The organism is Pseudoalteromonas sp. Ld20, from assembly GCF_045064175.1.
GTDB lineage: Bacteria > Pseudomonadota > Gammaproteobacteria > Enterobacterales > Alteromonadaceae > Pseudoalteromonas > Pseudoalteromonas neustonica.
In genome coordinates, this window is the sequence record NZ_JBISHB010000039.1 from 1 (window position 1) to 57671 (window position 57671).

Genomic DNA, 57671 nt, shown 5'->3' on the forward strand with positions numbered 1-57671 from the left:
AGGACCTCGAGCACGATATAGAGGAATAAGACTCAATGAATATGATTTAAATCGTACAGCCATGATCACTAATTTACATATATCACTGAAATTAGCTGCATGATTTTTAAACTATATGGTGCTCTAGGGCGTGTTGACCTTTGTGGATTGAAATTTGTTCAATCTAGGGGCGATTTAATCGCGGCGCGAGGTTTGTAACCTAGCGGGCTAAGTAAAAACCGAGCAAAGCTTCCGCGTCCTGCTCACGCCCCTTACCTACATCCGTGTAGGCAACAAAGAGTCAATCGCCCCTAGAAAGAACCCTTTGGGCAGCGCATGTTTGGCATTTATACTGCGTTATCGCCTATTTATGGGGAACAACCACACTACATAGGCGCTGCCTTGCCTAAATACCAAACATACTGCTGCAAAATTAATCACGAAAGGTCAACACGCCCTAGTTCACTTGCTGCTTCTTTGACTAAATATTGATGCCATTCTTGACTGTAAACCAAATGCTTTTTATCTTGTTCTTCATGCTAAATAGTGGCGTACCTGAAAGTGAATTAAACGTCCGAGTGCAGGCTTTGCATTTGTATCGCTTTAGACCTCGCGCTGTTGTTCCGTATTTTGTGAATTCGTGACTACCACAATGGGCGCATTCAGCTTCATCATGCACAATTGCCAACATTATTCGAAAAATCATATCCTCTACATGCTGTCGAAGTCGTTTTAATTCAGTGCCTTTACATACAGCTTAAAGTTGGTTATGCATAATCAAATAAATCGTAAAGGCAAGCATGTTTAATACTTAACCAAAGTTTTGAAGGCCTATTTACTTTATATATTAGAAAACTTTATACAAAGCGGACCTTATTACTCTTGAGAAGCTCAGTTTTAATTTTTTATATTTATAATTTAATAAGTTAGATAAATGCGTCACAAAATTATAGCCATGTCAGCATGCCCAACTAAAGTGCCCTATTCTGACAGCAAGTATTTTTATTGAGCCACCAGCTGTATGATGTGTTCTCAAGTTAACCAAGCTATCCGCTTACAATAAAAACGAACACTGTATATAAAAACAGTGCCGTGTATATTAACTGATTCAACGGTACTGTTAATCAAATGGAGCATTAAATAATGGTGCGCATCCACACGGTATTTTCTTTAAGTTCAAAACCAAGCTTTGAGAGTAGTTTTATACACGCTATATTGTGCGGTGATACATTAGCTTGAAAGGTCTGTATTTGATGAGTAAAATCTGGGAAGCCCGTTTCCAACATTCTTTTAGTAATCAGCAGTTCAAGTATTTCAAACATATAGCCACACTGCCAATAGTGCGGGGCTAATTCAAAACCCAGCCACGCAGAGTCACCATTAATATCATAAATACCCACACTGCCTATAAATGCATTTGTTGTACTTTCAATAATGGCAAGCCTTACTACTTTTTGTTCGTAAAAGCCGCTGATGTCATCTTGGATCATTTGTTTTACGTCACTTCGGCTTAATGGCAAATCATAGTCGTTGAATTCTCCAACCCGTCTATCTGATAATATTGACCAAAGCGAATGACCATCTTTGTGATTTAGTAATCTCAATGAAACTCTAGGCAGTTGTAATGTACTAAACATAATTAAAAGTGTTACTTATGGCTTTATAGCTGCCTATTATTACCTTAAGATACTTAGCTAACAAGTTTAAAGGTATAACGTATTATGAGTAAAGATTTTGAAGTGATCCAACCAACTACTACCGTTTACTGCCCAACGAGAGGCGAAGGCTGGACGTTAACGGGGATCACGAGTATTGAAGAATTCACATCTGTGATGTTTAATGGTGTTAGACACACACTCCCCGCCCGTGAAATAATTGAGAGTTTGTTACCTAACCAACAAGCTAGAGAATCTTAACAATTACCAACCAAGGACCATTAATAGAACCAAAAACAATACTTTATTCTAATTTATTTATCCCTACTTACCAGCATTTTGTGTATAAATTATTTCTAAAAGCTCATTTTTGTTGATTTAGTAGTCATTGACTAGGATACTAAAGTTAGTTTTTGAGGTTAATAATGGATGCGCTAGGCTTATAGGAAACAAGCAATACACATTTGGTATTAGGGAAAGACAGCTATAAACCAAATTGTAATTACCTCAAATTTACTGTAGCTGTGTTTATGGAATAAAGTTTAAGGTCTATTATTATGAAATCATCGTTAAAAATTGCTTCTTTATCAATTGCTATTTTATCTTCTTTGCAAGTTGCGCATGCAAATCAATGTTCAGGTCAACTTTATGGGATTAATGCAGGTCGTGGTGACACGGCAATTGTATTTAAACTAGATGAGTTTACACAGCAAGCTCAAGCCCACTCTCGTGCAAAGTATAGCTCTTCAGCTTTAGCACATGTCACAGATTCTAATCGTTTGTACTATATTTCAGCACCTCGCCCTACAGGCTATAAAGTTGAAGTAGACCATCTTGACTTTAACTCAACAGAATTAAAGTCTTTACCTATCAGTGGTAGCAAGTTTAAATATGTAAAACTTGCTTATGTTGATTTAAATACCAATGAACATGTTGAAGTGGGTAAAACTAACAACATGTATCGTTTAACGTATGATCAACAAAATAACCGACTAATTGGTTCATATAAAAATAAACTTTATGCGATCTCTCCTGATACAGCCGAGACCACTGAGCTAGGTGAAATCTCAGGCCTTGAAAATGCGAAAGGCATTTGGCGTGGTGATATGGTTTACAAAAATGGCGAGTTAATTCTAGTTACTAGTAGTAGCCTATATAAAGTTGATGTTGAGTCACTTTCAGCAACTAAATTGTCAGATCACAAGCTAACAACTGTAACCGGTGCTAGTTTAAATCAGCAAGGTGATATCCTTTTAAGCCGTACGTTGTTAACGGACTTAGGCCACTCTAATAAATCACAAATATATAAAGTTAATGAGAATACTGGTAACACTTGCCATGTTGCAGATTTCCCTGTTCGTATTAATGATTTAGCAACGAACCTTAATGAGTCGGTTGCGTGTTATGAAGCGCCTATTTGTACTGTTTCAGATATTCCAACTTTTACATTAGTCGCAATAGCAGACACTGTTGATGAAGGTAACACGTTATCTTATCAATTAGAGCTAAGTAACAGTTATGAAGAAGATATAGAAATTTATATCTCTACCACGCCTGATACAGCCACATCATCAGATTATAATTATCCTGATCAATTAATTACGGTTCCAGCTGGTGAAACGCGTGTCACTATCAGTATTCCTACATCTGAGAACGATGATTTTAGTGAGACAAAAACATTTACCGTTAATGCCGTAGCAGAACAAAATGCGACCGGCTCTAGCTCAGTAACAGCTTCAATATTGAATAATGATGAACAATGTGTTCCTGAAAACTTTACTCGCATCAATTATAGTTTTGTGTCTGAAAGTGCAGGATACGATAATGATTGGGGTGTAAAAGTTAATAATCAGTACATAAAACTACTTGACGAACGTGGTGCAGCTGGTTACTACGATGTTGCAGCAAGCGCCTCAATTACGTATGTACTTGCAGTCAATGGTAATGCAAGTAAACTAAAAACAGCTTATAAAACGCATGGCACTAAGCAGTACTGGGAAGACCAAAACGATAATGACTTTAACGACTTTGTCGTCAACGTTACTACACAGCCAATTCAAAAAGGGTGTAATTAAACACTTAAAGCCTTCGCTTAAAGTAATAAATTACCCCACAAATAAGCCAGCATTGCTGGCTTATTTGTTTTTAATAACATTTAGTTATTTACGTAAAGCATCTATTCGCTCATCCAATGGTGGATGTGATGAGAATAATTCTGCAACACCTTTACCACTGGCAATACCGAACGCCATCATTGATCCTTCTAATTGTGATGGGTGATTCTGTTTTAAGCGCTCAAGCGCAGAGCGCATTTTATCGGCACCGACTAACTTAGCAGCTCCCGTGTCTGCAGCAAACTCACGCCTACGACTGTAATAAGCCACAACAATACTCGCCAGCACACCAAATATCATTTGGAAAATTATGTCGAATAAGAAGTAAGTCCAGCTACTGCCGCCCTCTTCTTTATCGCTATTTATAAAGTTATCAACAATACCTGCGAGTACTTTAGCAATAAAAATGACAAAGGTATTTACCACGCCTTGTATCAGCGTCAACGTAACCATATCACCATTTGCTATGTGTGATACCTCATGGGCTAGTACAGCTTCGGCTTGATCTTGGCTCATGTGCTGCAATAAACCAGAACTCACAGCAACCAATGAATTATTTTTACTCGGGCCCGTTGCAAATGCATTCATTTCAGGACTGTCGTAGATCGCTACCTCAGGCATTTTAATACCTGCTTTGTGTGCTTGTTCAGCAACTGTTTGCATTAACCAATGCTCAGTTTCATTACGCGGTTGTTCAATAACATACGCGCCGGTCGATCTTTTCGCCATCCATTTGGACATAAGCAATGAAATAAACGATCCACCAAAACCAAACACAGCAGCAATCATTAGTATACCGCCTAAACTTCGGTTACTAATGCCAAACACACTCATTAAAATAGACAATACAATGCCTAAAACCAGCATGATTGCTAAATTAGTTAGTAAAAACAAAAAAACACGTTTCATAATATCCTCAGTGTAACAACAATTGTATTAAGTAACGGTTGTATCTCTTTTAGAGATAAATTTGAAACCGCTACTTAATAAAATTACATATCACTGAACAGACTATCGTAAGGACACTATAGGATATGGTCGCTATTGTGTGACAAACTATGTCATAAAAGCAAGTGATTTACTCAAATCATATCAAGGTACAGGATTCAACGTTTCATAGGAGCTTAAGATCAAGGCTATACTTCGCGATAATGGCAGTCCCTTTTAGGAATAATAACGTATAGAGTAAGTGCCTGTGAAACGCCCTGCTGGTTGGTTGGAAAGCGATTTAAACTAAGTTACTTTTATAAAAGACTGATTTTAATAAGGGAATAACTATTGTCTGTAATCAATCCCTTGCCTAAATCGCTGTTAACTCCAGCTGAAAACCACAGTTTGATGTGACTTGGTATACCTATGGTTTAATTGATAAAACTTCAAGGAGAGATTTATAAATTTGTAATTTAGGCGGGTTGTCAGCATAAGGGCTTATAGCAAGTAGTGGAAATGGCAAACGCAGTTTCAACGAATCTATATTAGCTTGGTATTCATTCATAGCAGGATCAATCTGATTAGCTATCCAACCCACACAATTTATACCCAACATTTTAAAATGTGCCGCTGTTAATAATGCATGATTTAAGCAACCTAATTTCATCCCCACAACAAGAATCACCGGCAACTGCTCTTTGCAAACCCAATTATATAAATAATCAGTATCATTTATTGGTAATGCCCAGCCACCAGCGCCTTCGGTTAGAATATAATCACATTCTAACTCACTTAACTTTGCGTAAGCTTGGCTAATACCCTCAACAGTAATAGTTGCATCAGCTTTAGCAGCGGCAATATGTGGCGCTATGGGCGGTGCAAAAGTAAAAGGGTTTATTAGATCATACTTGGCACTGACAGTGGCACTTTCCATTAAGGCAAGCGCGTCATCATTAACCAATTCATCAAAGGCTATTTCAGCACCAGCTGCGAGCGGCTTAAAACCCAATGCACGCTTTTTATGTTGAGCTAATAACTTTAATAATAAACAACTAACATGCGTTTTACCGGCATCTGTATCGGTACCTGTGATAAAAAATTGTTTCATATTTTTTTAAGTTCCATAATCGCTACTTGATAACTAACAATTGCGCGCTCATTTACTAATGGGAAAGCGGCACACACTTGCTGTAAGCGGTGCTTAGTCATCAAACCTTTACGTTTTTGTTGGCTAAGTTGGTTAGTTGCCCCAATAGCTTTTAAAGAGCGCAGTGCTGCCATGGGAGATTCATAACTATCTTGGTAGCAGGTTTGGTTTAAACTGCTGATATCAAGCTTAGCAGCGCTAATATACTGCTGTAATTGAACAAGTGTATGAAATTTATTTACATGACTTTGCGAGTCAACTTTATTAAAAGCTGTTTTGATCTCAGCCAGTGATCCATCGACAACACAACTTAGGTATATTACCCCACCTGGCTTTAAAACCCGATACAACTCTTTTAATAAATGTGGTAAATTTTGCGACCATTGCACGGCAAAATTACTAAATATACAGTCAACACTTTTATCTAATAAAGGAAGTGCATCCATATCGGCACAAATAGCCATCCTAGCCTGACTATGTTCTAACATATCAAAACTTAAATCAAACGCGATTGTAGTGCCAAATAGAGCCTGTAAACGCGCAGTATTCACACCGGGTCCTGCACCTAAGTCTAAACATATCCCTGTAGCGTGTGATTTAACCTTAGCAAATAAATCATCTGCGCTGCGTTTTTGCACATTGGCGTGCTCAGCATAACCTGCAACAGCACGGGAGAATTTAGTCGCAGTTATCTGCTTTATATGCCGAGCGCTAACATCATTATCAGTCTCTGTGTTACATAGTTGCTCTACAGCCATCATAAAATAGCCTTAAGTTCACTCACTAATCGGTTAATATCATCATGAGTATGTGCAGCACTTAAAGTTATTCGCAAACGCGCAGTGTTAAAAGGAACGGTTGGTGGGCGAATTGCAGTCAACCAAATGCCCTTTTCTTTTAATTTATTGGCAGCTTCTAAGGTTTGCTCTGCACACCCTAGCACTATCGGTTGAATCGCAGACATTGATGGCATAACGGCTATTTTATGTGCCAATGCTTGTTTCTTAAAATGGTCTATATTATCAGCTAGTCGATTGCGTCTTAGAGCACCAACGTCACCTACAATCTGCTTAATACGTTGGCGTGTTAAATTAGTAATTAATGGCGATAGTCCCGTAGAGTAAATGTAATCGCGATTAAACTGCTGCATATAATCAACAAGCTCTTTACTTGCTAAAACACACGCCCCGCTGCTGGCCAGTGCTTTGCCAAATGTAATAACGAGCAAATCAGGTTTTATTGTTTCACAGGTCCCTAATCCTTGATTACCAAATACACCAAAACCATGCGCATCATCAATCATAAGCCATGCATTATGTTGCTTAGCTAATTCCTTTAATTTAGCTAATGGCGCCTGATCGCCATCCATAGAGAACACACCTTCACTAATAATGAGCTTATGCTTAGCTGATGATTTTTCTAATCGCGATTGCAGGTGCTGCATGTCATTATGATTAAAACGGATCATCGCCGCTTGGCTATGTAATCCGCCATCAATTAAACTGGCATGATTGAGTTTATCGTGGAAGGTCGCACTTTCTTGTGCTGTTTTCTTATCGTGGAATAACGCTTTTAACACACTATTGTTTGCGCTAAAGCCACTATTGAATAACATAGCAGCTTCAAAACCCATTAGCTCACACAAATACGTTTCAAGTTGGTGCTGCTCAATACCGTAACCTGTAACAAGCGGAGAACTATTACTCCCTAAGGCAGTACCTGTGTCATGCTGGATAACATCAGCGGCAAACCCTAGGTAGTCATTACTGGCAAAGTTTAAGTATTGCTGTGTATTAACAGTGATTTCTCTGCCAGTGGAATGGCTTATTAATTGGCGCTGGCGCAATAGCGCATCGTCAGCGCGTTGCTGAAGATGCGTTTTTATGTATGAAAAAGGCATTAGGCTTCGTAAAACATCTCAGAGGTTGCTTTATCAGCAACAGCCGATGACAACGATGCTTCATACGCTTCATCTGAATAGTCATGGCGCTTTTCAGGGTTCATACCTAATTTTCTAATTAAGTTCATATCGGCATCCGCCTCAGGGTTTTCTGTGGTAAGTAATTTATCGCCATAAAAAATTGAATTTGCGCCAGCAAAGAAACACATTGATTGCATTTGCTCATTCATTGCGTTTCGCCCAGCAGATAAACGTACATAACTCAGTGGCATCATGATACGCGCCGTTGCGATAGTACGAATAAATTCGAAATGATCTAAATCGTCCACATTTTCAAGCGGTGTGCCTTTTACTTTAACAAGCATATTAATAGGGACACTTTCTGGTTGTTGCGGTAGATTGGCTAGTTGCATAAGTAAACCAAATCGATCAGCAGCTTGCTCACCCATACCAACGATACCACCAGAACATACTTTCATACCCGCATCTCGCACATTACCTATGGTATCTAGGCGGTCTTGGAATGTACGTGTAGTAATGATTTGCTCATAATATTCAGGAGAGGTGTCTAAGTTATGGTTATAATAATCAAGTCCTGCGTCACGCAACGCATGGGCTTTATCATTATCAAGCATACCTAATGTCATACAGGTCTCAAGACCCAACTCTTTTACTTCTTTTACCATTTGAGAGATATATGGCATGTCTCTGTCTTTTGGATCTGACCATGCAGCCCCCATGCAAAAGCGCGTTGCGCCTTTTTCTTTTGCTAAGCGAGCTTGCTCTACTACCTTTTCAACTTCAATAAGGCGTTCTCGTTCTAAGTCAGTTTTATAATGACCTGATTGAGGACAGTACTTACAATCTTCTGGACACGCACCCGTTTTAATAGATAACAAAGTCGAAATTTGCACTTCATTTGGATTAAAGTTTGCACGATGAACTGATGCGGCTTTAAATAATAAATCATTAAACGGCATTTCGAATAAGGCTTTTACTTCTTTATGTGTCCAATCGTGGCGAACTGGTGCAAGCTCCATAACTCTCTCTTTTTATTTTTAATGACGGTGATATTGGCTTAGTCTACTTCTTGACGTAACATTGTCAACGAACCCCAGCAAGTAGAAGTTTACAAATGAGCAATAAACAACCAATCGATCTCGATTTTGATCGCCACCATATATGGCATCCTTATACGTCCATGGTTAACCCACTCCCCGTTTACCCTGTTAGTCATACACTCGGGAATAAAATTCACCTACAAACAGGTGAAGCTCTTATTGATGGGATGGCTTCATGGTGGAGTGCTATCCATGGTTATGGGCATCCCAACCTCACCAAGGCAGTCGTAAATCAAGTGAACACTATGAGTCATGTCATGTTTGGCGGTATTACACACCAGCCAGCCGTTGAGTTATGTAAAAAACTCGTTGCGATCACCCCTTCTAATTTACAAAAAGTATTTTTAGCAGACAGCGGATCTGTGTGTGTTGAAGTAGCAATAAAAATGGCGCTGCAGTACTGGTTAAGTCAAGGCATTACAACAAAGCAAAAACTCATGACGCCTTATAAGGGTTACCATGGAGATACTTTTGCAGCAATGAGCGTGTGTGACCCGGTGAACTCAATGCATTCCCTATACAGCGGCTTTTTACCTGAGCATATATTTGTGCCTGCTCCGCAAAGTAAATTTGACCAGCCTTTTGATGAATCTGAAGCCACACTACTTACTGAGTATTTTAAAAATCATCATCACCAAGTAGCCGCTTTTATTATTGAACCTATTGTACAAAATGCCGGCGGCATGAATTTCTATCATCCACACTATTTAAAAACGGTGCGCCAGCTATGTAATCAATACGATGTATTGCTGATTTGCGATGAAATAGCCACTGGATTTGGCCGTACGGGCAAACTCTTTGCTGTAGAACATGCGGATATTGAACCCGATATTATGTGTATTGGCAAAGCGCTAACAGGCGGGATGATGACTCTCTCGGCAACGTTAACTACAGATAAAATTGCCATTGGCATTAGCAATGGTGAAGCTGGCGTACTAATGCACGGCCCTACATTCATGGGTAACCCACTTGCGTGTTCTGTCGCATGTGCCAGCATTGATCTGCTAATGAATCAAGATTGGAAAAAACGCATAACACAATTAAACAACGCGCTGAGCCAACTAAAATGCTGCCTTACTCTTGAAAGTGTCGTTAATGTTAGAACGTTAGGCGCTATCGGTGTTGTGGAGTTAGGCAGAAGTGTTGATGTAGCAAAAATACAAGCGTATTTTATTAAACAAGGTGTTTGGATAAGACCATTTGGTAAGCTTATCTACCTAATGCCGCCATATATAACAAGCGATGATGATATTAGCACATTAATAACTGCCATTTACAACGCGATTAACGACGGCCATTACTAAACTAACATAAACGCGAAATTACATGTAAAGGAAGCTCACATTACGTCAGCTTCCTTTACATTAGGACCGACTGTTCCTACCATTCAAACATATATGCCATTTTACTGATCATTTTTAAAGGTACATTATGGCCATTACGTTTTGCATATAGATGCTGCAATGACTTATCTTTCACTTCACCAACAATCACTTCTTTTACTTGATACCCTAACGCGATTGCAGCTTGATTATATGCAATAAATTCCCACTTCTTAATATTTGTGTTATCCACGATCACAAGCGGAATTGACTGAGCTAATGCATTAATAAATCGCGCTAAATTTAAATTATGAAATTGCGACTGTTTGAATTTATCAAATTGGTACTCTCCTCGCTCATTATAAAAGTAATCATCTGTTGAACAAATTAAGTACTGACTTTGGTCACCAGCAACTAATTCGTCCGCGAGGTTTTGAGCATAATAAGACTTACCACACCCTGGTAATCCACGTAAAATAAAGACTTGTTTCATAATACCTATAATATTTGGCAAGTTAATTTAAACACCTTGAGTGGATATAATGCCATAAAAGACGTATTGATCGCAGTGTAATTCTGTTTTTTATTGCTATTACGTTTGCTTTTTATGACTAAAAATCACACATTTGGCTATAAAGCATAAAAAAACGATAAAAAAATGAAAAGAATAAGCAAAGAGTTGCTCACACATGTTTTTTTATTTTACATTCAAAGGTAAGATACACCGTTCAAGTGCGATGCAGCACATATAATGTAGGCAACTTATATCATTGGAGTGAAGATGAGCCACTTAGCGATTTCAGAGCTATTAAAAGGCAAGGTTGCGGTAGACAGCCAAGTAACAATTAAAGGCTGGATCCGTACACGCCGCGATTCAAAAGCAGGAATTTCATTTTTAGCCGTTCATGACGGTTCATGTTTTGATCCTATTCAGGCGGTAGTACCTAATTCACTTAATAATTATGATGAAGTTACCAACCTAACAGCGGGTTGCTCTGTATCAGTTACAGGTGTTTTAGTACAATCGGCTGGCCAAGGTCAATCATTTGAAATTCAAGCAAATAGCGTAAAAGTATTAGGTTGGGTAGAAAACCCAGATTCATACCCAATGTCAGCAAAACGCCACAGTATTGAATACTTACGTGAGCACGCTCACCTTCGCCCACGTACTAACATGATTGGTGCAGTAACGCGTGTTCGTAACTGTTTAGCACAAGCTATTCACCGCTTCTACCATGAACAAGGCTTTTATTGGATCAGTACTCCTATTATAACAGCAAGTGACTGTGAAGGCGCTGGCGAAATGTTCCGTGTATCAACGCTTGATATGCAAAACTTACCGCGTACTGATAAAGGCGATGTTGATTACAGTGAAGACTTCTTCGGTAAAGAAGCATTTCTTACTGTATCAGGTCAGTTAAATGGTGAGACTTACGCATCGGCTATGTCAAAAATCTATACTTTTGGCCCAACGTTCCGTGCGGAGAACTCAAATACTTCACGCCACCTAGCTGAGTTTTGGATGGTAGAGCCTGAAGTTGCCTTTGCTGATCTTGAAGATATCGCAAAACTTGCTGAGAACATGCTTAAATATGTATTTAAAGCGGTACTTGATGAACGTCGTGATGACATGGAGTTTTTTGCTCAACGTGTTGAGAAAACAGCTATATCTCGTTTAGAAGAGTTTGTAGAAAAAGATTTTGCCCAAGTTGATTACACCGACGCAGTCGAAATTCTTAAAAACTGTGGCAAGAAATTTGAATACGCTGTTGAATGGGGTGTAGATTTACAATCTGAGCATGAGCGTTACTTAGCTGAAGAGCACTTTAAAGCGCCAGTAGTAATCAAAAACTACCCACGTGATATTAAAGCGTTCTACATGCGTCAAAATGAAGACGGCAAAACAGTAGCAGCTATGGACGTAGTTGCACCAGGTATTGGCGAAATCATTGGTGGCTCACAACGTGAAGAACGCCTTGATGTACTCGATGCGCGCTTAGAAGAAATGGGCTTAAACAAAGAAGACTACAGCTGGTATCGTGACCTACGTAAATATGGTTCAGTGCCACACTCTGGTTTTGGTCTGGGTTTCGAACGTTTAGTGGCTTATGTAACAGGTATGGGCAACGTACGTGATGTAATCGCCTTCCCTCGTACAAAAGGCAGCGCAACTTACTAAACTAAGTAACTAAGTAACTAAGTAACTAAGTAACTAAGTAACTAATAAAAACCAACCTTTGTGTTGGTTTTTTTGTAAATTTAAAATACTTTTTTAAATTTCAACTATAGTTATAAAAAACAATAACCTGATATATATATGATTAAACACCTATTGCTTGTCACTAATTTATTCTTTTGTGTTGCCGCCTCATCAACACAACTTTCAAACCTTGATACCCAACAGCCTCAAACAATTTTAGTTGCAGGTTCAACCTCTGTAGTACAAATGTTAGAGCTTGTTCAAGCTGACTTTAACAATACTGAACAGAGTGTAATGCAGTTACGAGGGATGGGCAGTGATAAAGGTATACAAGCCATTGGTGAGAACTTAGTAGATATAGGCGCATCTTCTCGCTATATGACCAAAGCAGAGCAAGAACGTTGGCCTAATTTAAAACAAACTGTTTTGGCCCAAGACGCTTTAGTTTTTTTTACCAATATTGAAAATCCAATAAAAAACCTATCCACTGAGCAACTCAGTGATATTTATCGCGGTAAATATACCCTTTGGAGCCAGGTGAGTGGTAAAAACACTGCAAAGTCAGAGCAAGATAACCAAATACACTTATTCAGCAAAGGTATTCAACACGGTACATTTGATGTGTTTTTGGAATTTTTAAACCTTGATTACATGAAATCAGCACAACCGGACGCCATTAAATTTAAATCAGCAGGAAATAGAGGGCTCTTTTCCAAACAAGACGTGGCTTTATACAATGAATTTAATCAGGCGTTAGGAATTGTACAACGCATACCAAATGCAATCGCGTTTGATTCCTTTGGTGCAGTATCACAATTTAAAAACTCAAAGCTAATCGATAAGATTAGAATACTAAGTATTAATGATGTCAGCCCAACGCAAGAGACCGTTAAAACTAGCCATTATAACTTTGTAAGACCATTAGTTTTAATTGTAAATACGCAGTCTGCTGAGTCAGTTAAAAAAGGTAAATTAATATCTGACTTTTTAAAGACAAAAGATATCAGAGAATTACTAACTAGCCATCATTATATAATGGTTGATTGATATTATTTATGCGGATAGTAAAAAGCGAAAGCATTTATGCTTTCGCTTTTTTAATCCATATGAGAAACGTGCTTATGCAAGTTTATCCGACACAACTTTGTAAGTTGGATCTTCTATCACATTAACCTCAACTAAATCACGTGCCTTATGAAGCAACTGTGTACAGTCAGGGCTTAAATGACGTAAGTGAAGTTGCTTACCTGCTTTAGTGTATTTATCAGCTAAAGCATCTATTGCTTCTATCGCACTATGATCAGCAACACGACTGTACTTAAACTCTATAATAACGTCTTTAGGATCGTTTTTAATATCGAATAATTCAGAAAACTGTTTCACTGATCCGAAGAATAAAGGTCCGTGTAATTCATATACTTTAGCACCCTCTTCATCTATATAGTTTGTAGTAAAGATATGTTTAGCATGTTGCCATGCAAATACTAAGGCCGATACAATCACACCTACGCATACTGCAATCGCTAAATCTGTAATAACTGTCACACCCGATACTAAAACAATCACAAAGGCATCTGACTTTGGTACGCGTTTCATCATTTTGAAACTCGCCCATTCAAACGTGCCTAATACAACCATAAACATTACACCCACAAGAGCAGCGAGTGGGACCATCTCAATTAAGCCTGCAGCAAAAATAATGAAACCTAGCAACATTAATGCAGCGGTAATACCTGATAAACGCGAACGGCCACCTGAATTAATATTGATCATTGATTGGCCAATCATTGCACACCCGCCCATTGCACCAAAGAAACCACACGTTACATTTGCAGCGCCTTGACCAATACACTCTTTATTACTGTGCCCGCGCGTTTCTGTAATTTCATCAATTAGGCTAAGCGTTAGTAATGATTCAATCAAACCAATTGCAGCTAAAATTAATGCATAAGGTAAAATGATTTTAAGGGTTTCAAACGTAAATGGAACCATTGGAATATGAAACTCAGGTAAGCCACCAGCAATTGTTGCTGCGCTATCACCCGTCATATCTTTGAGGAAATCAAGTACAGTGCGTGCTTCTAAATCTAAGCCCATTACCAATGCTGTTACCGTCACAATTGCCACCAGCGTAGACGGTACCGCCGTCGTTAATTTTGGTAGAAAGTGAATAATAGCCATTGTTAAAGCAACTAACCCTAACATGATCATCATCGGCGAGCCTGTCATCCATTGCATACCACCTTGACCATCTGGCACTTTAAACTGACCAAGTTGAGCGAGGAAAATTACAATTGCAAGTCCGTTCACAAAGCCGAGCATAACAGGGTGCGGTACCATGCGAATAAACTTACCAAGCTTAAAGACCCCGGCTAATATTTGCAGTATCCCCATGAGCAGAACAGTGGCAAAGAGATATTCAACACCATGATCCATCACTAAACTTACCATTACTACGGCAAGTGCACCGGTTGCACCTGAGATCATTCCCGGACGTCCACCAAAAATAGCAGTTATTAAACCAACTATAAATGCTGCGTACAAACCAACTAAAGGTTCTACATTTGCAACAAAAGCAAACGCAACAGCTTCAGGGACGAGTGCAAGCGCAACCGTGATACCTGACAGTATGTCGTTTTTAGCAGAGCTTGGCGCCTTGCTGAGTAAGTTAAACATTGAATTCCTCTTGGGTGTGTGGGATCAAAAAAAGCGCTGAATTCTAACAAATTAAGTACAGGTTAACAATGTATACCCAAACAACATCCGGTGCGCGTTTCTGTTATGGGTTTAATAGAGGCTTACACTGCACATTGTTCCTTTTTTAAAAGGGAATAGCATTAATGCAAAGTAATTTAAAGATAATAAACAACGATGATACAGCTAAAGTTTGAATCGTTACGCTGCTTTAGTATAGTAGTATAAATTGTAGAAACAGGTTAAAAAAGAGTAATGATAATCTATTTAACCTGTTAAACATGGTATTAAAGAGGCAGTGACGTGCTGCGTTTAACGCATGTCATAGTCACATTAGAGTGAACTTCTTGAACAAATTCTAGATTTAATAAATTATCACGTACAAACTGCTCATACCCTTCAATTCCTTTTGAAATAATGCGCAACATAAAGTCCATTGTACCTGCCATACTGTAACACTCAGTTACTTCATCATAGCTCAAAATTAATCTTTCAAATTCAGCTAAATTTGTACGGCCATGATTTGATAAGCGTACATGAGCGTAAACTAGCATGTCAAAGCCAAGTTTTTTCTCGTCGAGTAAGGCAACTTTTCCTTTGATATAACCATCTTGCTCAAGTTTAGCAATACGGCGCCAACAAGGCGATTGAGACAAACCTACTTTATCAGCAATGTCAGCTGTAGAAAGACTGGCATCTTGCTGTAATAGTGCCAAAATTTGGCGATCAACATGATTTAAAGACATAATAATTCTTTTTTATATTACTAATTGGTTAAATTATACATTGCTTTATTTAATCCGTCTTGTATTTTTATGCATTCTTTATGCGTTATTAACCAAATTTACCGCTTATAAATGGATTTGATATGCGCTCCGTCACTACTTTAGTGTCCGGTCCATGCCCAGATAAAATACGTGTTTCTTCTGGCAAGGTTAAAATATGTTTTTTAATCGACTCGAGTAGTTGCTGCGCATCCCCTTTAGGAAAGTCAGTGCGCCCTACTGAGCCTTTAAAAATAACATCCCCCACAAATACAACGCCATGCGTCGGTTCATAAAACACTATATGTCCAGGAGTATGACCTGGGCAGTGGCGTATTTCAAAACGCAGCTCACCGACAGAAAATATATCACCACCTGATAACCAATGTGTTGGCGTAAATGGCGTTACCGGTTTAAAGCTAAACATCTGAGCTTGCATTGGTAATGCGTCAAACCAAAATAACTCATCCTTGTGCGGCCCTACAATATCAATACTAAAATGATCGGACAGTATTTTTGCTGCGCCAACATGATCAAGATGACCATGAGTTAACAAAATACAATCTGGGGTTAAATCATATTTAGCAAGCTCAGTAATGATTTTATCTGCATCTCCACCAGGGTCTACAACCGTTGCTTTACGTGTTTTTTTGCAAATAACAATACGGCAATTTTGTGCAAACGCTGTTACTGGTAACGTAATAATTTCCATGACTTAATTCTTTACTTCTGGTTGAGCATTAAATGCCATTAAGATTGGGTATTTCAAATATGCTTGATCATAAAATGGGGTTTTTTCATATAACCAATTCAATCGAGCTTGAGCATTGTTTGCAAAACTTGAATCTTCCCTAATTTTTTTATCGAATTCAAGTGCCAACGCAGGTTTGTCTTTTAACATTTGGCGTGCATAGGGGGCTAATGCGTAATTTTCCATGTATTCAGTACGTTGAAAAATCGTATTAAACTCCCCCCATGCGAAAAATGAGTCTGGTGCTGCTGGGTGAAGCAAATGTGCAACTAATTCACCTAGAGGTTGCGCTGTAACAACCTTAAACCAACCCGTTAAGTTTTGGGGAGCAGCTGTTTGAATGTCAAACTTCGCATTGACTCTAAAGCGTCCTTCAAATGGTGCTTTATCAAATTCATGTTCAGTGACTACTGCAACCTTTAAGTCATCTACACCTTGTGAAGCTGTCGTTATTTTTTCAACTAAAACACCCTGCAATTTCAATTTTTCAATTATATTTGGGTATGCCGCAGGTATATAAAATGCAGCAGGCACTGTAATTGTCTTAGTAACTTCTTTTTGCCAATAGATAGGTAAATCTGTGTATGCTTGCTTTTCACCTAAATATTTAACTTCCATTTGACCACTGAGGGTACTTTTGCTGCGAGCGTATTTTATGCCTTTGAATTCAATCGAATTGGCTTTTTTTGCATACCCGCGTTGCACTATAAGCTGACTAGGAACAAATTTGTGCTCTTTTTGCACAGCAGCTGCTAATTGCTGATGATGCTGTGCTAACGCAGATATTGCACCATCTAAAAACACATATGTACCAAGTACGCGTTGTTTATAAGGTTTCAGCGAATGATTTTCAACAAGTATCGTCGGTAACGATCTTAAATCTCCCCACCCATTTGAATAGCGTGGTGTTGCTACCCATCCTGCTAACCCTTTTTTAAACTCGCGTTTATCCATTACAAATACAAGTGGGCCCGGTATATGACCCGACTCTTGTAATTTAGTATCAATTACAGGCTTGAAGTATTGGTTAAGTGCATCTGAAACGCTCGGGGACTCACTTGCAAAAACAGGATTGTAACCGTAGGTTACATCGTACTGGTAATCCGCCCCATCAGTGACATGAACGTCAATGTATAAGTCAGGAGAAAATTGATTAATCATATTCAAAACCCCTCTTACTTCCGGGGTATCTAGTTTTGTATAATCTCGATTTAAATTAAGGTTGTTTGCATTAGTTCTAAAGCCCATTTTTACAGGCCCACGTTGATTAATACGATTAAACTGGCTACTGCGCTCGTGGCCATCCACATTTAAAATCGGAATAAAGAGTATATTCACTTGGCTTAAAATATCACGACGTTTACCAGTCGCTATATCGCGTAATAACATAAATGTTGCGTCTTTACCATCAATTTCACCCGCATGAATACCAGCTTGAATAAAGATGGTCGGTTTATTGGTATGCGATAATTGCGAGGCAGAAAACTCGCCGGTTTCACTTGCTATGATCATTTTGATAGCGCGGCCACTTGCACTGTGAGCAATGGTTTGCACTTTAAACTGAGTTGGATTAGCTGCGACAAGACGATCTACAAATTCCATCGTTAACTGATAATTTGGTGATTCTAAACCTTCGCTCAGCTCAAAGTCGGTTGTTAAAGGACCTTTTTGTTGCAGTAGTGCCAAACTTTGCCCTTGCCATGGTAGTAACGGTGGCAAATGGCTATCTAATGTAATACTGGCACTTAATAATAATAAACTGGCAATCATAGGTCTCTCTAACTTTAGCCTTTTAAGTGCTTGAAATTATAACAAGGATACAGAGCAGGTCGCGTAAACTGCGGTAGTTCAACAAAAAAATACAGCCAATGACAATTACAGCTTTTAACACGCTCCTATTTTAAACAATAAAAAAGGCGCTATAAAAGCGCCTTGCCATTCAAGAGTTATGTGCTTAAAACATATCTTGATAAGGATTCGTCTTACTAAATTTAATGGCTTTTTCAAAGCCTGGAATATTCATTTGCGTATTAGAAATGACAATGTCATTTTCTTCAATCATGCCATCTCCAAAGCGATAAATAAGCGCATACTGACCTAAATCAGCTTGTTGCTGGTAATCAGCTTGAGCTGCTTTAACTGCTTTATTACTTTGTGCGTATTTATTCATAACTGCACTGCCATGGCGCTTAGCAAGCATATTTATTGTTACTTTAGGTGAAAGTACCGTGGCAGTTGCATTATTTCCGCCAAAACCTTTTGAGTTAATAAAGGCAATATCCATATCATCACATTGATAATGCGCTGTACGGATATCTAAGTGTTGGCTATGGACGTCATCAGCTACTTTATCTATCGTGGTAATACCCGGCATAATATTGTGTGTAAATACACCTAGCGCCATTGCTAACTGATCGCCACTCGCGGGGGCTAATGTATGACCAACGAACGCTTTAGGCGCTGACACTTTCCAATTATCTATTGCAAATGTTTGTGCCACTCGGTGATAAATAAGTGACTCTGTTACGCGGTTTTGAGGTGTACTTGAGCCATGCGCTAAAATAAAGCTTCGCTGTTGAACAGCGTCAATACCTAAAATATTAGCAGCCAATGCAACCGATTTAGCCATCGTAATATAATTACCTGGACCTGGGGCTGTAATTGATTTTTTAACACCATCCGCATTAACAAATACATCGGCAACAGATCCCATGATCTGAGCGCCAAGCTCTAATGCAAGTGCATCATCCATCAAAATAACAACTTGCGCGCCTTCACCAATTGTAAAACCACAGTTTTCGCCAAAAGGCCGACTTGTACGACGATGATCCACCGTATCAGTTCCATCTAAACGTTTTAAGCCCTCTTCGTTAGCGAGCGCCCCCATATTACCAAAGCCTTCGATCATCTCAGGTGTAATTGCACACTCAACGCTGGCAACGACTGCAACACGAGTACGCCCCGCTTGAATATCATTTACTGCCGCACGTAAATTGTACAAAAATGTAGCGCATGCACCTGATGTAGTAAATGTAGTGCCTACATTTCCAGTTACATAAGCATTAATAAAGTCCGTAGACATAGTATTTAAACCAAGTGCAAGCTGCTTAGTGCTTACTCTCTCGCCCTGCTGGCGAGAACGAATTAAACCACCAAAACCTTCATCATTAACTTGCCCAGCAATTGACGCTGAATATGTGCCGATTTGATCGGGTTCAACACTGTTCATAATAGATTGCCAATCTAAACCCGTTGACTTAATTGCATCGGTTGCAGCAAAAATTGTCGCTTGCAGCCCGCGCGGTTGGTAACGACTATTGTACATAGTAGATGGATCAAAACCGGTAGGTAACTGACCCGCTGCTTTTATTGGATTATCACGGGTGCTGTCATGTTTAATCGCAACTTCTGCACTGATCGTTATTTTTACTTTTTTATCTTCTAAATCTTCAATAAGCCAGCTAGCAGGTATAGGCTGCGGTAAATCGCGACGGCGCGTTTCAAATACAATGTTTTGTTCATCACTGGCTGTGAAGGTCATTTTTTGCTGCCACGGTGTGGCATCAACATCAAAGTGATTCTTTTCAATCTTTCGGATCAAGGTGCCTGCAATCACTTGCTCGCCAAATAACGACTCAATATCATTTTGGCTAACAACCTTACCAGACTCATCTTTTAATTCACCTTCTTGCATTGAAACAAGATTCATTAAAGTTGCTAAGCCTAAAAATGTTTCTTGGCGAGCATTTGCACTCAAGCTGTCTAACACGATACGACGATAGCCTTGATGAAATGAAGTACGGCCTGCGGCGTTAATTCCGCCCATGCCGACAATAACGGATAATGCTGTCATAATTTGCCTTGAGAAAACGTGTTATCGGGTATGTATACAGTTTAGATGGATTTAACATTCCAGATTGTGCTTAAATAGCCAAATAACCAGCCTAACAGGCCAGCGATCACTGGTCGGAGCAATTAAATGGACACAAACAAAACACAATCGTCATTACAGATCAGTATTTTGGTTTACCAGCATTTATTGATCACTAGTTTAACCTTACCAATAGAGATGCTAAGAGCAGGCGAAGCCTTTGCAAAAAGCCATCTTCAATCAATCCCTTTTCGACCATTAACCATTAATTTAATTGCTGAGAATACACAGCCAATCAAAAATCGTAGCGGGTTAGCTATTTTACCAGATGATACGCACCTTACTGCGCCTCACAGTGACTTAATAATTGTGCCAGGAATTTGGCGAAACCCCCGCCCTGTAGTCCGAGCAAATAACCAGCTAGTTAAATGGCTTGGGGCGAGTTGGCAAAATGGCAGTTCGATTATTGGAGTGGGCACGGGCAATTGTCTTATCGCCGAAGCTGAACTATTAAATGGTCACCCTGCAACAACACATTGGCATTATGCTGAACAATTTAAGCGAGATTATCCATTAGTGTTGCTTAAACCTGATTTTTTTATCACTCAGTCGGAGCGTTTATATTGTGTTGCGAGCTTAAATGCACTCGCGGATGTAATCGTACATGTTATAAGCCAGTATTATGGGCAAGCAGCCGCACAACATGTTGAGCGCAATTTTTCTCATGAAATACGTAAGCCATATGAAGAGCAAAGATATTTAGAGGGTGCCGTTGATAGACATCCAGATGAATTAATTGCACAAATTCAATTTTGGTTAAAAAACAACGTGTCCACTGAGCAAAGTTTAAACGATGTTGCACAACTATTTGGTTTAAGTTACCGTACTTTTACACGTCGTTTTCGAAGTGCGACCAATCAAAGTCCAATAGAGTATTGGCAGCAATTGCGAGTTCAAACGGCTAAAGAGTTGCTTGCTTGCTCTAACTTATCAATTCAAGAAGTGGCTCTTGAGGTGGGATATAATGATCAAGGGCATTTAACCCGCGTGTTTAAAAAAGTACTCTCGCAAACACCAAGTGAGTATCGAAAAGTCGTTAGAAGAAAACTATTTGGCTAATCTATTAATTAAATGCATTATAATATTATATGTATTACCGTCATAAAGGACAGTCATGATCCATCAAGGAACAGGGGAAACCATCGTATTACTGCATGGCGCGACATCATCTTGCAATACATGGAAACACGTTGTGCCTTTATTAAGCCCTTCAAACGAAGTCTTCGCATTCACTGCACTTGGCCATCGAGGCGGTAATAAAGCCACTAGCAGTATAGAAATTAGCGACATAATAGATGACTTTGAGCGATTGTTAGATAAGTACAACCTCGATAAACCCCATATCACCGGCAACTCTATGGGTGGGTGGGCCGCTATCGAGCTCGCTAAAAGAGGACGAGCCGCAAGCGTGTGTGCCATATCTCCAGCAGGTTTTTGGAACACGCCACAACATGGACAACATCTTGCGCTTAAAAAATTAAAGCGCCTGGCATTTATTGCTAAAATCACACAACCACTGTTACCTTTACTAGCGAAGTCATCTTTAATAAGAATGTTGGCATTAAAATACGTTGCAAAATATGGAAACAAGCTCAGTGGATGTGAATTTACTGCCATGGTAGAAGATATGCTGTACTGCGAAGTTAAAAGCTCACTTTTTAATACAAAACAGTCGCTTAATTTTACCAAGCCACTGCCTTGTCCTTGTACTTTGGTATGGCCTGAATGTGATCTCTTATTTCCACCGAATATAAACGCTGTGATAGCTAAAGAGCGCCTCCCCGACGCTCGCTCTCTGATTTTAAAAGACATTGGCCATGTACCAATGATTGATGACCCCCTATTAATTGCTACAACAATTTTAAAAAGCATTGAATATGGTAAGGCTTTTGAACTTAACGAATAGCGCTTTTAATTACTTATAAGCCACTTAATCGTGGCTTTTTTCTTCCTCTTTATTACGCCTGTAATAGCGCTTGGAATAAATTTTAACATGTCGGTGTACGCCTTTACTCAAGCTTTTAAATTGCGCTTCAAGCACATCAACACCATATAAAATGCCCACCACCAGGACTGAGAGCTTAATCGCAGGTGCCAGACTGTGCGTTGCTATCATCACGCCTATTGAGGCCAGAACCCAGATAGTCGCTGCTGATGTTACGCCAACAACAGCCCCGTCTTTTGCTAGCATAACGCCAGCACCTAAAAACCCAATGCCAGTAATTATTTGCCCAACCACCCGTGAATGATCTATTACATCGCCCTGTAAATTAAACGCAGTCGCTAAAAACAAGTAAGTACCCAAGGTAATTAACGCAGAGGTACGAATGCCCACTGGTTTTCCTCTTAGTTGACGCTCGGCACCAATAATTGCGCCGCAAAATGCGGCTGTCCCAATAGCAGACCATGAATAAGGCGCCACATCAACAAGCTCGTATAATGTCACTCGCTTTCCTTATAAATTATTTACCCTTAATTCGGGCTGATAAATTAACTGCAACAGCAGTACGTAATCGACTTGTTCCAAAGGCGGCCATACTCGAAAAATCAGCACGCGATACTGGCACATGCTGGCAATCTAGTGCGCGTTGTTTATCGTTTTCACAAAATGGATCATGAACATATAAGCAGTGATCATCAAGATGAGTGATACACACCCAATGCGGTGATTTTTTACCATCAAAACGATAAGTACTGATCAACACTAAGACACTGAAACCACGTTCTACCCACTGCTCTATATGACTTAAATCTACATCACTGTAGTTAATACTTAACTCATGCTGCGAAATTTGCTCAACAAACTGCTGATGGACAGCACGTAGCACTGTTTTTTTAGTCTCACTGCGTACACCATCAACAAATAAGGCATCCTCAGTGTTAAGCATTATTTCCACATCGTAACCGCGTTTATCGGCAGCTAAAGCTAAGCCTAACGGATGACACCCACCATGTCCTGAGGTCATAAATATAGTGGTTGCTTCTCGCCAAATAGCTAACTCAGCGCCTTGATCAAGCACTTGCTTTTGATTCACACTGCCCATAGCCATTAACAAGGCGGATGGCCCACATGTAAACTCTGTCGTTTGCTGATACCAAGGCGTTAAACGTGCAAACTGTAATTCGTCAGTTTGACGAATGTTTTTTTGCATCCGTAGCGCATCACTATGATCATCGTAATAATCACTGTATTGGCCAAATACTCGATAACCTAGCTTTTCATAAAGGCCAATTGCTTGGGTATTATTTACTGCAACTTCTAAGCGCATATACAGTCGTCCACGCTGTGCTGTTGCCTGCTCAAGTGCCTTTAATAATTGCTTTGCAATGCCTTTACCTTGTGCGTGTGGCGTAACTGCAAGCGAATATAACCGCGCCAGCCGCGTTCCCTTATGACACCACACTAAACCATAACCGAGTAATTGCTGCTGACACTGTGCAACGAGTAAGATGCCGTGTTTAGCCGATATCCAACGCTTTAAACTCCGTGCACTTAACCTATCTTGGTTAAAGCTTTGTTGTTCTATTTCAAGTAACGCGTTTAAATCTAAGTCAGTGGCAGCACGAACTGCCACATCATATTGAGTCATTAACCGCGGCCTCTTGCTTCAAGTCTCTGTTTAAATTCATCCATGATGATCATATAAAGTTCATCCCCTAAATAGGCATCTTCTACTTTATGATCAATACTTGGATTGTCGTTTACTTCAAGCACATAAGCACGGCCTTGATGCTCTTTTACATCTACACCATATAAGCCTTTACCAACCGTTTTACACGCTTTTAAAGCGGCGTCTAATACTGCTTTTGGTAACTCAAAAGTTGGCAGTGTTTCAAACCCACCCGAGAAAAACCGTTTTGCATCATGGTTATAAATTTGCCAATGATTACGCGCCATTAAATAGCGACAGGCATAAATAGCGCGTCCATTTAATACGCCCACTCGCCAATCGTATTCTGTGTACATATACTCTTGTGCAAGCACTAATGCGCTAAATTCAAAAAGTTCCGTTAGCTTAACTTTCAGCTCAGTTTGATCAGCAACTTTATAAACACCTTTCGAAAATGACCCTTCTGGCATTTTCAGTACTAACGGGTAAGTAAATGTCGCTTCTAATTGTGTAATTGTTTCGTCTGTTTGATCAGCCACTACCATGGTTTTTAAACTTGGTACTTTTTGATAGTTAAACGCATCATGTAAATATACCTTATTACAACAACGCAAAATCGAATCTGCATCATCAATCACTACGAGCCCTAAACTTTGCGCTTTACTTGCAAGACGGTAAGTTGGGTGATCAATCGCGGTCGTTTGACGAATAAATAGCGCATCAAACTGTGCAATGTTATCAATCTCTTCAAAGCTTAGCGCTTGAGCATGAATACCATGCTTAGCGGCTGCTTTTATAAAGCGCGCAATGGCGTCTTTATCACTTGGCGGCACTTTTTCGTTGTGATCAACCAAAATTGCCATATCCCAACGGTGGCGTTTCTGCATATCACTAATACGCCACTGCGTTTGTGTAAATTCGTTTAGCTTGGCGACAAACTCTTGGTGCTGCTCACTATTAAGTGACGCTAAAGAACCTTGTTGTAATAACCCTGCGTGATCAACAAATAAGATCGGTGCTGGGTATTGTTTAAATACCGCTTTTGCCGCTTTACTTTGCAGTTCATTTACAGCATTACCAAAATAGAACGTACCGTCAATTTGGCCTAAATTAAGCATTAAAGCTTGGCCACTTCGTAAGGCATTGATGGTTTTCACACTCGGTAATACTTGATGTTTACGGGCCTCTGCAAGTAATGAACAATAATAGCCTTTGCTCAAGTATTGGCTCGAGTCACACAAGTTAATAATGCGTGTTTTTGGCTCATTAAGCTTTGGGTAGTCACGTAAATAGGTATTGAAGGTAATTACGTTTTCAAATGAGTGAGCAAGGGTTTGCTCGTTGTTATCAACCACGATTAAGGTTTTAAACACGACTTTTCCTAAAAATAAGTCAAAATAAAGTAAATGCGTATATACCCAAGCCACCTCTAGAGGCAGACAAAGCGTTGCACAGGGTTGGTTTAGGTATACGCTTAAATAGAAACACCCATACTGCTAAGTGAGGGTTATAAATAACACGCTAACTTAACAGGATGGGTGCTTTAGCCTAAGCTACGAGTGATTTATAAAGGTTTTTTAACTTTCTGACCAACGAGTTATTTTTAGCGTTAGGATAAGTAAAATTAATCAATAAAAAAATGAAGTGTGATGTATGGTTTTTGAGCTGAAAAGCAATGAAAAGATATTTTAAAATGTGTTTTGAGGTGAATTCAGGTAAGCAAAATAAAAAAGCTGTGCGAGCATGAAAATAGTCACAACAGCTTTTAACAATCAGAGTTATTATAGCGCGCTTTCTAGCTCTGGTAGCACATCAAATAAATCAGCAACTAGGCCGTAATCTGCCACTTGGAAAATCGGTGCATCTGGATCTTTATTGATTGCAACAATCACTTTTGAATCTTTCATGCCTGCTAAGTGCTGAATTGCGCCGCTGATACCCACTGCAATATATAAGTTAGGCGCAACAATTTTACCCGTTTGACCTACTTGCATATCATTGGGTACAAAGCCCGCGTCAACCGCAGCACGCGATGCGCCAATAGCAGCACCAAGCTTATCAGCAATACCATGTAGTAATGAGAAGTTCTCACCGTTTTGCATGCCACGCCCACCTGATATAACCACTTGGGCAGCCGTTAACTCTGGACGTTCAGATTCGGTTTGTTCAACACTAACAAAAGAGCTCAATTGACTGCTAAATACCGCGTCAATAGCCGTAATATCGGCAGCTGTTTGCTCGCCTTGTAAATCAAAGCTGCTCGCACGAACCGTAATCACTTTTTTACTATCTAATGATTTAACTGTCGCAATTGCATTACCTGCATAAATTGGGCGTTTAAATGTGTCGCCATCAACTACGTCAATGATTTCTGAAATTTGCGCTACATCTAATAAGGCAGCAACACGTGGCATAAAGTTTTTACCCGTTGTTGTTGCACTCGCTACAAGGTGTGAATACTCCGGTGCAAGTGATAGCACTAAATCAGCGATATTTTCTGCTAATTGATGAGCATATTCACTGTTATCAGCAACTAATACGCCGTTTACACCCGCAATACTGGCAACCTCTTCACTCATTGGTGCTAAATTTTCACCCGCGATGAGTACATCAACAGCAAAACCAAGCTTTAAGGCCGCATTAATCGTTTTTGACGTTTCAGGCTTTAAAACACCATTGTCATGATCCGCAATAACTAATGTTTTCATTTAAATCACCTTCGCTTGTGTTTTTAATAAATCAACTAACTGAGCAACGTCGTCAACAATGATGCCACCACTTCGCTTTGCTGGTTCATGTACTTCAACAACGCTAATACGCGGTGTTAAATCTACACCTAAGCTATCAGCTGCAATGACATCTAGCGGCTTACGTTTTGCTTTCATAATATTCGGTAATGAAGCATAACGAGGTTCATTAAGGCGTAAATCAGTCGTCACTACAGCGGGTAATTTAAGTGCGACAGTTTGCAAACCACCATCGACCTCACGGGTTACATTTACTGTGCCATTGGCTACATCTACTTTAGATGCAAAAGTACCCTGCCCGCGCCCTGTTAACGCAGCAAGCATTTGTCCTGTTTGATTGTTATCTGAATCAATAGACTGTTTACCTAAAATAACCAGCTCTGGTGCTTCTTGCTCAACAATTTTAGCTAATAATTTAGCCACATGCAGAGATTCTAATTTTTCATCCGTTTCAATATGAATCGCTTTATCAGCTCCTAAAGCAAGCGCTGTACGTAATTGCTCTTGCGATGCTTTAGCACCAATTGTAACTGCAACAACCTCGGTTGCTATACCCGCTTCTTTTAAACGAATTGCTTCTTCAATTGCTATTTCACAAAATGGGTTCATCGCCATTTTTACATTAGTAAGATCAACGTCGCTATTATCTGCTTTGACACGTGCTTTCACGTTGTAGTCAATCACTCTTTTTATTGGTACGAGAACTTTCATAGGAACTCCATTTTAATTTAAACCTACAAGGTAACGTGTACGTCAACCTATTTATTTTATGAATTCAGACTACTTCCTGTTGACGTAAACGTCAACCTAAAATAACCTTAAACTATTCCTAACCTGTAACGTTTCATTTGCAAGTATGAAATTGCCATCGTAAAGGCACAGGTCCGTCACACAAAAGAGGTTAATATGGTCGAACGCGAAACCATGGAATTTGATGTCGTTATTGTCGGCGCTGGGCCTGCTGGCTTAGCTACCGCAATCCGATTAGCGCAACAAGCACAAGAAAAACAACAAGAGTGTACGATTTGCGTAGTTGAAAAAGGCTCAGAAGTGGGTGCCCATATTTTATCTGGTGCAATATTTGAGACCACTGCATTAGATGAGTTGCTGCCTAATTGGCAAGACCTTGACGCTCCCGTTACAACTAAAGTAACCAATGATGAGATTTATTGGTTTAATAATGACAATAAAGCAACTGCCATCCCTCATTTTGCGACCCCAAAAAGTTTTCATAACACGGGTAACTATATTGTCTCTATGGGCAATGTGTGTCGTTGGCTCGCTGAACAAGCTGAGAACTTAGGAGTGGAGGTTTTTCCAGGGTTTAGCGCTCATTCATTAATAATAGAAGACGATACTGTAAAAGGTATTGTTACTGGCGATATGGGACTTGATAAAGACGGCAACGAAAAAGATGGTTTTATGCCGGGTATGGAGCTTCGTGCAAAGTACACTGTATTTGCCGAGGGCTGCCGTGGCCATTTAGGCAAACAATTAATCAATCAATTTGCCCTTGATGCCGATGCATCACCACAACATTATGGTTTGGGCTTTAAAGAAATTTGGCAAATAGATCCTGCCAAACACAAGCAAGGTAACGTTGTTCACGGAACTGGTTGGCCGCTCGCTGGGGATACAAATGGCGGTGCGTTTATGTACCACAGTGAAAACAACCAAGTTGTAGTGGGGCTGATTGTTGATTTAAATTATTCAAATCCACATTTAAGTCCGTTTGATGAATTTCAACGTATGAAACATCATCCTGTTTTTAAAGATATTCTCCAAGGTGGTGAGCGAATTTCTTATGGTGCTCGCGCAATTGCAAAAGGTGGCCTGCATTCTTTACCTAAAATGCATTTCCCTGGTGGTTTACTTGTTGGCTGTGATGCTGGCACCTTAAACTTTGCAAAAATCAAAGGTAATCATACTGCAATGAAATCAGGCATGATTGCAGCTGAGGTTATTTTTAAAGCCTTGTGTAACGCACAGGCGCACTCTGATCTTACTGAGTATGCACAAGCCTTTGAGCAAAGCTGGGCCTATAAAGAGTTGCACCAATCTCGCAACTTTGGTCCTGCAATGCATAAACTCGGTAAGTTTATAGGAGGAGCTTATAACACCCTTGATCAAAATATGTTTGGTGGCGGCTTACCGTTTACTTTTAAAGATAACACACCAGATCACTGCACATTAGTTGATAAAAACCAAGCAGATAAAATTGACTACCCAAAACCTGATGCTGTACTTAGCTTTGATAAGTTGTCATCTGTGTTTTTATCAAACACTAACCATGAAGAATCTCAGCCGTGTCATTTACAACTAAAAAACAGCGCCATCCCTATTGACGTAAACCTTGTAAAATTTGACGAACCAGCACAGCGCTATTGTCCTGCGGGGGTTTATGAAGTGCAACAGGTTGACGGTAAAGATGAGTTTGTGATCAATTCACAAAATTGTGTGCATTGTAAAACCTGCGATATTAAAGATCCAAGCCAAAATATTACATGGGTAACCCCTGAAGGTGCTGGTGGGCCAAACTACCCCAATATGTAAATTATTTTAAATTTTGAACTAATCCTAAATTGCAGGGGGCTTCGGCCCCTTTTTTGCGCTATGCTCAATAATAACCGTCTAATAGTAAAGAGTAATATGTATGCCGTCGTCAAATGTAGTGTTTCGTTTTTTAGCTGAGCCCACCGATGTTAACTTTGGAGGAAAAGTCCACGGTGGTGTTGTCATGAAATGGATTGACCAAGCTGGGTATGCATGTGCCGCTGGTTGGAGTGGTCACTACTGCGTTACGGTGTCAGTGGCTGGTGTTAAATTTCGCCGCCCTATTCTTGTTGGTCAAATAGTTGAGGTAGAAGCTAAAATCGCTCATACGGGTAAAACAAGCATGCAAATCTTTATACAAGTGAGATGTGGTGATCCCAAAACACAAAATATGGTTGAAACAAATCACTGTGTTATTAGTTTCGTAGCCATGGATGAAACTGGCTACCCTGTTAATGTGCCAGAATACGTGGCAGTGAGTAGCGAAGAGAAACAACTTGAAAACTACGCAATAAAAATGAAAGAAATCGCCATTGAAACTGAGACCTTACTACACAAATGTGAGCCAGAATAATCACTAAGTAAAGTTTACATATCGCCATGAAAAGCTTTCCATGGCGAAACTGAACGCATGAATAAAAACACACCAACCTGCTGATAGATTAGACAAAAACACCATTTTTAGCTTTTAATTTAGCCAACTTCAAGCTGGCATAATCAATGCAATTATAAAAGAGACAAGTAACCACGGGTTATTTATTTTTATTTTATAAAGGAGCTATTTAATGATTAAAACACTTTCTCTTTCAGCACTTGCTTTAGCAACTCTTGGCTTTAACTCTGCAGCGCAGGCTGATGTTAACGAGATGGACTCACCACGTATTTATACTGGTATCGGCTACGGTCAATATTCTTTTCAATTTGAAGATTCAGAAAACGACATTGATTTTGACGATGACTCACAGATGCTCAAAGGCTACATTGGTACCCAATTTAATAAATATTTAAGTCTCGAACTTGCTTATCAAAATTTTGATGAAGTAAGTGACATAGACAGCTATGCCGAAGTAGATGGTATATCTCTCGCCGGACGCTTAGCAGCGCCAATTACTGAGAGCTTTTCAGTTTATGCTAAAGGCGGTTGGTTAGAGTGGGACGCAGAAGTAACCAGCGATATCCCTGCCCTTGGCGAAATTTCTGCTGAGCAAAGTGGAGGTGATGTATTTTACGGTGCGGGTTTAGAGTACGCATTTACAAGCAACGTGCAAGTTCGCTTAGAGTATGAACGCTATAAATTAGAAGACGATATTGATACTGATATGGATGTCGCATCTTTTTCAGTGCAATACATGTTCTAACATTTTTTATAAACTCCCCTTGTTTAAGGCAGCTTCAGGCTGCCTTTTTTAGTATGAACAGGTAGAATGGCGTATCTTCAACAGTCATTGAGTTTCATGAACGATTTTCAACTAACGGCCATTGGCCATATACAATCTCCCTATAAACAGAAGTTTGCTATTCCTCGCCAACCTCGTTTAGTGCCACAAGCCAAAGCAAAGCTTGTGTTTGCTGCTGATTTTAACCGTGAAGAATTTGTTCGTGGCTTAGATGAGTTTAGCCATATTTGGTTACTCTTTCGTTTTCATGAAACCGCTGATAAAGGTTACTCTGCGATGGTTAGACCGCCACGCTTAGGAGGCAATGAGCGTAAAGGTGTGTTTGCAACACGTGCGACCTTTAGACCCAATGCCATTGGTATGAGCGCAGTAAAGCTCGAAGGCATTGAATATAAAAATGGTCAATTATGCTTATTGTTAGCGGGCATTGATTTACTTGATGGCACACCAATTTTAGATATAAAACCTTATTTACCCTATTCTGATGCTATGGTCGATGCAACCGCAGGCTTTGCTGATACTCGCCCAGAAACGCAAATGACCGTTGAATTTAGCTCATCAGTACTCGAGTTTATCAAACAGCAGACCGACTACCCTGATTTACACGACTTTATCAATAATGTCCTTAAGCAAGACCCTCGCCCTGCTTACAAAAAACAAAAAGAGGGTGAACAAAGTTATGGGATGACCTTGTATGATTTTAATATCCGTTGGCAGGTTAACGGCGAACATAACTACGTCACTAGCATAGAAAAAAACTAGAAAAACACACTTAGCGCTTTAGTGTAAAAGCAACCACTGCTAAACTGAGTGCCTTATTGAAATAATAATTTTATAACTATCGGAATAAACATGCGTACCAGTCAATATATTCTCGCAACACTTAAAGAAACGCCTTCAGATGCTGAAATTGTATCGCATCAATTAATGTTAAGAGCGGGTATGATCCGTCGCGTCGCGTCGGGCCTATATACTTGGTTACCCTCTGGTTTACGCGTGTTACGTAAAGTAGAAAACATCGTGCGCGAAGAAATGGATAAAGCAGGCGCTATCGAAATGCTAATGCCTGTGATTCAGCCTGCTGATTTATGGGAAGAGTCGGGTCGTTGGGATCAGTTTGGCCCAGAGTTAGTCCGCTTTACAGATCGCCATAATCGAACGTTTGCATTAGGCCCAACTCACGAAGAAGTGATCACTGATTTTGTTCGTAAAGAGATCAACTCTTACAAGCAACTACCTATCACTTTGTATCAAGTACAAACAAAAGTACGTGATGAACGTCGCCCTCGCTTTGGTGTAATGCGCGCACGTGAATTCACCATGAAAGACGCATACTCGTTCCACTTAAGTGATGAATGTTTAGATGCAACTTACCAAGCGATGCACAAAGCATACTGTAATATTTTTGAACGCTTAAACCTAGATTACCGCCCAGTTATTGCTGACACAGGGTCGATTGGTGGTAGTGTATCGCATGAGTTTCATGTATTGGCTGAGTCTGGTGAAGATGCGATTGCATTTAGTGATGCCAGTGACTACGCTGCGAACATTGAAAAAGCAGAAGCACTCGCACCAAGTGAAGCTCGCCCTGCACCGAGCAAAGAATTAAAAGCATTCCCTACGCCAGATGCAAAAACTATTGATGAGCTTAAAAAGCATTACGGTGTAAAACCACATCGTGGTGTTAAAACGCTGATTGTATATGGCGCACCAAATGAAGAAGGCCAACGAGGCTTGGTTGCTTTAGTTGTGCGAGGTGATCATGATCTTAATGAACTTAAAGCAGAGAAACACCCATTAGTCGATGCGCCTCTCGAGATGGCAAAAGAAGCTGATATTATTGCCGCTGTAGGTGCAAAACCTGGTTCTTTAGGACCTGTAGGTTTATCTATGCCAATTATTATTGACCGCACAGCCAATGTGATGGCTGACTTTGTTGCAGGCGCTAATAAAGACGACGAGCATTACAGTGGCATAAACTGGGATCGCGATGTAACAGATTACCTAGTTGCTGACTTACGTAACATTGTTGAAGGTGACGCCAGCCCTTGTGGTCAAGGTAACTTACAAATCAAGCGCGGCATTGAAGTTGGTCATATCTTCCAACTTGGGACTAAGTACTCAGAAGCAATGAAAGCCGGTGTATTAAGCGAAACAGGTAAAAACCAAATAATGACCATGGGTTGTTACGGTATTGGCGTGTCTCGTATCGTCGCTGCTGCTATTGAGCAAAATAATGACCAATACGGTATTATTTGGCCTCAGCCTATTGCGCCATTTGACATTGCTATTGTGCCAATGAATATGCACAAATCTCATCGTATTCCTGATATTGCTAATAATCTTTATGAAGGGTTAAAAGCAGCAGGGTTAGAGGTGTTATTTGATGATCGTAAAGAACGCCCTGGTGTGATGTTCAACGATATGGAATTATTGGGTGTGCCTTTCACATTGGTTATTGGCGAACGTAACCTTGATGAAAACAAAGTAGAACTTAAAAATCGCCGTACTGGCGAAAAGCTAATGATTGATATTGATACCGCTGTAGAAGCAATTAAAACTGCGATGAACGTTTAATTTAACGTCAATCTAGTTGAATATAAAAGCCGCTTTATGCGGCTTTTTTGTTCCCTGCTTTTTATCATCACACTGCTTTTTTCATTGCAAGCATATGCTCTGTTATTCTGAGCTCGATACTAAGTGTCATAGATGTTTCGTTAAACTGTCGCGTTAACGTCATCAAATTTACCTAACGTAGTTATTATTACACTATCAATAACGACTATGACTAATAACAACACAAGTGATAAACAATACTTTCCCGCAGTATGGATCTCAGATGTACACCTGGGCTATAAAGATTGCAGAGCTGATTACCTACTCGATTTTTTAAACAGCATTGAATGCGATACCCTCTATTTAGTAGGCGACATAATTGATCTTTGGTCTATGAAGCGCAACTTTTATTGGCACTCAAGCCATTACCAAGTTTTAACATGCATTCAAGAAAAAGCATCTCAAGGCACGCGTGTTATCTATATTCCCGGCAATCATGATGAAACATTCAGGCAATATATAAACAACAGCTTATTCGGTATTGAAGTACACCAGCAATATATTCATACCACAAAAGCTAATAAGCGCTTTTTGCTTGTCCATGGTGATGATTTTGACTCTGCCACTCGCTACAACAAGCTAATAAGTATTGCAGGTGATGCGGGTTATGATTTTTTACTTTTTTTAAATCGCTGGACGAACCGTATTCGCCGGCTGTTTGGTCAGAACTACTGGTCACTTGCAGCGTGGATAAAAGCCCGCGTTCATAAAGCACGAGAAGCAATAGAAGCTTTTGAAAATGCAGCTATTCATGAAGCGAAAAAACAAGGTGTTGATGGAATTATTTGTGGTCATATCCATCACCCTGAAATTAAAGTAGTTGATGGGATTGTGTATTGCAACGATGGCGATTGGATAGAAAGCTGCACAGCACTGGTAGAGCAAGCATGTGGAAGGATTGAACTGCTACATTGGAGTGATACCAAAAAAGTGCTTAACTCAGCAGATGAATCATCACACAGCCGAGTTAAAAATAAGGAGCAAAAATCGGCTGCTTAATTAAGCAGCCACATCGCTAACTTGTTTTTCAAGGTTTTTGGTTTAATAGGCTTAGTAATGTAATCATTCATACCCGCTGAAATACACCGTTCCCTATCCCCTGCCATTGCACTGGCTGTCATAGCAATAATCGGGATATGGCGATAGACAATGCCGGCTTTATTATTTCGGATCTCACTTGTCGTATCATAACCATTAAGATTAGGCATTTGACAATCCATTAAAATAACATCAAATGGCTGTTGTTGGTGCGCTTGTAATGCTTCGAGTGCTTCCACACCATCGCTTGCACACGTAATACTGACCTGGGTTCGTTTTAAAATGGCTTTAGCAACTTCGATATTGATCATATTATCATCCACCAGCAAGACTTTGTATCGAGAGAGATCAACATGAACCTCGCCTTCAGAATCAGCTTTCTGGGAAGGAAGTAAAAAGCTATTACTTGCACCAAATATACTTGCCAGCTTATAGCTAAACTGATCTTGTGTTAGCGGCTTATTAAGCATGTGGCAGTTTTCAGGAAAGCTCGCTTTATCAGCCTTACTTAATAATAAATCACGCAAAATTAACATATACTTTTTATTTTGCTGTTCGCATAAAGCGATTAATTTATCGAGCAGTGGGTGCTCGTTATCAATCACCATGAGGTCGACATTGAACGTATCGTACTCTTCTAGATAATCAAAACGTTGTATGTTATTTAAATCAACTTTACAGTTTTTGACAAGTAAATTGGTAATATTTTGAAACACACTCTCTTTCGCAATTAGCACGCCTACTTGAATATCTGCGGCTAATTCAATAGGGGTATTTAATTTTTTCTCGGGTGCAACATGAAGATCTACATAGGCAGTAAAGCAGCTGCCTTTGCCTTTTTTACTGGTTACACTTATATCTCCGCCCATTAGTTGCGCTAGTTTTTTACAAATCGATAAACCAAGCCCTGTACCACCAAAGTGTCGAGTAGTACTTGTATCTTCTTGAGTAAATACATCAAATAATTTATCTATATTTTCTTGCGCAATACCTATGCCAGTATCCTGAATAGAAAAACTCATACGTAGTTTATCTTCAGTTAGGTATTTACAATCAAGTGTTAAACTTACTTCGCCTTGGTGGGTAAATTTAAAAGCATTATTTAATAAATTGATCAAAATTTGTTTTAAACGATGGCTATCCCCAACAAGCATTCGATCCATGACTTTATCGGTATTTAATAACACTTCGAGCCCTTTTCTCTGGCCCTGTATCGCCATTGAAGTGATCATATCACTGCAAACAGTAATCACATCAAAGCTATGATTATCAATATCAAGCTTACCCGCTTCAATCTTAGAAAAATCAAGAATGTCGTTTATAAGTGTCATTAATGAATTAGCACTACTATTTGCAAAGCTTAAATACTGTAGCTGCACGTCACTTAATGGGTCTTCTTTAAGCATTTCTAGCATCCCCAACACACCATTCATTGGCGTGCGGATCTCATGGGAAATATTCGCCACAAAATCACTTTTAGCTTGGCTGGCTGCAAGCGCTTCTTCTATCGCACTTTCAAGCTCCACTGTACGCTGTGATACTTTTAACTCTAGTGTCTCGTTTAATAATTCAAGCTCGCTCTGAGTTTGCTTCAAAGAATTAATATTTCTCAAAATCGCCGCTATTTGATTTCGCTGAGTGAACACATCAAAAACACAGGTTAAAGTAACAGAATAAAAGTGCCGGATGTTATCAGTATCTATATATACAGCTTCAAATGGTGGTTTTGCTCCTTCGTTGATAGTTTCACTTAAACTGTGCTTATCTTTATTTTTTAATTCAAATAACTGCGTAAAATTCGTTTCATTTAATAGTAAATCAAAGCTTTGCAACGCTGTTTTATTTGCATTACTGATCACACCATTTTCTTCTACAGTGACGATTGAATCTAGTGAGTTCTCAATGATTTTATTATTCTGTTCTTTCAATGAGTGAATTTCTAACTTACGGTTAATGTAACGTTGATAAAACAAGACCATAAACAATAATACTGAAAACAGTGAAAAAACCACTAAAATGAAACTCTCACGCCTATTTGCAATTTCTTTTAGTAATACCGAAGTGTCAATTGACACTACAAGCTCTAAAGGCAACATGCTAATATCGTTACTATCAAATGCAATGCGTTGCTTGAGGTAATACTGATTTGGTAAACCACTCATAGCCAAAGTATCTTGCATACTGATATCTTGGCTTTCATTGAAAACAGTTGACCATGTTATATCTTGACCAAATTCAAACCCAAATGTCAGATCTGACTGCGGGTGCGATAAAAACTGATTTTGATTGTTTAAAAGATAGATATCTACCCCATCAGGAAGACTAAAAATCAAACTATCAAAGAGTTCTTCTGCAAAGTAATTTGTAACAAGTACTGCAAAAACAAACCCTTCCTTATTAAACACAGGTTTAGCTACCCTATAAGTACTTACATAGGGAACTTGGATCTCTCCGTTTTCTCGGTTGTAGTCAATGGGTGATATATAAACAGAGTTTTGATCTAACATACTGGCTTTAAGCATATAATCTCGCTGGCCCTTATGCTGTAATTGCTCACCTTCTATACGTCTTATAACACCATCTAAATCTCTGTCTACTCTTACAACCTCTTGGCCATCATTGGCTAAAGTTATGTACCTTGCCTGTAATAAATACTCGTCTGTATTCATAAAACCACTGAAAATCCCAGCCAGACGTGTCTGCCATACTTCAATGGGTGTATTTAGAAGCGGATCTATAAAATTATTATCTGTTGCTCTACTAATACCTGAAATGGGCGGTGTGGCATTTAAAAAACGAATAGACGTAACACTACTTTTTAACTGTCTTTTTAAAGATAAGCTTTTTGTACTCAATTCTTGATTGAGGTTAGTTTGAGCTGTGCGGTAAACATCTTGTCTAACTTTAAGCTCGAATATATATAAAGCAGAGATCGCGATAATGCTAAAGACGAGCAGCGCTAATAAAGATATTTTATTGCTGCGAAAAAGATGACTAATTGAAGATTGGAAGTGCATTAATATTGCCATATAGCTTTTCAAATACAGGTTATAGTATAGAGCAAGTAGAATATGAATTTTTTAAAATTTTTAAAATTTGTACTATTTAAGAGAATAAAGAGTAAATTACTTAATACCATACCAACATCAAAATCCCACGTTCCTAAATAAACGTTTTTATGATCCGACATGTAGCTTGTTTCGATTTGACTCTGAATTTTACAGTCTCTAAAAATTGTGGTTCACAAAAACCGATAAGTGAACCGAGATCACTACAGCCGCACTACCATAGGCAATTTATTATTTGAAGCGCTGTGATAAGCTTTCTAAAAATTGGATTGCAGAATGAGTCATATCTGCCTGAATAATCCCTGCTTTGATTTGCAGTTCACTCTCATCAATAAATTTAGAATCAACAGACTTTAGGTTTATATCATAGTCATATGTTTTTATTTGGACAGGAAGAACAGCATGTTGATAACTCACTCTGCGAATAACTTCAGAAAGTGGCTGCTCTAGAATAGCAACAAAGGCTTGGCCAAATTTGCGATCTTCTTTGGCTCTTGAAAGTAACCAGTCATATTGTTTTTGACTCATATACTTATTAGGCAGCTCAAGGTACTGAATTTCATGATCAACATCACCTTCAAACTTTCCAACTAATTTATTGTTTCCTACTTTTTCATAACGTATAAATTCACTTTCATCATTGATAGGATCAATACTCATTTCAAATATCTGTTCTGCCGATATATTAGTGATTTGTGCAGCCATTTCTTTGCGTGCATCTTCTGCTCTTTGGTTAGTAACATTGTAGTCAAGTAAGTAAGCTCGCTGGGTTTTATGCTCAATAACATATTGACCTTTCCACTTTACAGTCATCTCAGTAAGCTTTTCATCTTTTAGCTGGTAATCGGTGCGTAAGTAGGTGTCGTTAACCTTGATTGTAATATCAGCAAAATGCTCGCCGCCCTTAATCACTTCGTATTTTACTGTTAAGTTATTGCTATTAGCTATCGTTTGACTGCTTATCAACAAGAAGAAAAAAATAGCGACTAGTTTAATATTTTTTTGCACCTTAACGTATATCCTTATTTATAAATTGCTTATTTTATATTCTAATTTTAATTAAAACACACTAAAATTAATTTTTCAGTAAATTATCCATATACCACTTGCCATCTTTTAAGCCAAAACGGCATTTGTTATAAACTGTGCGCTGATCTTTAAACCTTTTATCATTGGCATCAAATTTATAATATATAAATGCTTGCTCTGTATATCCCCACTTTTTATACGTTTCTTTAACAACGCTATACTCAGTATTTTCAGAGTAGTTAACAAGCTTTGATTCAACAAGACGAAAGTTTTTATGCCATCGTACTCTTTTGCGTAGTATTTTTTATGTGCCCTATCAACATGTTTGGTGATCGCTTTATCTGCATTGGGATATGATCAACAGGTGTAAAAAGTTGCTTACTTAAATAACTGTTCATCTTTATTTTTTACTATTTCTACTGCTTTAAGGCAGTTTTCTTTTGGGATTGTTAAATCAATCTCTGCGTGGCATGTAAAGCTTGCTAATAGCGACAGTGGCAATAAGTATTTATTAATTATCCTTAAAATATTACGAATTAAAAGAGCTTATAAAGTTTGGTAAATTACTCGCGTTGATAATTACTATCACGATAAATAAGCCGACCATCAAGCCAATGTGCCGCTTAAATGGGTAAACCATTTCGCTTGTTCTATCTAATGACACTGGGTATTGGTGTTTTAGTAACGAATATACGAGGGCCTCACTATCAACACTCCAGTGAGAAAGTGCTATGCTCTGCCCTTTTGTAGTATTAAAAACAAGCGATATTAAGTGTGACCTTTTTGTAGTTCTGCCAATAGAGTCATCAATTGTGTCGTAATTGTAATTCCATTTAGCCTCGATACTGACAATATCCTGTTTAGTTAATGTGCGCGGTTTTTTGTCGGTAAATAGTAACGCCGGCAGATAAAGCTCATCGCTAGTTATTTTAATATCAATAAAAGGAGATGTTTTTACTAAATAATAGTTATGGCAAACAAATGCTCGTGCAAGCCAATAACTAAAATACGTTATCACCAAAAAAGCCATTGCAGGCTTCCAGTTTTGTGACGAAAAAGCTATAAATACGGTAAGCAAAGTAAAGCAAGCTACGGTGAGATAGACCGATTTTTTCTTACTATCAGGAAGTGGCAACGCACACCTTAGAATAGAAATATTATTTTTAGCTTCAGCATTACCTAAAATAGTATTTTGCGGGAAGATTTTTGAAAACTTGTTTACTGTTGCTGAGTTTGTTTTTTCAGCCTCGGCCTCTTCACGTTTATCTGTATAAACGCGCTCAACAGTTGACAGTTTACTCACCACTAACTGCGCTTGTTTGGCTTGCTTAAAACACCTAAACGTGTAGGTGCTCAATTTACCTTCTGCTGAAGTGTAATTAATATCAATCACGCTAATGGCTTTATTATCTTGGCATGAAATTGTTTTAATCGTGCTAGTATCAATGGTGTGATGACTATACGTGAAGATTTTTTTCTTAAAAAAATAAGCCCCCAACTTTACATCTATTTGATTATTGTGCTCATCAAATTTTAATCGATGTTGAAACATCAAAAGTGCAATAATTAATAAAACATCAAGCCCATCACCTGTATCAACAATCAAGCCTTGACTTAAAACACCTAGTACAAGCCCTGCTACAGTTAGCCAAATTAGCAACCATTTAATCGTTTCTAATAGTGATTTTAATATAATTGAATTAGCCAAAATTCCCTCTTTAAATAAAAAGAGCATGCTTAGGTACATACTCTCATAACATATAAATACTTAAGGTAGTCAAAAGCTAATTAACTAGACGCAACAATGATTATCCATCCATCTTCTTTGGTAAGTTCAAATACACAGCCGTCAGACACGAATTTTTTTTCACCATACTGGGCTCTTATATCAACCTGTGCATAATTAGATTTCGATTCAGTTGATAATTTTTGAGATAAAACCTCGAATTCAGGGCTTGTTACATACTTTTGAAACTTTTCTGCCTTTTTACTCAAGTATGCGATAGCGCGTTTTTTTTCGTCCTCAGTATCTTTGAAATGCTTTGGTACAAAAGACATCAAGGTATCAATGTCTTTATCAGCTTTTGCTTTTCTAAACTCTTCGCACTTCTTTATAAATAATGGATCTTGATTATCCTTGGCAGGAAAATTCACATTTGATTCATTAGCAAATGCTGCTGTACTTAAAAATATGATGCTAGAAAGCGCTATTAATTGTGATTTCATTTCAAATCCTTTGTTAACGGAACAAATAAGGGGGATGTTGTGTAAATATTGAGTTTTTCATCATCTACACTGATTGCTGTGGCATCCATAGTAAAATGAAACCCACCATCAGCCTCTTCCCAGGTAAAGCTACTAACGTCAGGTGCTTGAGCAAATAACTTTCGTTCATTATTAAAACAAGAAACTCCCTGTAGCATTTTTTTGTTGATCTTCTACATTCCAAAAGTCATTATCTGGTTTAGAAAGGTATAGATAGCAACCACGCTCTAGACCTTCAACACTCACTTTATAATTCAACAGTCCAATATCGGGCTTTAGTTCGACAGAACCTTCAATAACACCATTAACTGAGTGTGAGTCTACACACCCTTGCAAAGCTAATGAGCTGAGCAATACACATATTGTTTTTTTTAACATAGCGTTCCTTATGTACTATGGATTATTTTTGCGTTCATTTTTTAGCTTTTTATAAAGATCATCTGCCACTGCTGTGGCTTTACCAATAATGCTATAGGACTCATCTTTTAAAAATGCATCAATTGACTCTTGCCGTAATTTTTTTTCATACCAGTATTTAAACTCTTTATATGATGCTAAATTACTTATTTTATTTTTTAACTGCTGCACATCCTCAACTTTGTTTTGATATGCAAAAGCACGTAAAACAAAAGATTTAAGTGTACTATCAACACTAAGTTCTATTTGGCTATCATCGGCTATGTAGCTTTGGAATAAACAAATGCCATCTTTGTAATAGAGTGAGATATAATCAGTAGTTGAGCTTATTTTTATCTGTTTGTTATTAAACGCATTGATATCGTTAAACTCTGTGTCTAAATTATCTACATAAAAAGGCCCCTTAACATGTAAGTAATCAGGCATGACAACCGTTAGCGATATAACCTGCTCTTTTTTGATACTTGAATAATTACTTTCACCATATACATTTTGTAAACTAAACCAGCCAGTTCCAACATCCTTAGGCACAATAAAGCTAGCACTTGTATCATCTATGTAATCTAACTGGATTGTCGGGCCATCTGCAAAGACTAATGAAGTACCACTGTCTAAGTTTTCACCGGTTATTAATACCTTATCGCCTTTGACTACACTTTTAGTCGGGATGTCTGTAATGATTGGTGTTTTTGGATGCAGTAGTGTGGCATCAATACTATTTGTTTTATAGCCATCTATAGCTAGAAAAAATGTAATTGGTTCACCACCTAGGGCAATCTTTGGGTAGTTAGGTATAACAAATTAAATTTTATTTTCTGACGTAATCGTCACTGGTAAATTAACGACGGGCTGTTTGTCATCCCCTTTTAATATTACCAAATGTGCCGCATTACCTTTTAGATTTTCTGAATTTAAATTAGCAGGGAAAAACGGCCTAGCTTTGTTAATAAATACTGCTTGGTCACTATGAGAATATGTTGTAGAACTAATGACTGGGGTATTTGATGGGTATAAGTTATTTATATTAGCTAATTTTTCTAGTGGCTGCGGATCGTTTACATCAAACAAAAAGTCGCCATCGTCGTCTGTATCTAAAAAATTAGGGATGCCATCACCATCAAGGTCATAACGGATAAACTCAACTAAGTTTAATTCTTCTGAATCTAAAACTACATTATTGTCACTATCTAAGTCTATGAAGGCTGGTTTTTTATCGCCATCTAAATCGTAGGTTGATTCTATATCATCAGTAATACCGTCATCATCACTGTCTAAATCAAGCCAGTTTGGAATACCATCTCTGTCTACATCATGGCTAAAGCTGAAGTTAGCTGTATAAATATGGTACTCATTTCCATCGGGTATTTTGTCATCATCGGTATGTTGCCCGAGGTGGTTCATGCACAAAGCAAGCTCTTTGTTTGTAGGAACGGCGTCTTTGTCTATATCAATAAATGCATGTACTGTATACGTAAAGCTATCCGCACCTAAGTTGTTTCTATCGGTAATACTTAAGTTAAATTCACCCGCTTGCTTAGGTGAGAAAGTGATAGCTTGACCTACTTTACCGACATGCTCGATGTTTGTTGGTATAGAAGAAATAACATCGCCATTATTATTAATGATGGTTAAAGACGGTGTGAAACGCTTAGCATCTTTAAAAAGAACAAACGTCACTGAAAAGTCTTCAACTAGCATTGAGCTGGGGATATTAAATTTAAAATCATCAATATCTACATTTTCAGAAATACCGCCTGTAGCTTTAAAAGGTATACTCCCAACTGGGTTTGCTTCGGCAACGTTATTATTAAACTCTTCTTCTTGAACAACCGTAATTGTGGTTTTATCCGCTTCAAACGGATAGTCATCTTGCTCATCAGGCACACCATCACCGTCTTCATCTTTATTTTGCCACGTACCTATATGGGTGGTTGGCTGAATGCTTTTTGCATGTGAAGTTGTTGTATAGGTTAGCATGCAAAAAGCACAGCTAACGCTCAATAGCGAGAGGTAGAATAGGGGTATTTTCAAGAATCCATCCTTGTGGTTAATCCATAGCTCAGCTTATGAACTTAAACGATTTAATGACTTAATACAATAGCTTCAAAGAAATGGCTTAAGAAACAAAAAAGCATCACGTAAGTGATGCTTTTTATAATGAGTAACACACTACCTAAATAGTACATCTTCTCGGTTAAACCATTTAACACAAAATGCCAGTAACGCACCTGCAATAAGTGCGGTTGCTAAAAATATTAGCCCTACAAATGTGTAATCAACTGTGCCTTTAATTATATCTTTAATGGCTAGCGCAACGTTTGTTACTGGGATAAACGCGGTTTTAGCGGTCAATTCCATATTCGGCATTATTGAAATAATGATAGGGAAGAATACACCCATGCTTAATGGAGCCATGTAGTTTTGGGCTTCTTTAAACGTACGCGCATAAATTGAGATAGCTAACGCTAAAGAAGAGAATATGGCAGCCAGTGGAAGTAATAACACAAAAATCATCAGTAAATCGGTTACTGCTAACGTACTAAAAGCCGTTTTAATAAATTCTAAGTCGGCGAACGCCAATGCAACTGCAACCCACCCGCCCATACTGACGACGGTAATTGTGGTTGATGCAATAGATGTAGTCAGTAATGTGATAAATTTACCGAGTACCAGCTCTGTGCGTGTTATGGGTGTAAGCAACAATGTTTCAAGTGTGCCGCGTTCTTTTTCACCGGCACCTAAATCTATTGCTGGATAAGTAGCCCCCATTAATACTAATGGAATAAGTAGGTAAGGTAAAAAGCCACCAATTTTTTCTCCTAAGTTTTCGCGCTTATCGGCTGTATCTACTTTAACAACTTCAATTGGGTTAAGAATAGATTTGTGCGTAGACTCTTCTATCCCAAAACTTTTTAGCTTATCAGCTTGCAGTACGTCGCTGTATTCTTGAGCAAGTTCTTTAACCCGTTTAAATAAAAAATTTATTGATTTTGCATCGTTAAATACAACTTGCCATTTGCTTTGCTCACCGCCATCGAGCGTTTTTACAGCATTACTTGGCAAGTAAATTCCCATATCTATATCGCCGGCTGTAACACCTGCTTTAAGATCTTCTATTGTATTAAAGGCTTTACTGCCTTTATAGAGTTCAAAGCTTTTGTGGTAAAACACTTTGTCGGTAAATTCTTGTGCATATTCGCCATTAATAATTACGTATGTATTAACTTTTTGGTCCGCTTCAAGTGCGGCTTGCGAACTAATAAAAGCCATAACTGCAAAAATTATTGGGAAAATAAGTACTGGCAGTGCCACAACAAACATAAGGGTTTTTTTGTCGCGAAGGAGCTCTTTCAATTCCTTTTTATATACTTCAAACATTATGCTTCTCCGTTAATATGTTCATAAACGCTTGGTTTAGCTCTTCACTGTTACCTGCCTTTTTAAATTCTTCAACAGTGCCATCAAAGCAGCTGATCCCTTCGTTGATCACTGCAACTCGATCGCACAGTAACGCAACTTCATCTAAATGATGGGTTGAGAATATAACCGGTGTGCCTTGTGCTTTGAGCCCTTTGATAAATTCGATCACAGTTTGTGTGGTCATAATATCTAACCCCGTTGTCGGCTCATCGAGCACCACAACCGCTGGCTGATGAACGACAGCACGGGCAATATTTGCTTTTTGTTTCATACCTGTTGATAGGTTTTCTGCTCGTTTATCAATAAAGCTATGCATATCAAGTAGGTCGAATAATTCATCGCAGCGCGTTTTAATCGCGGCTTTATTCATACCATGTAGTTTTGCAAAGTATTCTATATTCTCTTTTACCGTTAAGCGTCCATATAAACCTGTACTACCCGACAGGAACCCAATCGATTTACGCCCAAATAAAGGCTTTTTAACAATATCTTCGCCAGCGATGTAAATGGTGCCTTCATCTGGTTTTAATGCTGTCGAAATCATGCGTAATGTAGTTGTTTTTCCCGCACCATTGGGGCCCAGTAAACCAAGCACTTCACCTTTAGCGCACTGAAAACTGACATCACGAACTGAATGAAAATAATCTTTATCTTCACGCGGATCTACTTTTTCTAATTTATTTTTTTTATGATCTTTCGTCAGCTTAAATTTCTTTTTAAGCCCAGTTACTTCTATCATATTCGTGTCCTTCGTTTAGGTCTAAAGTAATCCGTATTACTATAAAATTCTGAGTTATTATTATCATACCAACCAGGCACCCCTAACAGAGGCAATGGCGATAGCAGGCTGTTGTCCCTTAAACAGTTGTCAACACTAATCATCTCATAAAGCATTTGATCTATAAACTGATACTGCTGTGCTAAATCTTTACAAAATATGTCAGCTGGTACTTTTACAAATAACGCTTTACCCGTTAAGCCAATATAGGGTTTTGTGAGCATTTCATAATTAGCGTGCCCAAAAATATAGGGGAAAATTGTTTTTCCCCATAGCTCGCGTTGCTCAAAAAATGCCGTAGTCCATTGATGATTTTTGAGTAATTTAGGCCACGAATCATCACTTACAGCGAGTACAACGCCACACTCATCAAATAAAGTTAACGCGTTGCGATGCTTAGTTCGCTGCTTTGTACCGTGTTGAGTTATTTCTTCAATATGACGCTGGTTGATCAGTGACTTAGTTTTAGGAAATAAGCACCATATTAGCCCGCCAAATAAATCATGCCAGTTTTGTTGTCGTGTAGGTACTTGCCCTGTATCGAAGATTATTTGTTCGTAATAACGTTCTTCTTCACTAAAACATGCATCATCAACAAAGGTAATTGCTTGTTGATTGGCATTTTTAGCATCAAGAAACGATGTAAACCACGTACATTGAGGCCAGTCAGGTAAATTACTTACAGCAAATAATGTATTTAGATGATTAAATGCTCCACTTTCAAGACTTGCACTATGCCATTGTTCATAAGGGGTAAATCGTTTCATGAGTACCTTTAGCTTTACAGTTATTATGAGGTGAGTTTACCGCAAAAACTGGTTCTCTTTAACAGAAGTTCTTATACTAGACTCACTTAAAACAAAAAAAGAGCGACTATGAAACGTTATTTTTCTCTTACACTTCTAGCAACTGCTGTACTTGCAGGATGTGCAACAACAAGTCTTACCTCTGATGATGTTACTAAAGGCTATAACTCGATTAATGATGTGCAATTAGCCGAGCATATTAAAGTATTAGCATCTGATGAGTTTGGTGGGCGCGCTCCATCATCAAAAGGTGAAGAGCTAACGCTTGCATACCTCACTGAACAATTTACAAAGTTGGGTTATAAGCCGGGTAACGGTAATAGCTTTTTACAAGAAGTGCCTTTAGTCTCTCTTGAAGCTGACTCAAACATGGTTTTAAGTATTGGCGGTAAAGACTATCAATATAAAAAAGACATGGTAATGGGCAGTAGCCGCATTAGTCAAAGCCAAGCTATTAAAGATTCCGAACTTGTGTTTGTGGGTTATGGTGTAAATGCGCCTGAATACAACTGGAATGATTACGCGGGCATTGATGTTAAAGGTAAGACCGTGGTTATGCTAGTAAACGATCCGGGCTTTGCGACTAAAGATCCTGCTCTTTTTACTGGCGATGCAATGACCTACTATGGCCGTTGGACTTACAAATACGAAGAAGCGAGTCGCCAAGGGGCTGCTGGTGCAATCATTATCCATGAAACAGCGCCAGCTTCATACCCGTGGTCTGTTGTTGAAAACTCTTGGAGTGGCGAGCAGTTTGGTTTTCAAAAAGAAAACAACAATATGGACAGAGTTGCTGTAGAAGGTTGGGTGACAACTGATGTTGCTAAAGAGCTATTTAATAAAGCGGGTCTAGACTTTAACACTGTCAAAAGCAATGCAGCTAAAGGTGCTTACAACGTAGATATGGGTGATTTAACCGCTTCGGTTGCGATTAAAAACACGATTAAAAAATCTATTTCGTATAACTTTATTGCGACGTTACCTGGCAGTGAACTGGCGGATGAACATATTATTTATTCAGCGCATTGGGATCACTTAGGCACAGATAAAAACCGTAAAGGCGATCAAATATATAACGGTGCTCACGATAATGCCACGGGTACTGGTGGTATGATTGAAGTAGCAGAAGCATTTGCAACTTTACCTGTTAACCCTAAGCGCTCTATGACCTTTTTAGCGGTTACAGCAGAAGAGCAAGGTCTACTTGGTTCAAAATACTATGCAGCAAACCCAGTTATCCCTGCAGATAAAACAGTTGCAAATATCAACATGGATAGCCTAAATTTACTTGGTAAAGTAAAAGATATCAGCGTGGTTGGTATTGGTAAATCGCAAATGGACACGTTGCTTGCTACAGCTGCTAAAGCACAAAATAGAACCGTATCTGGTGATCCTAAACCGTCATCAGGTGGTTACTATCGCTCTGATCATTTTGCTTTTGCTAATATGGGTGTACCTGCAATGTATGCCGGTGGCGGAAGCGAAGCATTTGATGAAGAAACGGCTAATTATCGCAAGCGTATGAGCTTAGTGCTAAGAGGTTGCTACCATCAACCTTGCGACAGATACCGTGATGAGTGGAATTTATCTGGCGCAGTGCAAGACTTACAGTTATTTTATCAAGTAGGTTTTGATATTTCACAGCAAAGCGAATGGCCAACATGGAATGAAAATTCAGAATTTCAAAGAAAATAATGTAAATGATATTGATTTTCATTTGATTTAAATCTAAAGTGCAACCTATACAGTTTTTAGGTTGCACTTATGTTCTCTCACACACTACCAAAAATCGCTCTGCCCGCGACACTTTTTGTTAATAACAAACGTTTATTATTGCCGTTTTTATTATTATGTTGCTTAGCTTATCCCCCTATTAGAGATATTACATTAGCCTCAATGAGCGATGCTTTTTTTCAGGTTAGTGTATTTGTTGCCGCCACATTATTTATTTACTATTACGCCATTGATCGGCTTCCACAGTTAGAGTTGGGCTATTTGAGCCAAAAATCTCCTTTACTCGAGGTAAGCTTTGCATCATTTTTAGGAGCCTTACCCGGCTGCGGTGGGGCCATTATTGTTGTAACGCAATTCACTAAAGGGCAAGCCAGCTTTGGCTCTGTTGTGGCAGTGCTCACCGCAACCATGGGTGACGCTGCGTTTTTACTCTTAGCAACAAAACCCATCGAAGGTCTACTTATTATGGCTATCGGCCTTAGCGTTGGCGTTATTAGTGGGTCTTTAGTGAATGCTTTTCATGACAAAGATTATCTTCGTCCAGAAAAAAATGACTTTTGCGATGACTGCTTAAACAGTCCTAGTAGAGCAATTATTTTCAGTAAGTCGGTATGGCAAATAATTCTTATACCCAGCGTGATCATTGCTGTATTAATAGCGTTAAATACAGACTTTAACGCTATTAATAACACCCTTGCAGATTTAATCACTGTATTTGGTGCTGTAATGGCGTTACTTGCTGTTACTACTTGGGCATTATCTTCAAAAGGGCAAAGCTATCAAGAGATCACGTCTGAGGAGGAAACAATCAACCCGCCGTCTAAATTATATAAAGTGCTTCAAGATACCCACTTTGTAACAGCTTGGGTTGTCGCATCATTTATGCTATTTGAACTTTTAGTGACCTTTGCAGGGGTTGATCTTAAAGCATGGTTTACCCACTATGCTTACTTAGCTCCTTTAATAGCTGTAGCAATTGGCTTTTTACCAGGCTGTGGGCCACAAATCGTGGTAACGACACTTTATATACAAGGTATTATTCCTTTTAGTGCGTTAGCGGCTAATGCAATCTCTAATGACGGTGATGCCCTATTCCCTGCAATAGCGATGGCACCGCGTGCAGCATTAGTTGCAACAGCTTATTCAGCAATACCAGCGATGTTTGTTGGGTATGGTCTATATTTTTATGGGGTTTAAAATCGTTGATACACAGGCAGATAAACAAGAAAATTTAGCCTAATGTGTTTATTAACAATTGTTCCTGCATCAATAGAGCCGTAGACAAGCGTTTTATTGGCAATAAAAAAGCTCAGCAATTGCTGAGCTTTTATTTGAACGTATCAAAGTAATGTAATTAACTCATTGCCATCATCATTTTAGCTGGGCTTTCTAAATATGATTTCCATAGGTTATTAAATCGTGCGATTGTCCCGCCATCAATTACTCTATGATCGCCAGACCAGCTTACTTGCATGATTGCTGCGGATATCACCTGCCCTTGTCCATCAAAACGTGGTAAGTGCTGTAATTTACCTAATGCAACAATGGCGACTTCTGGTTTATTAATAATCGGTGTTGCAATTGTGCCCCCAAGCGCACCAATATTAGAAATGCTAATCGTGCCACCTTTGAGATCATCCGGACTAACACGCCCTTCTCGGGCTGAATCTGTTAAGCGAGACACCTCATTAGCAACCTCAACAATACTTTTACTTTGGCATTGTTTAATATTTGGTACCAGTAAACCAATTTTTGAGTCCACAGCCATACCAATATTGTGATCGTCAAAATAGGTGAGTTCAGTGCAATCATCATTTACTTTAGAGTTTAAAACCGGAAACTCTTTCATTGCCAATGATAAAGCTTTAATGAAAAACGGCATCATAGTCAGCTTAACGCCTTGCTGCTTATACTGCTCTTTGAGATCGCTGCGCAGTGCGATTAAATTTGTTAAGTCAATTTCATCGCAAAAAGTAAAGTGCGGGATAGTTGTAACAGAGGCAACCATCTGCTTCGCCATTGCCGCTTTAATGCCTTTAATTGGTTCAACGCGAGAACCACCTGTGCCATTTGCTGGGTTTTTACTCGTACTCTTATCAGCTGCGGGTTGTAACGGTGACGTATCAATACTATTTGGTACTTCACTTTTGATAAATTGCGCTATATCTTCTTTATAAATACGGCCATTTTTACCGCTGCCTGGCACTGTTGTTAAGTCAACATCAAGTTCACGAGCTTTACGACGCACTGCTGGAGAAGCCACCGCTTTTTTATTAATTACTGGTGCAGAAACTACTTTATTTTCTGATTCAATCGGCTTTTGTTCAACGGCTTTTGTTTGTGCTTTTACTAAAGCGTCATTTATATCAACAACGTTTGCTTGCGTACCTGCAATCGACATTTGAAATAACGGGCTGTGCACTTGTGCCACATCACCTTTGGCATAAAATAATTTAACAACGGTACCTGTGTATTTAGCCGGAATTTGGACTAATGCTTTATCTGTCATTACATCACACACAGCCTGATCTTCTTCTATCTTATCCCCTTCACTTACCAGCCATTCAACAATTTCACATTCAACAATACCTTCACCAATATCGGGGAGAATAAAGTCTTCAAGTTGTTCATCGCTTGTAACGGCAGGTGTGTCGGCTTCAACATTAACGGCTGATTCAACCACCGGTAAAGGAATATCACCCGCCACATCCATCGCAAAAAGTGGCGCATGCACAAGTGCAATATCGCCTTTGGCGTAATATAGTTTGCTGATCACACCATCATGAACCGCTGGAATTTGAACTAATGCTTTATCAGTCATCACATCACAGATTGGTTGATCTTCAGCCACAGTGTCACCTTCAGCAACAAGCCATTCAACCACTTCACATTCAACTATGCCTTCACCGATATCCGGTAAAATAAAATCTTTTGCCATGATAACTCCTAAAATTCGACCGATTGCTTGATTGCAGCAAGTACTTTCAACGCATCCGGCACATACTCTTTTTCAAGCGCTAATGGATACGGTGTATCTAAGCCGCACACACGTAAGATGGGTGATTCTAAATGTAAGAAACATTCTTGCTGAATTGTTGCCGCTATTTCAGCACCAAAGCCATTCGTGATTGGCGCTTCATGGCTGACCACTAAGCGGCCTGTTTTAGTTACAGACTCAGCAATCGTTTCCATATCCCACGGCAAAATACTACGTAAATCAATCACCTCACAGCTGATCCCTTGTTCACTTGCTCGTTTAGCTGCATCTTCGATGATTTCCATCTGTGCACCCCAAGCAAGCAGTGTTACATCAGTACCTTGCGTGACCACTTCTGCTTTACCCAGTTCAATGCTGTAATCTTCTTCTGGCACCTCACCCGTTGACGCCCGATATAAACGCTTAGGCTCAAAGAAAATAACCGGGTTATCATCTTTAATCGATGCTCGTAGTAACCCTTTGGCTTGATAAGGGTTACGAGGAACCACTATTTTAAGGCCTGGCGTGTGTGCAAAATACGCCTCTGGTGATTGTGAATGATATAACCCTCCCGCAATACCACCGCCGTAAGGAGTACGAATCGTTAAGTTACCAACGTCGAATTCATTACCACTGCGATAACGAAACTTTGCGGATTCATTTACAATTTGGTCAAACGCAGGAAAGATATAATCTGCAAACTGAATTTCGGCCAGTGCTGGTGCACCAAATGCAGCGAGACCATTGGCAAACCCCATGATCCCCTGCTCTGTTAGTGGTGTGTTGAAGACTCGGTGTGAACCATATTTTTCTTGTAATCCCGAGGTCGCACGAAACACACCGCCAAAATACCCTACATCTTCACCAAAAATACATGCTTGAGGATGTTCGGCCATTGTAATATCAAGGGCTGAATTAATTGCATGTAACATATTCATTTTAGGCATTATTTAATTCTCCCTGCAGTGACTGGGTAGGCATCTGGGTGTTGCTTAATATGCGTTTTCAATTGTTCATACTGGCGTTGTAACGAAGGAATTGGCGTATCATATACATCTGAGACAAGCTCTTCTAAAGCGGGTTTAGCAACCACTTCAGCACGCTTTAATGCCGCAAGAATATCTTCTCGTATTTGCTCTTTGGCTTTGGTGTCTTCCTCATCATTAAGCCAATTTTTCTTAATGAGCCATTTACGAAAGCGCTCAATTGGGCAAGATTGAAAGTTTGCTTCTTCATCTTTAGAGCGATAACCACTAGGATCATCTGATGTAGAGTGCGCACCTAAGCGATAAGCAATTGATTCTATCAATACAGGCTCACCTGTTTTAGTGGCAATTTCGCGTGCTTTTTTGGTTGCCGCATAAACAGCTAAAGCATCAGCGCCATCAACACGAATGGTCTTAATACCGTAACCTACACCGCGAGATGCAATACCATCACCTTTAAATTGTTCATCCGCAGGCGTCGAAATCGCATAGCCGTTATTTCGAGCAAAAAATATCACAGGAGATTTATGTACTGCAGCCATATTTAAGCCGGCATGAAAATCACCTTCGGATGCAGCACCTTCACCAAAATAGCAGATAGTGACATTATCAATTGTGCTATTTAACTCACCCGTTTTTGCATCGATATGTTTGATTTTTTGTCCGTATGCATAACCCGTTGCTTGCGGTATTTGGGTACCCAACGGTGATGAGATAGTCATATAATTGAGGGCGTTTGAACCATAATGGATAGGCATTTGACGTCCTTTACCTAAATCCAATTCATTTGAAAACATTTGATTCATAAACTGGTCAAGTGTAAAACCACGATAATGCAATGCCGCTTGTTCACGGTATTGCGCCATGATCATATCGTCTTGGTCCAGTGCCGCCGCCGATGCAGTGACGGCTGCTTCTTCACCCAAGCATTGCATATAAAAACTAACGCGGCCTTGACGTTGAGCTGCTTGCATTCGTTCATCTAATGCACGAATAAAACGCATAGTTTCATATAATCGCAGCGCCGTACTTTCATCAATATCAGGTGCGGTAGCCCCTGTGTGAATATCGCCGTCCTCATTTAAGATGCTTACGGTCGGAATATTCAGCGCATGACCATCAATAAATGCAAGATCATGACTAATATTCACCGATACGTTATTTGGATTACTCATAACCTACCTTCTTTTGTTGTCGAAAACAGTGCAAGTCACTTGTTATTATTGGATGTGACCTACAGGATAAACTTTGCAGAAACTGCACTGTATTTAAATTAAAGCTGCCGACACCTTACGTTAACGTAAAGCGTTATTCAACTAATCATAGACGAAACAAAGTTAATTGGCGAGAGTTGGGCTGGAAAGTTAACTATACATTCAAATTAAACATTTAAAATCATATAGTTAACTCTTTATTTTGGTTGGTTAATACAATTTATTAAATAATATTATCTGTGTTTTTTAATGGTATTACGGTTAACAATGCACGCTGACCAAGGGCTACATCAGAATTTGGAAATATAATTGCCTCACCATCGACTTCAGCGTAATAACAGGTCTGACCATCGGTTGCGAGTAATTCACCTTTAGCAAAACCAGTAAAATTCTCGGCGTCATCGGAAAATGGAAACGAAAATACGTGTTCGGTCCGATTAATTGAACGATGAACTGAAAACAGTTCAAAATCACTTGCATCAAATTCTTTATAAATCACTTCTTTTTGGCTAATTAATGCAGTGAGTGTTTGCTTTGTTTTTTCAAAGCGACTCATATCATTTTCGCCAAAAGGCTTGACCTGCCCAAGTTCAACTGTAAACGAATCCGCGCCATGCACAAAAGATGAATAATAGCTAAAGGTCGTCGCGGCTGATTTCATCATAAGGACTGTATTTACACCGCAGCTAAGCAAAAATTGTAATTGCGCTTTCTTCCATGGTTTGCCATGTAAAAAAGGATAGACTGCAAACTTATCGTTTTTTGAGCCACGTATTGCCGTGTGTAAGTCATAATGGCATCGCTGACTTACTTGCGAGCCACGATAATAAAAATCACTGACGTATTGTTCAAGTTTCGCAGCTCTGACACGCTCATTATTCATTGGTACACCTTCAACTGTATGATGACCATTAAATAAACGGTTAAGGTTTTCACCTATAAAGCGTTTGCCAATATTGATTGATTGCGGGTTACCAAAAATAAACAAAGCGCGTTGTGCTAATTGCAAATCGCCGCTAATGATCCGCTTAATTAATTCATCGCAGATTTCAATTGGCGCGGTTTCGTTGCCATGGATTGCACTCGAAAGTACCACATCTTTCGTAGTGATGCCTTTTGGTTGGAACTCTATAACCCCCGTATCATGCACCGTTACTGCTGTACCGTTATCCAACGTAAAAGTACTGGCATCTAAGTGCCATTCATTGTTACGACTGAGCGTTAAAAAATCACCATTTTGTTTTAATTCATTTAAGTAACTTAAATTGGCTGACATACTTCTAAAGCCTTTATTTTATTGTGTGAATGAGAAACAAAAACGGCTGATTAAATCAGCCGTTTTAATAATGTATTATACCCAAGCCACCTCAATATATGAGGTTCAGTTGGACGTTTCACAGACGTTCCTTTCATTGTTGTTACTTATCAAAAGGACTATCAAAAGGGACAGCCATTATTGCAAAGTAACGTATTGATAATAAACGCCTGTGAAAACGCCAAGCTCTGCATCTTAAGACGGTTTGGGTATATCAGTTAGCTAATCACTGAATCAACCAACTTTTTAGCTTCTTTTTCAAGTAATGCTAAATGCTCTTCACCCTTGAATGATTCAAGGTAGATTTTATAAATATCTTCCGTACCTGACGGTCGAGCAGCAAACCAACCATTTTCTGTCACCACTTTTAAACCACCAATTGCAGCATTGTTACCTGGGGCATGGGTTAGTTTTTGTAAAATAGGCTCACCTGCAAGTGTATCTGCGGTGACGTCTTTTGCACTGAGCGCTTTAAGTCGATCTTTTTGCGCTGTACTTGCAGGTGCATCAATACGTTTATACAAAGGAGCCCCAAACTCTTGCTCAAGTTCTTTGTAACGTGTAGAGGGTGTTTTGCCTGTCACAGCTAAAATTTCAGCCGCTAATAAGCCCATAATAAAACCGTCTTTATCGGTATTCCATACTGAACCATCAAAACGTAGGAACGACGCCCCTGCACTTTCTTCACCACCGAATGCTAAAGTACCAGTACTTAGGCCTTCTACAAACCATTTAAAACCAACGGGTACTTCTTGCACCTGACGGTTATTACGAGCAACGACACGGTCAATCATAGCGCTTGATACAAGTGTTTTACCAATTTGAACTTCTTTAGACCACTTACGATGATTTAATAAATAGTCGATCGCTACAGCTAAAAAGTGATTCGGGTTCATTAAACCATCAGGGGTTACAATACCGTGACGGTCATAATCAGGGTCATTACCAATGCTAAGATCAAAGTCATCTTTGAGTGCAATTAGGTTTGCCATTGCGTAAGGCGACGAACAATCCATACGAATTTTGCCATCTTTATCAAGTGGCATAAACGCAAAACGTGGATCAACGTTGTCATTTACAACCGTTAGGTCTAAATTGAATTTCTCAGCAATCACGGGCCAAAAATTAATACCCGAGCCGCCAAGTGGATCAATACCTATTTTAATTTTTGCTTTTGATATCGCTTCTACATCAACCACATTGATTAAATCATCGATATAAGGCGTCATTAAATCTTGATATTTAATAAAACCAGAACGTGCAGCCTTAGCAAACGGAAAAAGCTCTACTTCAACTAAATCTTCTAATAAAAGTTGATTAGCTCTGTCTTCAATCCATTTGGTTACATCGGTATCCGCAGGACCGCCATTGGGTGGGTTGTATTTAAAGCCGCCATCTTCTGGTGGGTTATGCGAAGGCGTAACAACAATCCCATCTGCTAATTCATTAGGGTGTAATTTGTTATGACACACAACTGCATGGCTGATAACTGGCGTTGGTGTAAAATCGTCATTCTCTTGTGTAATAACTTGCACTTCATTAGCAACTAATACTTCAATAGCTGAGTTATAAGCTGCTTCACTTAAAGCGTGTGTATCTTTACCTAAGAAAAGTGGACCAAAAATATTGTTCTGTTTGCGATAATCACAAATCGCTTGTGTAATGGCGAGAATATGAGATTCATTAAACTTCACATCATATGAACAGCCACGGTGTCCAGATGTACCAAAAGCAACACAATGCTCAGGGTTTTGTTCTAAATCAGGCTCATTTAAATAATAAGCTGATACTAATTTTGGTACGTTCACTAAATCAGATTGTGTTGCAGGTTTCCCGGCACCGGAATGAATCGCCATTACATGTCCTTTTATAGGTAGTCTCGAATTTTTTCGGCTTGTTCAGCACTGTAACCTAAGCCAAGTGCCACTTCGTGTAACATCATTTTTTTACGTGTTGTATTTGAATTAGTCATTACCCAATATTCACTGTCAGTGATATTTTTTGGATTCATACTACTTCCACTGTTAACGAGCGCTTCTTTACTGGTTGCAAAATAAACGCGATCACGCCCTTGTACATCCAGAACGGCTGAAAAATTAGCCTTATGCGTTCGATGCAAAGCAGACAAAATAAATAGAAAACGTCCAACAACACCTTTTTGCATCGCTAACTCTTCTTTATTTAGAATATTAAAAACATTAGCGTTTTGCTGAGTCATTTGTGTGACAGTCGCACTGCTTTGTGTTTTTTTAAGCGCTTGTAGATCACTTTTATCTGCTTGTGATTCGTTGTTAGTTGATTGTTTTGTGGGAGCAACTGATAGTTCCGGCTCACTATTCGCCGTTGAGACTGTTTCACCGTTGAGGTTTAATAAACGACGTAAAATAGTGGATGCGCTTTCACCAATGCTCTGCGTATTGCTCGCAATGTATTGATATAACTCGTCGTCTATGTCAATTTTTTTCATGTTCTTCCTGTCGTTACGGGTCACATTTTTTCATTCCAATGCATTATACCCAAACCTGATTTAATTCTCTATGTTTTGCAATTTGTTATTTCACTAGGCAAACTACGCGCTCTTTTATTGGAGAATGTCATGCTATTAAATTATAAACAATCTGGACACGGGCCTGATGTCGTTTTGATTCATGGGCTATTTGGTTCGCTCGAAAACTTAAATGTGATAGCCAATGCATTAAGTGATAACTTCACAGTAACGAATATTGACTTGCGCAATCACGGACGATCACCCCATAGTGAAGTCATGGATTACCCTAGCATGGCAAACGATGTTTTACGATTGATGACCCATTTAAATATTAATACAACTCACCTCGTTGGCCACTCTATGGGCGGTAAAGTAGCAATGCAAATCGCATTAAGTACCCCCTGCGTGGTCAATAAACTCGTTGTGCTTGATATTGCCCCCGTGGCTTACCAAAGCCGCCATGATGATATTTTCACTGCGTTAAACACTGTAGCAACACATCAAATCACCGACAGAAAACACGCCGACCAAATCATGCAAGCGTTTATCCCTGAGCTGGGTGTTAGGCAATTTTTACTGAAAAGTTTAGCTAAAAATGAATCGGGTCAATACCAGTGGCGCTTTAATTTACCAACATTGAGTCAAAAATATAGTAATATTCTAACAGATTTAGAAGATAATGATTCTTGTTTATGCGATACTTT

General features: G+C 39.1%; 50 protein-coding genes (1 of these 50 running past the window's edge). 16 read left to right on the top strand and 34 right to left on the bottom strand.

The features are described 5' to 3' along the window. Positions 1-1115: 1115 nt before the first annotated feature. Entirely contained in the window at positions 1116-1583 is a 468-nt protein-coding gene (locus ACJJVX_RS14610; RefSeq protein WP_249365821.1) for a GNAT family N-acetyltransferase, read from the bottom strand. 117 nt (positions 1584-1700) lie between these two features. Here ACJJVX_RS14610 and ACJJVX_RS14615 point away from each other — a divergent pair, with 117 nt between their 5' ends. Both ACJJVX_RS14615 and ACJJVX_RS14620 read left to right on the top strand, forming a co-directional pair. Next, the gene (locus ACJJVX_RS14615; RefSeq protein WP_054204615.1) at positions 1701-1895 is read left to right on the top strand and encodes a hypothetical protein; all 195 of its coding nucleotides are present in this window, start codon (positions 1701-1703) and stop codon (positions 1893-1895) included. 296 nt (positions 1896-2191) lie between these two features. Further along, the gene (locus ACJJVX_RS14620; protein WP_054204616.1) at positions 2192-3709 is read left to right on the top strand and encodes a hemolysin; all 1518 of its coding nucleotides are present in this window, start codon (positions 2192-2194) and stop codon (positions 3707-3709) included. Between the two features lie 84 nt (positions 3710-3793). Here the strand turns inward: ACJJVX_RS14620 and htpX are convergent, their stop codons facing one another. The 5 genes from htpX to bioB all read right to left on the bottom strand — a co-directional run bounded on the left by htpX (position 3794) and on the right by bioB (position 8765). Continuing rightward, positions 3794-4657: a protease HtpX gene (gene htpX, locus ACJJVX_RS14625; RefSeq protein ID WP_169326411.1), complete on the bottom strand. Its 864-nt coding sequence runs from the start codon at positions 4655-4657 to the stop codon at positions 3794-3796. Positions 4658-5102: 445 nt separating this feature from the next. Then, on the bottom strand, positions 5103-5786 hold the full coding sequence (gene bioD / locus ACJJVX_RS14630; protein WP_405632072.1) for a dethiobiotin synthase: 684 nt from the start codon (positions 5784-5786) through the stop codon (positions 5103-5105). Next, positions 5783-6586, bottom strand: coding sequence for a methyltransferase domain-containing protein (locus ACJJVX_RS14635; RefSeq protein WP_405632074.1), 804 nt, complete (start codon positions 6584-6586; stop codon positions 5783-5785). The genes bioD and ACJJVX_RS14635 overlap by 4 nt, the downstream gene beginning before the upstream one ends. Then, positions 6583-7725, bottom strand: coding sequence for an 8-amino-7-oxononanoate synthase (locus tag ACJJVX_RS14640; RefSeq protein ID WP_405632075.1), 1143 nt, complete (start codon positions 7723-7725; stop codon positions 6583-6585). Before ACJJVX_RS14640 ends, ACJJVX_RS14635 begins: the two co-directional genes overlap by 4 nt. Next, a complete protein-coding gene (gene bioB, locus ACJJVX_RS14645; protein ID WP_054204620.1) occupies positions 7725-8765 on the bottom strand; it encodes a biotin synthase BioB in 1041 nt (346 codons plus the stop codon). Before bioB ends, ACJJVX_RS14640 begins: the two co-directional genes overlap by 1 nt. A 95-nt stretch (positions 8766-8860) precedes the next feature. Here bioB and bioA point away from each other — a divergent pair, with 95 nt between their 5' ends. After that, complete coding sequence (gene bioA, locus ACJJVX_RS14650; protein ID WP_405632077.1) at positions 8861-10150, top strand: adenosylmethionine--8-amino-7-oxononanoate transaminase; 1290 nt, start codon at positions 8861-8863, stop codon at positions 10148-10150. 76 nt (positions 10151-10226) lie between these two features. Here bioA and ACJJVX_RS14655 read toward each other — a convergent pair whose 3' ends face one another. After that, the gene (locus ACJJVX_RS14655; RefSeq protein WP_054204622.1) at positions 10227-10661 is read right to left on the bottom strand and encodes an AAA family ATPase; all 435 of its coding nucleotides are present in this window, start codon (positions 10659-10661) and stop codon (positions 10227-10229) included. A gap of 288 nt (positions 10662-10949) precedes the next feature. Here ACJJVX_RS14655 and asnS point away from each other — a divergent pair, with 288 nt between their 5' ends. Both asnS and ACJJVX_RS14665 read left to right on the top strand, forming a co-directional pair. Beyond that, on the top strand, positions 10950-12347 hold the full coding sequence (gene asnS, locus ACJJVX_RS14660; RefSeq protein WP_405632079.1) for an asparagine--tRNA ligase: 1398 nt from the start codon (positions 10950-10952) through the stop codon (positions 12345-12347). Between the two features lie 138 nt (positions 12348-12485). Then, positions 12486-13415 carry a substrate-binding domain-containing protein gene (locus ACJJVX_RS14665; RefSeq protein ID WP_405632082.1) on the top strand — a complete coding sequence of 310 codons (930 nt, stop codon included), beginning with the start codon at positions 12486-12488 and terminating at the stop codon, positions 13413-13415. Between the two features lie 72 nt (positions 13416-13487). On the opposite strand, the gene ACJJVX_RS14670 is transcribed toward ACJJVX_RS14665, so the two are convergent. From ACJJVX_RS14670 to ACJJVX_RS14690, 5 genes are all read right to left on the bottom strand, one after another. After that, positions 13488-15044, bottom strand: a complete 1557-nt coding sequence (locus ACJJVX_RS14670) for a SulP family inorganic anion transporter (protein WP_054204625.1) — start codon at positions 15042-15044, stop codon at positions 13488-13490. 305 nt (positions 15045-15349) lie between these two features. Beyond that, on the bottom strand, positions 15350-15808 hold the full coding sequence (locus ACJJVX_RS14675) for an Lrp/AsnC family transcriptional regulator (protein ID WP_016707271.1): 459 nt from the start codon (positions 15806-15808) through the stop codon (positions 15350-15352). Between the two features lie 88 nt (positions 15809-15896). Then, entirely contained in the window at positions 15897-16538 is a 642-nt protein-coding gene (locus ACJJVX_RS14680) for an MBL fold metallo-hydrolase (RefSeq protein ID WP_405632085.1), read from the bottom strand. A 3-nt stretch (positions 16539-16541) separates the two neighbouring features. Then, positions 16542-18347, bottom strand: a complete 1806-nt coding sequence (locus ACJJVX_RS14685; RefSeq protein WP_405632087.1) for a M14 family metallopeptidase — start codon at positions 18345-18347, stop codon at positions 16542-16544. Positions 18348-18531: 184 nt separating this feature from the next. Beyond that, a complete protein-coding gene (locus tag ACJJVX_RS14690; RefSeq protein ID WP_405632090.1) occupies positions 18532-20430 on the bottom strand; it encodes a beta-ketoacyl synthase in 1899 nt (632 codons plus the stop codon). 126 nt (positions 20431-20556) lie between these two features. Here ACJJVX_RS14690 and ACJJVX_RS14695 point away from each other — a divergent pair, with 126 nt between their 5' ends. Together ACJJVX_RS14695 and ACJJVX_RS14700 are read left to right on the top strand one after the other, a co-directional pair. Next, the gene (locus ACJJVX_RS14695; protein ID WP_054204629.1) at positions 20557-21567 is read left to right on the top strand and encodes a GlxA family transcriptional regulator; all 1011 of its coding nucleotides are present in this window, start codon (positions 20557-20559) and stop codon (positions 21565-21567) included. 55 nt (positions 21568-21622) lie between these two features. Next, positions 21623-22414, top strand: a complete 792-nt coding sequence (locus tag ACJJVX_RS14700; protein WP_405632093.1) for an alpha/beta fold hydrolase — start codon at positions 21623-21625, stop codon at positions 22412-22414. Positions 22415-22438: 24 nt separating this feature from the next. Here ACJJVX_RS14700 and ACJJVX_RS14705 read toward each other — a convergent pair whose 3' ends face one another. The 5 genes from ACJJVX_RS14705 to ACJJVX_RS14725 form a co-directional block, all read right to left on the bottom strand. Next, positions 22439-22954: an MgtC/SapB family protein gene (locus ACJJVX_RS14705; protein ID WP_054204631.1), complete on the bottom strand. Its 516-nt coding sequence runs from the start codon at positions 22952-22954 to the stop codon at positions 22439-22441. Positions 22955-22970: 16 nt separating this feature from the next. After that, the gene (locus ACJJVX_RS14710; RefSeq protein ID WP_054204632.1) at positions 22971-24098 is read right to left on the bottom strand and encodes a GNAT family N-acetyltransferase/peptidase C39 family protein; all 1128 of its coding nucleotides are present in this window, start codon (positions 24096-24098) and stop codon (positions 22971-22973) included. After that, complete coding sequence (locus tag ACJJVX_RS14715; RefSeq protein ID WP_170173527.1) at positions 24098-25492, bottom strand: RimK family protein; 1395 nt, start codon at positions 25490-25492, stop codon at positions 24098-24100. The genes ACJJVX_RS14710 and ACJJVX_RS14715 overlap by 1 nt, the downstream gene beginning before the upstream one ends. Before the next feature lie 408 nt (positions 25493-25900). Next, complete coding sequence (locus ACJJVX_RS14720) at positions 25901-26827, bottom strand: electron transfer flavoprotein subunit alpha/FixB family protein (protein WP_054204634.1); 927 nt, start codon at positions 26825-26827, stop codon at positions 25901-25903. Then, positions 26828-27577, bottom strand: coding sequence for an electron transfer flavoprotein subunit beta/FixA family protein (locus tag ACJJVX_RS14725; RefSeq protein WP_405632096.1), 750 nt, complete (start codon positions 27575-27577; stop codon positions 26828-26830). A 195-nt stretch (positions 27578-27772) separates the two neighbouring features. Between ACJJVX_RS14725 and ACJJVX_RS14730 the strand changes: the two genes are divergently transcribed. From ACJJVX_RS14730 to ACJJVX_RS14755, 6 genes are all read left to right on the top strand, one after another. Then, complete coding sequence (locus ACJJVX_RS14730; RefSeq protein ID WP_405632098.1) at positions 27773-29419, top strand: electron transfer flavoprotein-ubiquinone oxidoreductase; 1647 nt, start codon at positions 27773-27775, stop codon at positions 29417-29419. 100 nt (positions 29420-29519) lie between these two features. Beyond that, the gene (locus ACJJVX_RS14735; RefSeq protein WP_054204637.1) at positions 29520-29993 is read left to right on the top strand and encodes an acyl-CoA thioesterase; all 474 of its coding nucleotides are present in this window, start codon (positions 29520-29522) and stop codon (positions 29991-29993) included. A 211-nt stretch (positions 29994-30204) separates the two neighbouring features. Beyond that, on the top strand, positions 30205-30777 hold the full coding sequence (locus tag ACJJVX_RS14740; RefSeq protein WP_054453020.1) for an outer membrane beta-barrel protein: 573 nt from the start codon (positions 30205-30207) through the stop codon (positions 30775-30777). A gap of 96 nt (positions 30778-30873) precedes the next feature. Beyond that, entirely contained in the window at positions 30874-31578 is a 705-nt protein-coding gene (gene tsaA, locus ACJJVX_RS14745) for a tRNA (N6-threonylcarbamoyladenosine(37)-N6)-methyltransferase TrmO (protein WP_054204639.1), read from the top strand. A gap of 90 nt (positions 31579-31668) precedes the next feature. Next, a complete protein-coding gene (locus ACJJVX_RS14750) occupies positions 31669-33393 on the top strand; it encodes a proline--tRNA ligase (protein WP_054204640.1) in 1725 nt (574 codons plus the stop codon). Between the two features lie 207 nt (positions 33394-33600). Beyond that, complete coding sequence (locus tag ACJJVX_RS14755; RefSeq protein WP_054204641.1) at positions 33601-34431, top strand: UDP-2,3-diacylglucosamine diphosphatase; 831 nt, start codon at positions 33601-33603, stop codon at positions 34429-34431. Here the strand turns inward: ACJJVX_RS14755 and ACJJVX_RS14760 are convergent. The 11 genes from ACJJVX_RS14760 to ACJJVX_RS14810 form a co-directional block, all read right to left on the bottom strand. Further along, a complete protein-coding gene (locus ACJJVX_RS14760) occupies positions 34428-37487 on the bottom strand; it encodes an ATP-binding protein (RefSeq protein WP_054204642.1) in 3060 nt (1019 codons plus the stop codon). The two genes, ACJJVX_RS14755 and ACJJVX_RS14760, sit on opposite strands and share 4 nt — an antisense overlap. Positions 37488-37769: 282 nt before the next feature. Beyond that, positions 37770-38546, bottom strand: coding sequence for a hypothetical protein (locus ACJJVX_RS14765; RefSeq protein WP_405632103.1), 777 nt, complete (start codon positions 38544-38546; stop codon positions 37770-37772). A gap of 550 nt (positions 38547-39096) precedes the next feature. Next, complete coding sequence (locus tag ACJJVX_RS14770) at positions 39097-40275, bottom strand: hypothetical protein (protein WP_405632105.1); 1179 nt, start codon at positions 40273-40275, stop codon at positions 39097-39099. Positions 40276-40355: 80 nt separating this feature from the next. Next, positions 40356-40793, bottom strand: a complete 438-nt coding sequence (locus ACJJVX_RS14775) for a hypothetical protein (protein WP_405632107.1) — start codon at positions 40791-40793, stop codon at positions 40356-40358. After that, positions 40790-40990, bottom strand: coding sequence for a hypothetical protein (locus ACJJVX_RS14780; protein WP_405632108.1), 201 nt, complete (start codon positions 40988-40990; stop codon positions 40790-40792). The genes ACJJVX_RS14775 and ACJJVX_RS14780 overlap by 4 nt, the downstream gene beginning before the upstream one ends. Next, entirely contained in the window at positions 40965-41210 is a 246-nt protein-coding gene (locus tag ACJJVX_RS14785; protein ID WP_405632110.1) for a hypothetical protein, read from the bottom strand. The genes ACJJVX_RS14780 and ACJJVX_RS14785 overlap by 26 nt, the downstream gene beginning before the upstream one ends. 15 nt (positions 41211-41225) lie before the next feature. Further along, positions 41226-42044 (bottom strand): IPT/TIG domain-containing protein, encoded by an 819-nt coding sequence (locus ACJJVX_RS14790; RefSeq protein ID WP_405632155.1) that lies wholly within the window; start codon positions 42042-42044, stop codon positions 41226-41228. Positions 42045-42050: 6 nt separating this feature from the next. Next, positions 42051-43280: a hypothetical protein gene (locus ACJJVX_RS14795; RefSeq protein ID WP_405632113.1), complete on the bottom strand. Its 1230-nt coding sequence runs from the start codon at positions 43278-43280 to the stop codon at positions 42051-42053. A gap of 138 nt (positions 43281-43418) precedes the next feature. Further along, positions 43419-44627: an ABC transporter permease gene (locus tag ACJJVX_RS14800; protein ID WP_054204648.1), complete on the bottom strand. Its 1209-nt coding sequence runs from the start codon at positions 44625-44627 to the stop codon at positions 43419-43421. Next, entirely contained in the window at positions 44620-45408 is a 789-nt protein-coding gene (locus tag ACJJVX_RS14805; RefSeq protein WP_170173915.1) for an ABC transporter ATP-binding protein, read from the bottom strand. The genes ACJJVX_RS14800 and ACJJVX_RS14805 overlap by 8 nt, the downstream gene beginning before the upstream one ends. Further along, positions 45405-46214 carry a DUF3025 domain-containing protein gene (locus ACJJVX_RS14810; protein ID WP_405632116.1) on the bottom strand — a complete coding sequence of 270 codons (810 nt, stop codon included), beginning with the start codon at positions 46212-46214 and terminating at the stop codon, positions 45405-45407. Before ACJJVX_RS14810 ends, ACJJVX_RS14805 begins: the two co-directional genes overlap by 4 nt. A 108-nt stretch (positions 46215-46322) precedes the next feature. On the opposite strand from ACJJVX_RS14810, the gene ACJJVX_RS14815 reads away from it, so the two are divergent. Then, positions 46323-47948, top strand: coding sequence for a M28 family metallopeptidase (locus ACJJVX_RS14815; protein WP_054453042.1), 1626 nt, complete (start codon positions 46323-46325; stop codon positions 47946-47948). A 69-nt stretch (positions 47949-48017) separates the two neighbouring features. After that, positions 48018-49184, top strand: a complete 1167-nt coding sequence (locus ACJJVX_RS14820) for a putative manganese transporter (protein WP_054453044.1) — start codon at positions 48018-48020, stop codon at positions 49182-49184. Positions 49185-49341: 157 nt separating this feature from the next. On the opposite strand, the gene ACJJVX_RS14825 is transcribed toward ACJJVX_RS14820, so the two are convergent. From ACJJVX_RS14825 to seqA, 6 genes are all read right to left on the bottom strand, one after another. Continuing rightward, positions 49342-50925 (bottom strand): dihydrolipoyllysine-residue acetyltransferase, encoded by a 1584-nt coding sequence (locus ACJJVX_RS14825; protein WP_054204653.1) that lies wholly within the window; start codon positions 50923-50925, stop codon positions 49342-49344. A gap of 8 nt (positions 50926-50933) precedes the next feature. Next, positions 50934-51911, bottom strand: a complete 978-nt coding sequence (locus tag ACJJVX_RS14830; protein WP_054204654.1) for an alpha-ketoacid dehydrogenase subunit beta — start codon at positions 51909-51911, stop codon at positions 50934-50936. Continuing rightward, positions 51911-53125 (bottom strand): thiamine pyrophosphate-dependent dehydrogenase E1 component subunit alpha, encoded by a 1215-nt coding sequence (locus ACJJVX_RS14835; protein ID WP_054204655.1) that lies wholly within the window; start codon positions 53123-53125, stop codon positions 51911-51913. The genes ACJJVX_RS14830 and ACJJVX_RS14835 overlap by 1 nt, the downstream gene beginning before the upstream one ends. A gap of 262 nt (positions 53126-53387) precedes the next feature. Next, complete coding sequence (gene astE / locus ACJJVX_RS14840) at positions 53388-54440, bottom strand: succinylglutamate desuccinylase (protein ID WP_405632121.1); 1053 nt, start codon at positions 54438-54440, stop codon at positions 53388-53390. 257 nt (positions 54441-54697) lie between these two features. Then, a complete protein-coding gene (pgm, locus tag ACJJVX_RS14845) occupies positions 54698-56335 on the bottom strand; it encodes a phosphoglucomutase (alpha-D-glucose-1,6-bisphosphate-dependent) (protein ID WP_054204657.1) in 1638 nt (545 codons plus the stop codon). An 11-nt stretch (positions 56336-56346) separates the two neighbouring features. After that, positions 56347-56946, bottom strand: a complete 600-nt coding sequence (gene seqA / locus ACJJVX_RS14850) for a replication initiation negative regulator SeqA (RefSeq protein WP_054204658.1) — start codon at positions 56944-56946, stop codon at positions 56347-56349. A gap of 129 nt (positions 56947-57075) precedes the next feature. On the opposite strand from seqA, the gene ACJJVX_RS14855 reads away from it, so the two are divergent. Further along, positions 57076-57671, top strand: partial view of an alpha/beta fold hydrolase gene (locus tag ACJJVX_RS14855; protein ID WP_054204659.1) — the 5' portion only. It continues 172 nt past the right edge of the window; only the first 596 of its 768 coding nucleotides appear in the window; its start codon is at positions 57076-57078; the stop codon falls past the right edge of the window.

Coding starts and splice junctions, on each gene's coding strand:
- ACJJVX_RS14615 (WP_054204615.1), top strand. CDS start 1,701: ATGAGTAAAGATTTTGAAGTGATCCAACCAACTACTACCGTTTACTGC.
- ACJJVX_RS14620 (WP_054204616.1), top strand. CDS start 2,192: ATGAAATCATCGTTAAAAATTGCTTCTTTATCAATTGCTATTTTATCT.
- htpX (WP_169326411.1), bottom strand. CDS start 4,657: ATGAAACGTGTTTTTTTGTTTTTACTAACTAATTTAGCAATCATGCTG.
- bioD (WP_405632072.1), bottom strand. CDS start 5,786: ATGAAACAATTTTTTATCACAGGTACCGATACAGATGCCGGTAAAACG.
- ACJJVX_RS14635 (WP_405632074.1), bottom strand. CDS start 6,586: ATGATGGCTGTAGAGCAACTATGTAACACAGAGACTGATAATGATGTT.
- ACJJVX_RS14640 (WP_405632075.1), bottom strand. CDS start 7,725: ATGCCTTTTTCATACATAAAAACGCATCTTCAGCAACGCGCTGACGAT.
- bioB (WP_054204620.1), bottom strand. CDS start 8,765: ATGGAGCTTGCACCAGTTCGCCACGATTGGACACATAAAGAAGTAAAA.
- bioA (WP_405632077.1), top strand. CDS start 8,861: ATGAGCAATAAACAACCAATCGATCTCGATTTTGATCGCCACCATATA.
- ACJJVX_RS14655 (WP_054204622.1), bottom strand. CDS start 10,661: ATGAAACAAGTCTTTATTTTACGTGGATTACCAGGGTGTGGTAAGTCT.
- asnS (WP_405632079.1), top strand. CDS start 10,950: ATGAGCCACTTAGCGATTTCAGAGCTATTAAAAGGCAAGGTTGCGGTA.
- ACJJVX_RS14665 (WP_405632082.1), top strand. CDS start 12,486: ATGATTAAACACCTATTGCTTGTCACTAATTTATTCTTTTGTGTTGCC.
- ACJJVX_RS14670 (WP_054204625.1), bottom strand. CDS start 15,044: ATGTTTAACTTACTCAGCAAGGCGCCAAGCTCTGCTAAAAACGACATA.
- ACJJVX_RS14675 (WP_016707271.1), bottom strand. CDS start 15,808: ATGTCTTTAAATCATGTTGATCGCCAAATTTTGGCACTATTACAGCAA.
- ACJJVX_RS14680 (WP_405632085.1), bottom strand. CDS start 16,538: ATGGAAATTATTACGTTACCAGTAACAGCGTTTGCACAAAATTGCCGT.
- ACJJVX_RS14685 (WP_405632087.1), bottom strand. CDS start 18,347: ATGATTGCCAGTTTATTATTATTAAGTGCCAGTATTACATTAGATAGC.
- ACJJVX_RS14690 (WP_405632090.1), bottom strand. CDS start 20,430: ATGACAGCATTATCCGTTATTGTCGGCATGGGCGGAATTAACGCCGCA.
- ACJJVX_RS14695 (WP_054204629.1), top strand. CDS start 20,557: ATGGACACAAACAAAACACAATCGTCATTACAGATCAGTATTTTGGTT.
- ACJJVX_RS14700 (WP_405632093.1), top strand. CDS start 21,623: ATGATCCATCAAGGAACAGGGGAAACCATCGTATTACTGCATGGCGCG.
- ACJJVX_RS14710 (WP_054204632.1), bottom strand. CDS start 24,098: ATGACTCAATATGATGTGGCAGTTCGTGCTGCCACTGACTTAGATTTA.
- ACJJVX_RS14720 (WP_054204634.1), bottom strand. CDS start 26,827: ATGAAAACATTAGTTATTGCGGATCATGACAATGGTGTTTTAAAGCCT.
- ACJJVX_RS14725 (WP_405632096.1), bottom strand. CDS start 27,577: ATGAAAGTTCTCGTACCAATAAAAAGAGTGATTGACTACAACGTGAAA.
- ACJJVX_RS14730 (WP_405632098.1), top strand. CDS start 27,773: ATGGTCGAACGCGAAACCATGGAATTTGATGTCGTTATTGTCGGCGCT.
- ACJJVX_RS14735 (WP_054204637.1), top strand. CDS start 29,520: ATGCCGTCGTCAAATGTAGTGTTTCGTTTTTTAGCTGAGCCCACCGAT.
- ACJJVX_RS14740 (WP_054453020.1), top strand. CDS start 30,205: ATGATTAAAACACTTTCTCTTTCAGCACTTGCTTTAGCAACTCTTGGC.
- tsaA (WP_054204639.1), top strand. CDS start 30,874: ATGAACGATTTTCAACTAACGGCCATTGGCCATATACAATCTCCCTAT.
- ACJJVX_RS14750 (WP_054204640.1), top strand. CDS start 31,669: ATGCGTACCAGTCAATATATTCTCGCAACACTTAAAGAAACGCCTTCA.
- ACJJVX_RS14755 (WP_054204641.1), top strand. CDS start 33,601: ATGACTAATAACAACACAAGTGATAAACAATACTTTCCCGCAGTATGG.
- ACJJVX_RS14760 (WP_054204642.1), bottom strand. CDS start 37,487: ATGCACTTCCAATCTTCAATTAGTCATCTTTTTCGCAGCAATAAAATA.
- ACJJVX_RS14775 (WP_405632107.1), bottom strand. CDS start 40,793: ATGAAATCACAATTAATAGCGCTTTCTAGCATCATATTTTTAAGTACA.
- ACJJVX_RS14780 (WP_405632108.1), bottom strand. CDS start 40,990: ATGCTACAGGGAGTTTCTTGTTTTAATAATGAACGAAAGTTATTTGCT.
- ACJJVX_RS14785 (WP_405632110.1), bottom strand. CDS start 41,210: ATGTTAAAAAAAACAATATGTGTATTGCTCAGCTCATTAGCTTTGCAA.
- ACJJVX_RS14800 (WP_054204648.1), bottom strand. CDS start 44,627: ATGTTTGAAGTATATAAAAAGGAATTGAAAGAGCTCCTTCGCGACAAA.
- ACJJVX_RS14805 (WP_170173915.1), bottom strand. CDS start 45,408: ATGATAGAAGTAACTGGGCTTAAAAAGAAATTTAAGCTGACGAAAGAT.
- ACJJVX_RS14810 (WP_405632116.1), bottom strand. CDS start 46,214: ATGAAACGATTTACCCCTTATGAACAATGGCATAGTGCAAGTCTTGAA.
- ACJJVX_RS14815 (WP_054453042.1), top strand. CDS start 46,323: ATGAAACGTTATTTTTCTCTTACACTTCTAGCAACTGCTGTACTTGCA.
- ACJJVX_RS14820 (WP_054453044.1), top strand. CDS start 48,018: ATGTTCTCTCACACACTACCAAAAATCGCTCTGCCCGCGACACTTTTT.
- ACJJVX_RS14825 (WP_054204653.1), bottom strand. CDS start 50,925: ATGGCAAAAGATTTTATTTTACCGGATATCGGTGAAGGCATAGTTGAA.
- ACJJVX_RS14830 (WP_054204654.1), bottom strand. CDS start 51,911: ATGCCTAAAATGAATATGTTACATGCAATTAATTCAGCCCTTGATATT.
- ACJJVX_RS14835 (WP_054204655.1), bottom strand. CDS start 53,125: ATGAGTAATCCAAATAACGTATCGGTGAATATTAGTCATGATCTTGCA.
- astE (WP_405632121.1), bottom strand. CDS start 54,440: ATGTCAGCCAATTTAAGTTACTTAAATGAATTAAAACAAAATGGTGAT.
- pgm (WP_054204657.1), bottom strand. CDS start 56,335: ATGGCGATTCATTCCGGTGCCGGGAAACCTGCAACACAATCTGATTTA.
- seqA (WP_054204658.1), bottom strand. CDS start 56,946: ATGAAAAAAATTGACATAGACGACGAGTTATATCAATACATTGCGAGC.